The following is a 54,964-nucleotide window of genomic DNA, read 5'->3' on the forward strand; positions in this document are numbered from 1 at the left end:
TTCTTGACAGTTATATTGTGGAAGGAAATGAAACTACTTCCATTAACATAAATACCGAAACCACTCGGAGACAACCCCGGCCAACCCTGACCAGCAAGCCACAACGTTGACAAATTAACAAAGCTGCTGTTGGTTGATACATTGATTAAGACGTTTGACGTGCCATTGATGTTTGAAAGAGTCACGTTGTCGTAATCAGAGGTTATGTTCGTGCTGTTGATAATTTGCAAAGCGTTGTGTGTCGCGTTGATAATATTAAAGTTACTCATGTTAACCCTTGATGTATTGAAAATCAACAACCCATGCAAACCTGCACGAGTTGAGTTGAAGCCATCAAGCGTTGCGTTCAACACACGATCAAGGGCGTAATCAGCCGCTGAACTGTTGAAGGTTGACACGCTAACGTTGTGCAAGTTGATATCATTCGACTGATTGAAGATAATGCCCTTCATCGACACGTTGTAGACATGTTCGCCCTTGAGCGTCGTATTGCTGCCGTTGATGAATTCAAGGCCGACTGCCGTGCTGTTCGTCCAGGTGTTGTTCTTCAATGAGAGGTTGAATGAGTTGTTCGCCAGCAAGAGCCAGTTTGTTGCGAACGTCATGTTATTGTTGCGCATTTCGCTGTCTCCCGTCATGTTCATAAGCACGTCACCCGTGCAATTGGCAATTTCGTTGTCAACGAGCGTGTTTCTTCCTCCCTGCTCAACGTGAACACACCAGCCGCCATTAGTGGTATTAGCAAGGACATTGTTAGTGGCGGTTGCATTGAAAACACCAGTCAGGAAAAGAAGGGCATTTGTCGTGTTGGTGGTAAATCCAGAGGAAGTGAAGTTGTTCTCAAGGATGGTGTGGTTTGTACTATTGGCAAGCCAGAGACCAGTTGTGGCATTGCCGAAGCTGTTATTGGCAATGTAGTGGCCAGTTCCGTTGCTTCTGATATTAGCCAGTACGGAGTTGTGTGAGAAGCGGTTGCTGTATAGGACAACCCGGTTGGTTGAGATGTTTATTCCAGCACCAGCACTCACGTTGACATTAGTTGCTCCTGCGATAGTGATGTTGACAAAGGAGATATTGATGTTGGCGCCATTTTTGGCCCAGATGACATCGTGGAGATTGTTTCCTTGATTCGCAGCACCGCTCGTGTTGCCGGTGATATTGCTAAATTCTGAATTCATGATGGTGATGTTGTTTGAGTCGCCGGCAATGTGCACACCGCCAAAGTTGGTGTCGCGAACTTGGAAGTTGTTAATGACGACATTACTGCTGTTAGTAATGTTGACGGCAAGAGTTTCGTTTGTTTCAGCAGCAGTTTGGTTTGTGTCTCCAATGCCGATAAGGGTACAGTTTTCAATAGTAACGACAGAATTTGTCCCATTGATATGTATCCAGTTTCTCAAGCTTGCATTGCCGCCGGTCGCGTTAATAGTAAAATTCGCACCATGTCCGGTGGTGTTTCCAGTGTTGTTGCCGCTGCAGGCAATGTTGAGGCTGGCGTTGCTTGATGAGTTGATGATAATAAGACTGTTTTCATAGACATACGTACCTCCAGAACATATTTTAAGAACACTAATATTGCCGTAAATAAAATTGTTACTGTTGTTCATCAGCGGCCGTGTTCCTGCAGTCAGGTCATCACAATCGCGCGGGTGTGTCGCATTAGGAGTAGTGTCATCAAAATTGTCGCCGTCGGCATCAGCAGCAAAAACGTGCATGGCTGCGCCCAAGAGAATAATCATCGTGCAGAGGAGGAGAAGTGTTTTGAAAAAGACTGAACCGTTGTTGTTGCTAAATAAAGAAATTTTTGCACGCTTCGAAAATTTCATGACATCAACCTCTTTTTTGTTCCAATGGTTGGAACTTGTATGATAACGAATATGTTATGGACTATTCAAGAAGTTTTGATATTTAAATGTTGTTATTTTGGAAAAAAATAAGAGGGAAAAAAGAAAGATTATTTTCTTGTTTACACTTTGAAGTGAAAATGAAGTGAAAAAAAGATCAGTCGCCAATAGTTTTGTAGAGAATTGCGTTGCGCTCGAGCAGTTCTTTTATTTCTTGTTTTCTGCCGCCCAGCCCTTTCCCATCAAGTAACACAATGCGGGCGTTTGATTTTGTTATGGCCTGCTTGATAAGTTCTCCGGTTAGCCCCTCAACAGCATATTTTGCGCAGAGATGGCCAAGCGCGTAGTTTGATTGCTCCATGCATTTCAAGAAATTTGGTGCATAATGCGGCCCGCCGATGCCAAACGCAGGCACAAAACGTTTTTCCAGCGCAGGAATGTCCGCATTGAACAGGGAAAGAAGCGCTGCTGCAGTCTTTTTGCCAAAAATCGAATTATTCCATGATGTTTCATCCGAACCGATTTCAACAAAAATGGTTGGCACATCCAGCGCAGGCCCGTGATGCGTTGCTTCCATGACCACTTCATGTGTTGGAACATCAGTACATTGGATTTTCAGTTGTTCCCAGAGAAAACGAAGCACCTGTGGATTGGTCGGACATAGTTTTCCTGCATCGCCGCCCAATAACGAATGCCCAAAGTTGCCTGGTGCATGGACGCAGATGCTTTGAACGCCTTTTTCACTGCGGTGCGTGGTTGGAAACAGTAGAAGATCGGTTTTCCAGGAAATACCTGCGTTGTTGAGGGTTTCTGCAATTTTTTCATCGTAGTGCTCGCAGAAGATGCATTTAGTATCGGTCGTGAACATATATATAGTGTTCGTAGCAGTTTTTAGGAGCCAAACTGGCTGATTTTCATATATAATAGGTGTTTTCTGCCACGATGCCTGCGTAAGAAGGCCTGTTTGGATGTTCAGCCCAGCAAAGTCAGGCGTTGTAATGAGCACGGCGATGTTCATGGAGGGTGAGAAGTGCTGGGACAATAAAAGGTTTTTGATTCTATTAAATAAGTATTTTTCACCACATTTTAATATGTTTTTTTCGCTTAAAAAAGAAAAATATTTAAATAAGCTTATAAATAGATATAAAAATAAGTATCAATTGAAAAACACGACGAAAATGAAAAAACACAACCTTTAAATATAAGTAAAAATATAACATAAAAAAAGATAGAAAAAAGAAATCAAAAAATACTTATTTAATCTATTTCACCACACAGCGAGGCACGGCGATGACTGATATCCGCAGAAAGCTTTACCGGCGCGGCAGCAGCTATGAAACCACCATTCCTATGCCCCTTCTCTTTGCCCTTGACCTTACCAAAAAACAGAACGTCATTTTCACCTACGACAAGCACGCCAACCGATGGTATCTCGGCTTTGAAGAAGCAGAAACACAGCCACCGATACGAAACGGAAACGACGAACGTGATCGGCGGAGGCGCTAAATGATTCACGCAATCAAAAAATACATCAAGCAGGAACTCAAGAAGGGATACTCACTGCCTATTGTCAAGGAAGAGCTGAAACACAAGGGATTTTCTGATGATGAAATCGCCAGCGCACTCTATGAGACCACCACACCGCGTATTTCATTCCTCCATCTGCTAGTGCTCATCCTTGGCCTTGTCACACTTGATTCAATTTTGGGCACAGTGTTTCTTGCCGTGCCACTCGGCATGGTTTCGGTCATTGGTAGATATCTTATCCTATTTCTAATCCCGCTCCTGCTCGGCTTGCTTAATTATTGGATTATCGGCCAAGCAGTGGTTGATGACCTTGAAAAAAATCTGGCAGGCATTGTCACACCGCTGCCACTGGTTTTTCTCCTGCATAATTTCTTGAGCTTCAACAATCTCCTCGTGCCGCTCGGTGCAGGAATCGCAGCACTCTGGTACGCAGCAGCGCATCTTATTCCTTTTATTATTGAGAACATCGAAGAAAAAGACCACCCGTGGGTATGGCTCGTTCTCGCCGCAGCATGCATTGGCGTAACGCTGCTTGCAACACAGCTCATTAACGTATTTGCATTTGTCAGGTTCAACTAAATCAACTAAAAAAATCAAAAAAAGAAACACAAAAACAAACGATACCAAAAAAAACGAAAATAAAAAAACAAAAAAAAGGAGAAGATGGAACTCGTGATTCACGGCGGCGCACAGGAAGTTGGACGGAGTTGTGTAGAGCTGATTACAGAAAAATATACGCGCATACTATTCGACGCAGGGCTCAAGATGGCAGAACACGGCTCTGAATTCCCGGAAAGCGTCACCAATCTTTCAGAGATAGATGCGGTCCTGCTCAGCCACGCGCACCTCGACCACTGCGGTGCACTGCCCTACTTCGACCACAACGGGCTTGAATGCCCCATCTATGCAACCGGAGCAACAAAAGCACTCACAAAACTTATCCTTGAAGACGCATTCAAAGTCGGCCAGCTCACCCATCAAGAACTTGGCTATTTCCAGGACGATGTGCGTGCGGCAATTGCCTGCATGAGCAACATGAAGTCCCGCCAAAAAGGGATAGTAAATGAAGTGCGTTTTTCCCTGCACAGCATCAATCATATTCCTGGTGCAGCGGCCATTCTCGTCGAGGCAGAAGGCAAACGCATTCTCTACACTGGTGACATAAAAATGGACGAGACGCAGCTCCAGCCTGCAACAGATCTTGGCAGTGCGCAAGAAAATATTCATACGCTTATCTGTGAATCAACCTATGGGGACAGGGAACATCCAGACCGAAAAAAAACAGAGAAGGAATTTATTAACGAGATAAAAACAACGATTGCCCGCGGCGGTTCGGTATTGATTCCAGTATTTGCCATCGGCAGGGCACAGGAAATCCTGTTGGTCATCGGAAACGCGTACGACCAAGGCCTGATTCCGGCAAACGTGCCGTATTACCTTGATGGTATGGCTGCTGCTGCAACAAAAATAACAATCGAGTATCCTGAATCAATAAAACAATCCGCACGCCTTGCTCAATGCTTTCGCCGCGCGCAAAAAATAACGAATCCTCGAGAGCGAATTGCCGCAGTGAGAAAACAAGGCATTTTTATCACGACATCAGGCATGCTAACCGGCGGGCCGATTATTGAGTACCTCAAATGCCTCAACAATTCGCGCAACGCGCTTCTTCTTACTGGTTATCAGGGCGAGCACACGAACGGACGGCTTCTCGAAGAAGAAGGAATGGTGTTTATCGATGGCTGGAAAACACGAGTGCATTGCAGCTGGAAAAAATTCGACTTCAGCGCGCATGCCGGCTTGAGCGAATTGAAACGGCTCATCCGCACCATTCATCCGAAACAAGTTGCATTCGTCCACGGCGATCCTGCTGCCATCAAAAATATTGCAGTATGGGCCAGCGCCATGGACATCACCACTCATGCGCCAAATATGTGTGATAAAATCCATATACCGTTGGGGGGTTGACACGGTCAACCCCTTTTATGTTCCTCATTCAGTAACCCATTGGTTCAGCTTAGAAAAAAAGAAACAAAGAGCACGGGAAAAAGTAGGTGATGGACGGAAACAGCAGCCGGCGAACAAAAACCCGTTGGGCGGGTTTCAAAGGATGCTGTTTCCTTTTATATTCCTTACTATTCATCAAATAGCGAAGAGAAAAAAAAAAGAAAGCGAAAACGTAAAAAATGAGGTGAATCCATGAAACCAACAGACTATCCGATGGATTACATTGAGAATTTGACGTTTCGGATGCTGAAGAAGATGAGCGAAAAAGAAGAAGAGCAAGAAGATGAAAAAAACAATTAACCAATAGGCTAATAGAGACTGATGAATCACGACGGCAATGAACAGACGAAACGACAATGACGCATTTTTATGCACAGGAGTTTGGAACCGTTTTAGCTAATTTGCAGACGACAAAAAAGGGGATTACCAGCGATGAGGCGCAGAGACGGATTGCCCAATATGGGATGAATGAGATACAAGAAGGGGAACAGGTTTCGCCGCTAAAGATTTTTCTTTCGCAGTTCAGCAGCCTTATTATCTGGATTTTAATAACCGCAATGGCTATCTCTGCCATGCTCGGTGAGATAACTGATGCAGTGGTTATCGGCGTTATTCTTATCGCAAACGCAGTTATCGGATTTGTGCAGGAATACCGAGCTGAACGCGCCATTGCAGCATTAAAACAACTTGCTGCACCAAGGGCAATCGTGGTACGAGACGGCGTGGAAAAAGAAATTGATGCGCGATACTTGGTGCCGGGTGATGTTATTTTGCTCGTCAGTGGAGATAAGGTTCCTGCTGATGCTCGGCTCATAGAGGCAATTGATATAAAAACACAGGAAGCGTCATTAACCGGTGAGTCAAATCCCATAAACAAAAGTGCCGGTGCCCTGTGCAGTGAAACAACACTGGTTGCCGACTGCAAAAACGCGTTGTTTGCCGGCACGATGGTAGTGAATGGAAAAGCCAGAGCCGTGGTCTGTGCAACAGGCATGCGCACAGAAATCGGAAAAATTGCGCATCTTCTTCAAACAGTTACGCCCGAGCCAACGCCGCTGCAGAAAAAAATGAAAGAGCTTGGCAGATGGATTAGTATTATCACGCTGGGAATCTGTGCAGTTGTTTTTCTTGCAGGCATAGTACAAGGAAAGCCAGTTCTTGAGTTTTTCATTGTTGCGGTGTCACTGGCAGTTGCAGCAATTCCCGAAGGGCTTCCGGCAGTAGTAACTATTTCTCTTGCGATGGGTGTCCGCCGCATGGTTAAAAAAAATGCACTCGTCAGAAACCTCCCGTCGGTTGAGACGTTGGGAAGCACCACCGTCATCTGCACGGACAAAACAGGCACGCTCACACACAATGAGATGACGGTGAAGCGAATATACGTCGATGGAAAAGATATCGAGGTTGGTGGCGCCGGATACAAACCTGATGGAACAATATCGCAAAAAACACTGAATATGCACCTGCTCCTGAAAATGGGGGCGTTGAACAATGACGCAAAACTAAATGAGCAGGAATGGAAAATTATCGGCGACCCCACTGAGGGCGCATTGCTCGTCAGTGCCTTGAAGGCACAACTTGATTACAAGCTTCTGAATCTCCAATGTAAACGCATTGAGGAAATTCCGTTTACCTCGGAACGGAAAATGATGACCACGGTGCATGAAATTGACGGCAGATGGTATGTGTATGTGAAAGGAGCGCCGGATATGATTCTTGAAAAATGTGCCTACGTTCAAACCGAGAACAAAAAAATAAAAATGGATCGAGGAGAAAAGCATACGATTCTTGAAAAAAACAAACAGTATGCATCCAGCGCATTGCGCGTGCTCGGGTTTGCGTACAAAGAGATAAAAAAAGAGAGTAAAAATAATCAGCCGCGCAAAGAACTTGAAAAGGATCTCATCTTTGTCGGCTTGCAGGCCATGATCGACCCGCCGCGCGAAGAGGTGCGTGAGGCTATCCGCAAATGTATGACCGCTGGCATAAAAATAATTATGGTCACGGGCGACCACAAGGAAACTGCGGTTGCCATTGCCCGAGAGTTGGGGCTTGATGGCCGGGCGATTTCAGGCGCGGAGATTGACACCATTGATCTTGACAAAGAAGTAGAAAACATTCACGTCTATGCGCGGGTTGACCCGCGGCACAAGCTGAAAATTGTGGAGGCGCTGAAGAAAAAGGGCCACGTCGTTGCCATGACTGGCGACGGGGTGAATGATGCACCAGCGCTGAAAAAAGCAGATATCGGTATTGCAATGGGCATCACCGGCACTGATGTGTCAAAAGAGGCATCAGACATGATTCTTACCGACGATAATTTTGCGTCGATTGTCAATGCGGTAGAAGAAGGCCGCGGCACGTACGATAATATCCGCAAATATTTTGCGTATTTGATATCAGGAAATATTTCTGAAGTGCTGATTATTTTTGGAAGCATTATCCTCGGATTGCCGCTTCCTCTGACTGCCACTCAGTTGTTGTTCATCAATCTGGTAACCGACGGCATGCCGGCGGTTGCGCTCAGCGCTGATCCATTTGAGCCAAATGCTATGTACCGCCAGCCACGGAAAAAAAATGAGCCAATTCACAAAGGGCTGAATGTATTTATCGTACATTATTCAATTATTGTAGCCATCACCGCACTGGTGGTGTTTAGCTGGTTTTATTTCAAGCGCGGCGACCTTGCACAGGCAAAGACCGCAGCATTTTTGGTGATATGCATGAGTGAATTGTATCAGGCGTTTGCATGCCGCTCACTGAGGTATACTGCATGGAGCGTCGGACTGACAAAAAACAAGTATTTGCTTCTTGCCGTGTTCAGTTCTCTGGCACTGATTTTCGCAGCGCTCTTTATTCCGCCATTCGGTGCACTCTTGCAAATAGTGCCGCTTGCAATCAGTGATATCATCATTATTTCGCTGGTGTCAAGCATTGGCGCACTGGTGATTGAAGTGTCCAAAATCATTAAAAACAGTGCCGGCCAAAGCGGTCAAACAAGTCAAATCAATCTGCACAACAAGTATCAGAACAATCTGCAGAATCAGGCGTGACCCTATGCAGCTCAGCCCGGAACAACAGCAGGCACTTGAACAGCAGAAAGCGCAATGCCCGTTCTGCAAAATAATTAAAGGCGAGATTCCAGCAAAAAAAGTATTTGAGGATGAGCTGTTTGTCATTGTTCTTGACATTAACCCAGCGGCGCGCGGCCATATGCTGCTTGTGCCAAAGGAACATTATCCCATTATGCCGGTGATTCCGCCGCCGGTGCTTGCAAAATTGTTTGAGTTGACGCAGGAAGCGAGCAGGCTGTGTTACACTGCGATGGTTACTCATGGCAGCACGGCATTCATTGCCAACGGCGCTGCGGCAGGCCAGCAGAGCGCGCATTTTCTGATGCACGTGATTCCACGCGAAAAAAATGACGGGCTGGGCACGTTTGATGTCCCAAAAAAAAGCATGGCAGAAGACCCCAAGTTCACTGAAGCGCTGCGGCACAACATCAGTGCCCTGATGCGTCAGCAGTTTGGCAGCGCCCGTGACATTCCGCCTCCCCAGCCGCCAAAAAAAGAGTATATCAAGGGAATTATTGAGATGAATAAGCCGTTGCTAGAGTTGGTGCTGGGCCAGCCGGCGCAGTTCAAGAAGCTGGTTGAACAGAACCAGCAGCTTAAGGAGTTGTTCCGCGACAAAAATGTTGATGAGATAATGAAGGAGATACAGCACGAACATGCAACAAAGCGTGAGCACGACGATATGAAAAAGAAAAGTGACGCACTGGGGCAAGAAGAGAAAAAAAATCACCAGACAGAAAAGGCGCTTGACGCTGAATTTGAAGAAGTCAAAAAAGCGCTGGGCAGTGAAAAGAACGAAGAGAAAAAAGAGGATAGAAGCGAAAAAACAAAAAAGAAAGAAGAAAAAGCAGATCTTGACACGATTGCCAAACTCTTTGCGTGAAAACAATGGCATGCACGTACTGCGAACCGGAAAAAGAAAAAAAAGGAATGTGTTATGAAGATACAAATATGATCGTTTTTATCGAGCAGCAGCCTGCAGCGCAGGGGCATCTGGTTATAGTGCCAAAAAAACATACCGCAACAATACGCGACTGCATACCAGATGTTGCCCAGAAATTACTGCGCGCAGCATCCGCATGCTCAACCGCAGTTTTTGAGCTGGTTGGCGCGCATGGAACAAATATTCTCTGCACCGAAGGGCTTGATGACCATTTCGCCGTGCACGTCATTCCGCGCAAAAGTGAGGATGGGCTTGATTTCCGCTGGCAGCCAAAACAGCTGGCACCGGAAGAGATGGACAATGTTATGGAACGGCTGAAAGAAAAAGCGTTTTACATCGGCAAAAAAAACCAGCAAGCGATGGTGCCTGATGCGGAAGAAATGAAAAAAGAAACCGAAGAATTCTTTGACGAGGAAGAAGATTACATGATTAAGCATATTCAGAGAATACCGTGAAGAAGCAACGAGTTAACGAAAGGGAGATTACCGAAATGGCATCTTCAATCCTTTCATTTTCTTCATCATTTTTTCCATGTTGCCTTCGCTGCCCTTGAGCATCTTCATCATCTTCTTGCCGTTCTTGTATTGTTTCAGCATATCCCGAACATCGCCGACTGACCGTCCGGAGCCTTTGGCAATGCGCTCAAGCCGGTTGCCGCTGATGGTTTCCGGATCCTCAAGCTCTTCCTTGGTGCAGGAATCCATGACAAATTTCCAAGTATCAAGTTTGCCTTCCTGCATGTCCATCATTTCTTTGGGCAGCTTCACCTGGCCGAAGCCAGGAATCATCTCGATAATTTTTGAGAGCGGACCCATTTTTCTGACTGCTTTCAGCTGCTCATAAAGATCAACGAGATTAAATTCGCCTTTAAGAAACTTTTTGCCGAGGTCTTGTGCCTGCTCTTCGCTGATTGATTCTTTTGCTTTTTCAAGCAGCGCCTCAATGTCGCCCATGCCGAGCATTTTCCCCACAAAATTTTTCGGCCTGAATTTTTCAAGGTCATCAATTTTTTCGCCGACACCGATGAAGCCGACCTTTGCGCCGGTGACTGCACACGCTGCAAGGGCTCCTCCGCCTCTCGCGCTGCCTTCCATTTTCGTGATGATAACGCTATCAACGGCGGATGTTTCATGGAATGTTTTTGCCTGTTTTTCCGCCGCCTGCCCGATGTCAGCGCTGATGACGAGCCATGAATGCTGGGGTTTGACAGCATCGGCAAGTTGTTTCAGCTCGCCAATTAATTCGTCGGACAGCGCATCCCTGCCGGCAGTATCAATGATGACAAGCTCATAGTTTTTCAGCTCATCTTTGAATTGGTTGTAGATTTTGACGGGATTTTTTTCTTTGGGGTTGCCAAAGACCGGAATTTCAATCTGGGCGCCGAGCTGCTGCAGTTGCGCATAGGCAGCAGGCCGCCAAGTGTCAGTCGAAACAAGAGCAACGGTATGGCCACGCTTTTTGTAGAATTTTCCCAGCTTTGCGGCAGTGGTTGTTTTGCCGTTGCCAAACAAGCCAACAAGCATGATGGTGGTTGGCTTGATGTTTTCATCAAGGGAAACTTTGATTTCTTCTTCGCCCAAGAACGCGACAAGTTCGTCATACACAATCTTGATGAGCCATTCTTTTTTTGATAGTGCGCCCGGCGGCTCTTCCTTCAATGCCCGATCCTTTATTTTTTTGGTGAGCTCAAACACCAGCTTGACGTTGATGTCGGACGTGAGAAGCGCTTTTTGGATGTCTTTGACTAACTCGTTAATCAGCTTGTCATCAACAAACAGCGCACTGCTGATTTTGTTGAGCGTATTCTTCAGGCTTTCGCCCAGCTTCTCGAGGACCATGACAAACAGGTTTTATCTGGGGTTTATAAAATATTCGGCGGATTTCACAACAAACTTTAAAAACTCCTGTACCGTAAATCTTTATTAATGGATACACCGGGAAAAAAGAGTGATAGCGTAGCTACTCCTATGCCTGTTTCTATGCTGCAATCTCTGGGGCTTCCTATCATCAAGCTCGAAAATGTTTCAAAAAGATTCTCCACGCATACCGTGCTGAACAACATCACGCTTTCAGTGTACAAAGGTGAAATTTTTGGCATCATCGGCGTGTCCGGCGCAGGAAAAACCACCCTGCTTGAACTGCTCATCGGTTTCCTGAAGCCGGACGATGGCACCATCAGACTGCACATGGGCGGCTTGCTCGGCGATGCCAACGAATCGGAAAACTATGCGTCACTGCAGGAACATCCGAATGTGGCAAAGAGTTTGTTCGGCTTTGCAACGCAGAAGCCCTCATTTTACGACGACCTCACGGTACGGGAAAATTTGGATTACTTCGGCGAAATGTACGGCATTCGCGACGCCGTACTGCAGAGAAACATCCAGACAGTACTCGACCTTGTTGGCCTCACCCAGCAGGAGCACGCGTTTTCCGGCGAGCTTTCCGGCGGCATGCAGAAGCGCTTGGACATTGCCTGCGCGCTGGTGCACAACCCGAAAATTTTGATTCTCGACGAGCCAACCGCTGACCTTGATATCATCCTCCGCAAACACTTTTGGGAGCTGGTCAGGAGAATCAACCGCAACGGCACGACAATTATTCTCGCCTCTCATTTTCTTGATGAAATCGAAAACTTGTGCAGCCGCATTGCCGTGCTCCACAACCAGCAGATTGTGAGGGAGGGGAGTGTTGATGAGCTCAAGAAATTGTATGCAAAAAATCAGGAGCTTCATCTCGTCGTCAAGAGCCGCGATTACCGCACTCTTATCGCCTACCTACAACAACAGAGCCGCTTCAGCGTCACCCGGATGACGCGCGAAGGCCAGCAGCTGGTCATCCATTCACCGCAGGCCGAAGAGCTGCTGCACCATGTGATCCATGTCGTTGAAAAAAATAATGACCAAGTGATGGATATTTTCCTCAACAAGCCAAACCTCAACGAAGTGTTTGAGCTGATAACCAAAAACGCGTTTAACGAACAATAACAAAGACGACAAAATAACAACGTGGCCAGGAATTGGTAATGAACCATGAACCTTCAAAAACTGCACAAGATTATTGAGAAAAATATGAAGCTTCTCCTGCGCAGCAAGAGCTCTGCAGTGATTATTATTTTCGGCCCGATTGTGCTCATCACCCTACTCGGGCTTGCGTTTGGCAACACCCAGCAGTACACGCTCAACGTCGGTGTGTATTCGTCGGATTATAATGCGTTTTCTGAATCACTCCTTGCAAAGCTCAATCAGAGAGGGTATGGAGTGATACGGGAACCCGCTGAAACCATTTGTATCGAGCATGTCAAAACAAAGGACTCAAACGTGTGCATGGTGTTTCCAAAAGACCTTGAAGTGAAGCAGGATGTGATTCAAGATATTACGTTCCATGTTGATTTTTCAAATATTAATTTGGTGTATAGCATCATTTCAGCGATTTCTTCAGGTGTTGATGATAAGGCAAAAGAGGTGAGCATTTCACTGACGCAGGACCTGCTCAACCGGCTGCAGCGCACCGAGGCAATTGTTGACGAGCGCGTGCCCACCCTCGTTGGGCTCACCCAGAAAAGCGACACGATCAAGCAAGAAACCGAGCGCATGTTTCTGACGATGAATAATTTGAACCTCACACTGGAAAGTAACGCAAGCCTTGTCCAGGTTGAAACTGAAATTGCATTCCTCCGCAACCTTGCGTATGAGTCAATCCGGGAAACAAATGATCTTGTGGATGTGCTGGATGCAGAAGTGAAGACGCTGCATGGCAACAAAACCGGTGCGGAGCACTACCTCGATACTGCCGACGAGCAGTTTGCACAATTTCGCAGTGATTTGTCGGATTCAGATGCAAAAATGCAGCAGCATATCGGCGGCCTGCGCACGTATGTTGCTGATGTTAACAACAAACTCGGTGCAGTGCAGAACACTCGCGGTTCAGTCCTCACCTCCTTAACAAACATCAAGACTGATTTACAGAGCAGCGTTGGCATGCTCAATGATCTCCAAACATCGCTGAATGAGATGAAACGGCTGACCACGACGGTTGAGATTACCAATGCCGAAAAAATTGTTAACCCGCTCACCACGCACATCGTGCCGATAACTGAAGAAGAAACCCATTTTAATTATCTCTTCCCAACACTCCTTGTGTTGGTGATTATGATTACCAGCATCCTGTTGGCGTCGACGATAATTATGGTTGAGAAAAAATCAAAATCATTCTTCCGTAACTACATCACGCCGACCAGTGAGACCTTGTTTTTGTTCGGCACGTACCTGACGACACTTATTATTATGGTTATGCAAGTCAGCATTTTCCTGCTTATTTCGTCGCTGTTTTTTGACACTGCGATCGTGCCATCGCTCTTCAAAACCCCCATTTTATTGTTTTTTATTGTGAGCTTTTTTATTCTGGTCGGCACCCTTATTGGCATTTTCTTCAAGTCAGAAGAGCTCACCACGCTCGCGTCAATCACGGTTGCCAGTGTCATGCTCTTTTTTTCAAGCACTATTCTGCCGCTGGAAAGCATGCCACCTTTTTTCAAAACCTTGGCCTCGCTCAATCCGTTTGTGTTGAGCGAGAGCCTGCTCAAAGAAGCCATCTTGTTCAACCTCGACCTTGCCACGCTGATGGACAAAATGTACCTGCTGATTTTGTACAGTATTATCATTGCGGTGTTTTGCGTCAAGCTTCAGCAGTGGCTCCGTGATGACATGTTTTACAACCTGCACAAATCGCGCCGGTTTGTTGAGCTGCGCGGCATGCGAGTGTTCAGCAGATTTTCAAAAGCAGGCGCGAATGCCCGACTGCGCATCAAACGGGCCATGCATCCGCAAGTTGGGCTAAAACAAAACCCGCTCCGGGCAATGTTTGGTTTCCTGACACTCGGCCTATTCCAAAAATCTCCTGCATCGCCCCAGTTGGCAAACAAGGACAGCCAAGTTGAACAGGATCTTATGCATGACCTTGATCCGTTCAGTAGCCCAGCGGAAAATAGTGTGCAGGATAAACGCATTGAGGGAGCTGAAAAAGTGCCAGAAAAAAGAGCACTCCTCCCATCGCTGTCAGCCCCCCCTCCTCCGCCCCCGGAGCTCTCGGTAAAAAAAGGTTCGGCAGAAACAAGCAAACTGCGGGAAAAGCTGAAGAAGTTGTGAATTGGAGGATACTTTATAAATTCAAGCGTGTTTTTCAGATAGATTTAAATAGAGGGAAAAAACACAACGGGCTATACAGAGGGGGAGAACGACCATGGTACAGCGAAAAGGCTCACGAAGGCGTAAAACAAGGCATAAGCTTCTCAAACCGCTCCGCAGCAAAGGAAAAATGAGCGTTGTCAAGTTCCTCCAGCAGTTCAAAGAAGGAGACAAGGTCGTTCTCAAGGCCGAGCCGGGCTACCAGAAAGGTGCCTATCATTTCAAGTTCCACGGACGATTCGGTATAGTAACGGGCCAACAAGGCAAATGTTACACCGTTGCGATGAGCGATCAGGGAAAGCAGAAGAATTTGATTGTGCACCCGGTTCATCTGAAGCGGCTCTAAAAAATAGAGAATAAGAATAATAAAAGATAAAAGTAGGATACCTCATGACCACACTCAAAATCATCAGCGAAACACCAATCATGCTCGCGCAGCTCAAGGAAGATTTGGCGCGCATCAAGCAGCGTGACGGAGAATTAAATTTTCGTGCCAGCAAAACTGAAGAGTACCTAAACCAGTTTGTCGGCTTGAGCGGCGAAAAGGCAGAGGAAATTGCAAAAAAGATTGAGTCGTTGGACATACCACGCCTCAAGCCCGAGCATATTGCCAAGATAGTTGACTTGATGCCAAACTCGCTTGATGAAATGAAAACAATTCTGAGCTCATATACGATCACGGTCAGCGCTGAAAACGTGGCGGCGATTGTAGAAGCAGTCAAGCCGTATCTTGCTGAAAACAAGGCAACCATTGACGCGTATGTGCCGCCTGCTGCGCCAGTTCCTGAAGTGGCAGAAAAAATAGAAGAAGCAACAGTCGCAGTATCTGCTGAACCGCCGGCTGCTGAATAAGTTCCGAGAGGTGAGTTATGGAACCTGAACACCGCGCCAAAGAGGAGTATGCCATTGTTCTTGATTTTCTCCAGCATGGATACCCATTTGACAAGCGGCCGAGCCATAAGAAAACACCAATCGCACAAGCCATTGGCAAAGACCATTTTACCCTTCTTGAATTAGTGCCAAAACCAGGCATTTTCCTGCAGCCGTATGAAGAAGTCTATATCGGCATCGACAAGCGCGACAAGGTGCACCATATCAATGGAAAGCTTGAGATAACCCGGCTGACCGGAACAGCAAGCCAGGAACTCCACCATGTGGTTGAAAAGATGGTGATGGACCACGAACAGCAGTTTATCAAATTTTTTAACACCGCAGCGCCTTTAACCACGCGCATGCACCAGCTGGAGCTTCTTCCCGGACTCGGCAAGAAACACATGTGGGAAATCATTGAAGCGCGGGACGAAAAGCTGTTCGACAACTTCGACGACTTGAAAAAACGAGTTAAGCTCATGCCGGAGCCAAAGAAAATTCTCGTACTCCGTATAATTTCTGAACTGGAAGGGCGAGAGAAGCATAATTTGTTTGTGGGAAGAATGTAAACTGCAACCAGTATTTTTTTATTTTCAAATAAACAATTTCAACAAGACTTCTGCAAAGTTCATGAACAAAAAAATGTTCCAGGCAAGATGGGTAACTAGATAAATAATTCTTTTATGCATCTGGCCAGTCTGAAAGAACAAAACGAGCAGGAAAAAAAGAGCGTTGATGATAACGACGTGCGCAATGCCAAGCCAGACAATGCCCAGTGATTTGACGAGCGAAAGAGCCCACAACAGTGCAGGGGACAGAACAATATTCAAGGCGTTGTTGATTGACATATTGGTGGTGATAAAATTATGCACCAGCAGAGTCAGGAACATGAAAAAAACGCCTGCCTTGGTGCCGAAGGCATAGAAGCACAAAAACGACGTAAGGGTAATAAGCTCAATTGCAACCACGCGGTTCTGGAAATACATCCATACCAGCGCGATGAACGCGTTCAGCGCAAGAAACACCGCCATAACCATTATTTTTTTGAAAAACAGCAGCACGCCAATGCCGAGCAGCACAAGAATAATCCATTTGATATACTGCTTGAAAAAGTCTTTGATGAAAGTGCCGATTTTTTTCATGGAACAAAGAAAGAGGCCGAAGTATTTATGTATTGTGGAAAAACTTTATTAAACACACTATGTTCCACCTAGTATGCCCATCCCCACCCTCACCGTCCTCGCCATCCTTGTCATTGCTCTCATCTTCCTCGCCATCGGCTATTTCTTGGGCCAGAAAATCGGTGCCCATGTTGCCAACAAAAAGTGGGAAAACAAGCTCGGTGACATCCGGAATGATGCTATCAAGCGCTCCCGTGCCGTGTTGTCCGGCCAGTTCACCGAACAGCTCGCCCCCTATCTGCCAAACTTTGTACACTCCCCGTCAGAGGTGCGATTCATCGGCAAGCCAGTTGATTTTATTGTCTTCAAAGGAATGGATGAACAGAACATCAGCGAAGTGGTGTTTGTCGAGGTAAAAACCGGCACGTCAAAACTGAATAACCAGCAGAAAAACTTGAAAGAAACCATCCAGAAAAAACGCGTGCGATGGGAAGAATATAACCCAACGAACAAATAATTAATTCTTTCCAGTCGTCAAATATTTATACGCTTCCAGCGCAGCGGTTGCGCCCATGCCGGCTGAAATAACGGTCTGTTTGTAGGGCGTGATGGTCATATCGCCAGCCGCAAACAGTCCTGGTGTTTTTGTTTTGCAGTGAAGGTCAACAACAATTTCGCCGGCAGGGTTCGTTTCAACCAGCCCGGCAACTAAGGAGCTGTCGGTTTCGTAACCGATCTCAATAAACACGCCTTGCACTGAAAGCTCTTTTCGTTTTTTTGTGGTGGCGTCCTCAACAACAAGGGCGTTGACAAATTTTTCTCCCTTGATTTCAACCGGAGCGTGGTTGAGGAGTTCAGTTATTTTCTTTTCCTTGCGCATTTTTTGCACGGTGACTGGATCCGCACGATATTCGCCACGACGGTGGACAATGAATACTTTTTTCGCAATGGTTGCCATTTCAAGCGCCGCCTCAACCGCAGCATTGCCGCCGCCGATAATGACAACATCCTTGTTCGGAAACAGCGGGCCATCGCAGGTCGTGCAGGTTGTTGCGCCGCGGCCCATCCATTCCTTTTCACCGTGGATGTTGAGCTTGCGCTGTTTTCTGCCGAACGTGAGAATGACGGATTTGGTGGTTAGTTTGGTGCCATCTTCAAGAAGAACTGAGAAGCCATTTTTTTCTCTCGTAACCCGAGTCGCTTTTTCCGAAAGCACTTCGGCGCCCCAGGTCTTTGCCTGTTTTTCGAAAATGTTCATCAGCGCAGTGCCTGTGCCTTTTTCATAGCCAGGATAATTCTGGATATCATTGGTCAGCGTTGTTTCGCCGCCCGGCCGTGGGCCAACCAGAAGAACTGTTTTGAGCATTTTTCTGCCAGTGTACATCGCTGCAGTCATGCCTGCAGCGCCACCGCCGACGATAACCACGTCGTATACTGCTCCTTTTTTTGGTGCCATGCCACCTGTGCAGGTGGCAGGCTTTATTAAGTTTATTTTTTTAATTACTCCAAACAAGTTGAGCAAACCTTTATAAACGAGGGGCTTTTTTGAACGTACTATGGGAACAAAGGCAAAAAAAGCAGACGAGACCACCGCATCAAACTCACCAAACTCTGATGCAGTGCTGAACAGCCCGCCTGCCATGAACATCGGCCTTGTTGGCCACGTTGACCACGGCAAAACCACGCTCACCGAACGGCTTTCGGGAAAGTGGACTGACACGCATTCTGAAGAATTAAAACGCGGAATCACCATACGCCTCGGATATGCTGATGTCATTATTCGAAAATGCCCAACGTGCCCTGAACCAAGAGGGTACACCACTAAGGAAACCTGCCCTGCATGCAATGGTCCCACAGTTCCGGTGCGCAAGATAAGTATCGTTGATGCACCGGGCCACGAGAGCCTCATGGCAACCATGCTCGCCGGCGCAACCATTATGGACGGTGTACTCTTGCTTGTTGCGGCAAATGAAACCTGCCCCCAACCGCAAACCCGCGAGCACCTTATGGCGCTGACCATTATGGGCATAAAAAATGTTATTGTCGTCCAGAATAAAATTGACCTGATTAAACACGACGCTGCGGTCAAAAATTACCAGGAGATTAAGGCATTTCTGAAAGGAACGCCGTTTGAAAACGCTCCGATTCTTCCGGTTTCGGCAAAACATAACGTCAATATCGATGTGCTTCTGCACCACATTATCACGGTGCTTACGGTACCGAAACGTGATGAAACAAAAGAGCCGCTTCTCTATGTCGCACGTTCCTTTGATATCAACAAGCCGGGCAGCGACCCTGAAAAAGTAGTGGGCGGTGTGCTCGGCGGCGCGCTTGCACAGGGAAAACTAAAAAAAGGCGAAATGGTAGAAATTCGCCCGGGCAGAAAAATCGAAAAAGAAAATAAAGTTATCTATGAGCCCTTGACGACCAGTATTTCTGAATTGAAAACGGGCGGCACAAGCGTTGAGGACATAAAGCCCGGCGGCTCGGTCGGTGTCATGACAACGCTTGACCCGAGTATTGTCAAATCAGACGCACTTGCGGGCAATGTGGTTGGACGGCCGGGAAACATGCCGCCGGTCTGGTACGACGTGACACTTGATGTCAAATTACTCAAGCGAGTGGTCGGTGCAAAAATCGCAGAAGAAGTTGACCCGCTCCGCATGGGTGAACCGCTCATGCTGAATGTCAATGCCGCAGCAACCGTCGGCGTGATTACAGAGCTTAGCAAAAACAAATGTGTCTGCAAATTAAAAATTCCCGTGTGTGCTGACGTTGGGCAACGCATTACAATCTCACGCAGAATGGCAAACCGATTCCGACTCATCGGCTTCGGTGTGATTAAAGGATAGAATTAATCAAATCGCGTGTTCCAGCGGTACCAGCTCGATGAGATGCACGCAACAACCGAAGAAACAATCGTGCCGGGCACCACAAAATTTCTGATAAGATCAAGCATTGCAGTGATAGTTACCCCCTTGTCAACTGTCATCAGCGCACCGAGAAAGCCACCAATCATGCCGCCCAAGAAACCAAGCCATGCGCCGGCAACAATGCTTGTTTTCGTCGGGCCGATGAAACTCAGCGCCGCTTCTTTGCATTTTTTTACCGACAACAAGCCGGCCCATGCGGCAATAAATACCAGCACAGCCCATTGGACGTAGGATGTGAAAAACAACTGGAGAAACGCAAGCCGCTCATACACCATGACCGGCACACTCAACGCGTTGTAAAAGATGATAAGAAGTAAGGGAACGCGGATGATGTCGAGATAGATGCGCAAGCGAAGGTCCATAGTTCCTCTTTTTTAATTCTTAGGGGTGTTATTGTTTTTAAATGTTGCCACAAATTATTTAAAGAAAAAGAGTGTTCTAAAGGGTATGACAACCGACATCAGCCATCCCGTACGGAATGCGTTTCAGGAACTGGGGCACCGAGCACGCGTTGCGGCGACCAGCGCCTATGTTGCGCTTCCTTTTCTGATGGCGAGTGTGCCGAGTGTTGCGTATGGGCATGAGACAGGAGAGGCGCATTCGCATATAGGTGATCATTGGGTAGCGGTTAGTATTGCCGCAGGTCTTGCCGGTACAGTTATCTATAAGGGGACTAATTACGCTACGAGAGCTCGTTCACCGACTGCCCGATTTGTTGCTCATGCAGCCACTGTAGCCACTCTTAGTGCTATGGCCATTGCTGCAAATTATTTGTAAATTAATGAGAGAATTTTTTCTTTCACAACCCAATATTTCCCATAACCTTCTCCTTGTCAAACAATTGCTTTAAATAGAAAAAGAGTTTGTGTTCTGGTATGCCCTACACTCTTGTTTTTGATGAGGTGATGAAAAAACAGCTCGTCAAAGCGGCAAAGAACCAGCAGCTGAAAGAAATGTTGACGGCTATGTTTGACGAAATTGAGCAAAAGGGTCCTGACGCTGGTGTGCTCGTTGATTCTCATTTGTTTATCTATGAAATGAAGAGCAAACATCCGCCCGTTCGGCTCTATTTCAAACATCACCTTGCGACAAACGAAATGTATGTTTTTGAGTTTGAAATGAAAACAAGCCCTAAAAAACAAAAAAAGACGATTAACAAACTACGGTTTAAGGCAGGAAATCTTTAGAATCCGACATCTTTTCGGGTGAACTTTTTTCCGTCAGCAAGATTTCGCTCAAATTCACATAACCGCTGGTATAATGAGGTCTGGCGAAGTGTTTCAAGCTCGGTCTGCATCTGCTTATATTCCTGTTTTGGAATAGTTACTGTTTCCATATTATATAAGAATGTTCATCTTCTTTATATACTTTTCGCCACCAAAAAGTATATAAAAGCATGTTAGTTTCTCATAAAAATGGACATCGGCCAAAGAACAATAGAAATTGCACGCGACGTTGGACACCGTGTACAACAGGCAGCAACAAGCGCCTATGTTACACTTCCGATTCTGATGGCGAGTGCACCGAGTGTTGCGTATGGGCATGAGACGGGACAGGCGCATCAACATCCGGTTTCACCGTATGAACTTGTATTCTTAATCGGAGGCATTAGTTTAGGAACAGATCTTATCAAACTTGGTTGCACATCTGATTATAATAGAAAATCTGCTGGAGCGTGCATTAGTACAGGAGTTGCTTTGCTTGTTGGAACACTAGCATATGCTTCATCGCATTAAGAAATAAGTCACAGCCCAATACTTCCCATAACCTTCTCTTTATCAAACACTTCCAAATCATCGTACTTCTGGCCAGTGCCAAAATAAGAAATTGGTTTCTTGGTGATGTACGAAACAGAGAGCGCTGCACCACCTTTTTCATCAACATCTGCCTTTGTCAGAATGATACAATCAAATGAAATCGCCTCATTAAACGTCCGTGCCTGTTCAACGCAGTCGTTGCCCGTGATGCTTTCGCCGACAAAAATCTTGAGGTCAGGTTTCGCAACCCGCACAATTTTTTTCATTTCGTCAATCAGGTTGGTGTTGCTGTGCATCCGGCCGGCGGTGTCAATCAGCACAACGTCAATGCTTTTTGCGTGGGCGTATTTTACCGCGTCGAATGCGACGGCAGCAGGATCCGCACCATAATCGTGCTTGATAACTTTGACGCCCAGCTTTTCGCCGTGCTCCTCAAGCTGCTGAATGGCAGCGGCACGGAACGTATCCGCAGCCGCAATGACAATTGTCAGATTATGTTTCTTCAACAAGTGCGCCAGTTTTGCAATCGTGGTTGTTTTTCCGCTGCCGTTGATGCCGACGAACGAAATGATGAATGGCTTTTCTTTTTTCTGCTTGATGCGAGCGAACAAATCAATAGAAGGGAGGTCAAAAAGGTCTGATACAGAGTGTTTGAGTGTTTTCTGGATATGCTCTTCAAGTTTGCCACGCGGGATGCGTTGTGCCACGAGACTTTTTTTCAGGTCATCGCGGATTTTGTCGATGACTTCGACCGCGACGTTGTTTTCCAAGAGCGCAATTTCAAGATCGCTAAAGACGTCTTCAAATTTGTCGTCTGACAGCGTGGTGGTCGTGATGGATTCTTTGAAGCGGGTGAAAAAGCCTTTTTCTTTGGATACTTCTTCGGTTTCTTCAGATTCTTTTGGTTCTTCTTCACGCTCTTCTGATTCAGCTTCTTCCTCTTCTTCAGATTCTTCTTGTTCTCCTTCTTCAGCTTTTGTTGGTTCTTCTTTTTCTTCTTTAAAGATGCTTTCTTTCAGCCGTGAGAAAAATCCTTTCTTTTCTTCTTTTGGAGTTTCTTTTGTTTCTTCAGCAACTTCTTTTTCTTTTGGCAGTTCTGTGATTTCTTCAAGTAGTGCTTGTTTTTGTTCTTCTTGTACTGGTTTTTCTTTTTGAGGTTTTTTCTCTTTTTTAATTTTTATCAGCGTTTCTTTTTTCTGCCCCTTTATGTTTTCTTTTGCCTTTTCCTTTGTTGCCGGCTTTTTTTCTGTTTTCTTTTCTTTTTTTTCTATAGTTTTCTCTGATTTTTCATCTACGTCTTGTGTAAACTTTTTCAGCGCGTCCTTCAGTTTATCTTTTAGAAATCCGAACATTATTCTTCACTCTGTGCCAGGGCCCGAAGCTCTTTCTGCATGCCAGTGAGATGGTGGCGAATCAGCTGCACTTGTTCAGCGAGCTGCATTTTTGCCGTGCCGATTTCATTGATTTGGTCTTGAATCAATTTGATGGTGTCAGGAATGGTCTTCGCCACAGCGATGTTTGCACCAACATTGACGAGCAGTTTTTCCGGTTCTTTGACACTAGCACGCATGAACACACCGCCGGAGACTGGAACAAACACATCGGTTCCTGATTTTACGGTGGTGAGCTCTTCAAGCCCGTCTTTCACGCCGGACAATTCAGTTAATTGGCCATCAAATGTCTCAATTTGTTTTTCAAATTGCTGCATCTGCTGAAGGAGCATTTTGAGGTGCATGAATTTTTTTTGGGTTTCTTCTTTGGTTTCCAGTTTTGGTTGGGATTGTGGTTCTTTGCTCATTGGTTCACCTTGAGGTACCCGAGCGCTTCGTCGGCATTCGTGATTTCAGGTCCACCGCTGGCGTCGCTGGCGACAAACCCTTTGCTGTTGGCGATGATGCCTGAGCGCACGTACGGGCTTGCCATGCTCATGGTGCCGGTCTGGCAGGAGATGCCGAGCAGTGTTTCAACTTCTTTAATTTCTTCTTCAGTTGCATCACGGTGGATAAGGCATCCTTGATTGGTAGCAACTGCGCATGAGCCGACGACCGTGAGGCCTGCAATGGTTCCAGGGTGGAGTGGGACATTGAGCGCCTGCCGAATTTCTTTTTTGGTGTCAGCGCCAAAATCAGTGCTGGCGAGGCAGCCGGTGTCGTTACAGAGCACCAAGTTGCCCAATGCAGTAAGCTTTGAGTTTATAACCTTTACGTTGATACCCAACGATTTCAGGTAGTCGACTTCTTCAGGAAATGCGATTTTTGGAACGAGCAGGCAATTGTTGTTGCCGGCGCAAAAAACCCCGACAAGGGACGTGCCGCATATTCTGATGGTGTACGCAGGCACCTGCAACGCTGCGCTGATTTTTCGCACGAGGTGTGGAGGAACATCAGCACCGAGAAGACAATAGGTGTCAGTTGCAAAGCCATACAGGCCAATGTTCGGGTTGCCCTCCACTGAGGCGACAACAATGTGTTTAGTGAGCATGGCTAAAAAGAACAAGGGAGGGTTTAAATAGGTTGCGGATTACAAGGGTAACGAAGCTACGAAGCTTCAGCAGAATCAGGATCAGGAGCTGCGTCAATAACCGCTTTTTCAATTTCCTTGTCAATATTTTCTTTGATAACTTTGATGCTTATTTCGCCGAAATGTTCCGGCTGGTCAAGGTCAAGCTTGCGCTGTGTTGAGAGATGGAGCAAGGGAATGAATGTGTAAATCTTAGCGATTTTTGAGGTGTCCGGAAGAATGCTGGTAAAAGTGACTTTTTTTTCAGCGTCAAGGCGGAAGAGCACGAGCAGTTTCATGTAAATCTGTGTCATGAGCTCGTTGAGGTCCATCTTTTTTTCCGGGATTTCGAGCTTGAGCTGGCGTGGGATTCGCAGCATGCGCCGCTCTTCGACGTCAAGCGCCCGCTTCAGCGCATCAAGCAGATCATAGATGGAAACCTTGCGTTTTCTTGGCTGGGGAGTTCTTGGAATCAGGCGCAGCTGGTGATACTTGGCGCGATCAAACATGAACGGCATGCCCGGATCTTCAGTGAGCAGTTCATCCTCGCTGCCGTCGATAAGGTTGTCAAACTGGGCAACATCTTCAGTAAGAAACCGCTGTGACTTAATCCGGAGAAGAATGGCTGCGGCGAGCACGACTTTTCCAGAGATGCGCAAGTCCGCTTTTTTCATCTCTTTGACCATCTCGATGTACTTGTTGGCAAGCACAGAAATGTCAATGTCCCAAGGATCAATGTTTTCTTGTTTAACTAATTCGAGAAGAAGACTTTGCCACGTAATTTCGTCTTGATGAAAAAGGATGTTAAAAATTTGCTGTTCCATGGGCTTTTTGACGCTTTTTTCCTCCTTTGACACTAAAAGTTGAAGCAGCTGAGGTTTATAAACCTGTCGGTTTTTTGAGGGGTGTTTTGAGGAGTGAGATGGATGACAATCCTTTTATATTCTCACGGAAAAGAAAAGGCCCATGAACCGCTGCCATTGGGTCGATGTCAACAATCCGCTGTATGTGGAATACCACGACGAAGAATGGGGCGTGCCGGTGTATGATGATGGAAAGCTGTTTGAGATGCTCATTCTCGAAGGCGCGCAGGCAGGCCTGTCATGGAGCACGGTGTTGAAGAAGCGTGAAAACTATCGCAAGGCTTTTGACTGCTTTGATGCCAGAAAAGTGGCGGCGTACGGCGATGCAAAAATAACATCACTGCTCACCAACGAGGGAATTATCAGGAATAAACTAAAAATAACCTCCGCGGTGCGCAATGCAAAAATATTTTTGGATATTGCAAAAGAATTCGGTTCGTTTAGCCAGTACATCTGGTCGTTTGTTGATTCAAAACAAATAACGAATGCAGTTAAAACATTCAAAGAACTGCCGGCAAAAACCGAGCTTTCCGATAGGATTTCAACTGATCTCAAAAAACGCGGGATGAACTTTGTCGGCTCGACCATTATCTACGCCTTTTTGCAGGCGGTGGGCGTGGTGAATGACCATGAAGTTGGGTGCTTTAGGTATAGAGAAATTAGTAATCAGAGAAAATGAAGCTTACCTACTTGGGTCATATGCGTCAAATCGTGCGCATGCTAGTGCGTATTTTCCTAAGGTCATGCCAATATCTGCCTTGTCGCGTATATATTGAAGTACCTCATTTGGTACGTGTGGGTCTCCGCTACCCCGCGAAGATATAATAATTCTGGCATCGAATCCTATGGCTGCGTGTTGAGGCTCAAGACGTTGTGGTTCGATTCGAACATTGATGCAGACATATCCATCAGGAACAACACGATTCACAATGCCCATCAATTCTGGAACGACAGTACGCGCGAGTTCTCGTTGGAGACGATCATATTCATCATTCACTCGCCAGGCGCCACGCTTATAATCAGCTATGCGCTCAACAAGCGATGCCTCGGTTGCGACTGTTGGTTCTGCCATACCTTGAGATGGTGGATGGTTGTTAATAAATATTATTGTCCTTCCCTATCCTCCTTTAAAAACCACGCAACCTTTAAATATCCTCACCTTTCTTTTCCCTCGTACGGGCCCGTAGTTTAGTGGCTATAACGCCTCGTTTACACCGAGGAGGTCATGAGTTCGAGTCTCATCGGGCCCATTATTCGGTAGTCGGTGGCAATATATCGTAGATGCGCGAAGCGCCCAGGCCTCGGAGAGGCCGCTTTGCTCAAGCTTTTTGCGCCGCAGCGCAAAAAGGTTGTTTGATTCTCATCGGGCCCATTAAATAAGATACAGAGTAAAATTAAAATACTACCTCTGTTTTTTTAGTCATGTGCTGAGAGTATGTATCTGATACACCAATCCCCATCATCACGGAGAGTCCCGTATGTGCTTGCTGCTGGCCTTGCTGTTGCTGCAATAGCCTGCATGGAAAAAGCTGTTTCATTCTACTCTACAGCACGAACGCTGGTGCCAACAGATGAGCACGTGCAGCATTCTCTTGAGGCCATTTTGAGATGGCGTGATGCCGCAGGACAGCGGATTGAAACGGTTGACGTTCTTCTGAAAACACAGGCGTATGACTATGCACGCGATACTATCCAAGCGCCATATTTAACGGGTGCGGCAGCGACTGGGGCAGGTGCAGCAGCCTGCTTGCTTATCGCGGTGTATGTGGTCGCAGGAAAAAATAAAAGAATAAAAAATAGAAAATAAAAATAGAAAGTTAATTGCACTGCGTGTTCAGGTCACCAAGCTCTTTTTCCAAATCTTTGACTTCACGATCGAGTTTCAGCACCTTGAATTTTTGCAGGCGCTGTTGAAGAGCCGCAGTTTCCATGAGCAGTTCCTTCTGCTCTTTTCCAAGGATTTGCTTTTTGGTTGCCCAAGTCGCGTTCAGTGTCGGAATAGCATCGCATCCAGTCAGAGCCTGCTCGTTTGTTTCCCCCGCACTGTTTTGCACGGCACTTGGGTGAGAGGGATCGTCACTCGTTGCGCACGCAGAGAGGAACACTGCAGCCAACACCAGAAGAATTATCATTGTTTTTTTCATGCTTTCACCTTTTTATCGCTTAAGCGTTGTATGAGTTTTTCAGCGTCAGTCACTTTTTTGACGAAATAATCAGGAATTTCGTAGTCATCTGCCGGCTTTGCTTTCGCGTACCTGCCCTGCAATACCCGAACGGTGGTCATGCCGAGCTGGTTGGCAATTTTTATTTCATCAGCAATCTTGTCGCCAATGCAGATAACATCTGCCGGAGCCATGTTCATTTTTTTGAGGAAATCCTCAAAGCATTCGCGCTTGGTCAGCTCGAGCGTGCTGTATTGGTCAACGCCAATGAAGTGGAATAGTGGGCGCAGCTTGAGCGCGTCAATTTTTTTGTTCTGGCGCTCATACCCACCAAAGGTAACCAGTCCCAGCTTATATTTTTTTCGCAGGCGCAGCAGCATAGTGCGGACACCGGGGAACAATTTGATTGAGGTAATGCCAAGAGCAGGAAGAAAATAGATTTTTTCTGCACGCGAACATATGGCACCGGCGCTTTTTCCAGCACCAAGCTGTTTACAGACGAGGTGCGTTGCTTTTATTACATTGGGCTCCTGTTTGAGGATTTTTTGGTAGGTGGTGAACACTTTTTTCGGGGAACAGTTCAGAAGAGGAGCAATCTCAGTGCTAATGTGCTTCACCACGCGGGCAAACACTGTGCCGGTGCAGTCATACAACGTGTCGTCCAAGTCAAATATAATGCCGCTGATGTTCATGTGGCCTCTTTTTTGTGTTTTTTGCTGTTTTTTGTTTTTTCTGTTTTTGAGATTTATAAAGTTGTTTGTCACGTGCGGCAACAAACTTTAAATACCCTTCGCGCACCGAGAAGAGTATGAAGAGTGTAAAAAGAGGATTGCAGCTGGATACGCCGACACTTCCCGGCCATCGCGTGGTGGCACTGCCCGCGCCGTGGGGCCGCAGGATTCTCGCGTTTCTCATCGACCTTATCATTCTCAACATATTCGTGACCGGCTCGTTTCAGAATGTGATTAGAAAATTGCTGCCGGCAGACGCATCGTATCACACGATTCAGTCAGCGCTTGAAAACCAGCCAGCACTGGCAACGGCCATTTTTTTCGTTGCGCTGCTCTCCGGCATTTTTGCTGTACTCTATTTTTCCATTCTGGAAAGCCAGTTGGGATATACCGTCGGAAAACTGTTCATGCAGATTCGCGTTGCGCCGCTATACCATGAGCCGCTGACGTTCTGGAAATGTATGGTGCGCAGCCTCATGATGATTCCAGTATTCCCGTTCATTATCTTATGGATTGCTGACCCGCTGTATGCCTTGTTTTCGCCGCTCCGGCAGCGATTGCTGGAGCAGTGGAGCAAAACAATGACTGTGAGTTATGTCGTCGTATAAAGGAGGGATTCATATGGAAAAACAATCACCAAAAACACCGTGGCTGACTATCATTCTTGTGCTCGTGGTGTTGAGCATCTTCAGCGTGATTATCGCCGGCGGCATCGGCATGTTTCTCGGCATGGGCGGCAGTGAAACACCCGGCACGGGCAATGTCGCAATCATTCCGATTGAAGGCCCGATTGTCACCACACCAAGCACTGGACTGGGGCAACGCGAATCGGTATCGGATGATGTTATTGGCCTGATTGAAAAAGCACAAAAAGATGTCAGCATAAAAGCGATTGTCTTTTCCATTAATTCTCCGGGCGGCAGCCCGGTAGCATCGGATGAAATTGCAACAGCAATCAGACAGACAAATGCAAACAAGACAACAGTTGCGCTGATTCGTGACCTCGGTGCATCGGGCGCGTTTTGGATTGCAACTGCGACAAATCATGTTGTTGCGAATCCGGCATCATTCACCGGCTCCATTGGTGTCATTGGCTCGTATCTCGAATTTGGAAACTTCCTCGATGACCACAATGTGACCTACCGGCGGCTCACCGCAGGAAAATACAAAGACATGGGCAGCCCGTTCAAAACAATGACCGCGGAAGAACAGCAACTCTTCCAGCAAAGTCTCGATGAGTTGCACACGCTGTTCATCAATGCGGTTGCGGAAAACCGAAAGCTTTCACCAGAAACTGTGCGCACACTTGCGACTGGCCAGTTTTACACTGGTATACAGGCAAAGAAATATGGGCTGGTTGACGATCTTGGAGGTATACAAGAAGTGCGTGCATACCTGAAACAGCAACTGAAGACCGACGTCAAATTTGTGTCCTTCAAAAAGCCGAAGGGATTGTTTGAGCGGCTGGCAAGCAGCTTTTCAAATCTCGGCTTTAGTGTGGGGCAGGGAATTGGGGCGAGCTTGAAGGAAGAACCGAACACCAAGATGATGGTTTAAGTTTTTATTTAATTTATTTTTTTAATTCTTTTTGGTTAGTTTTCTACTTCAGTTCTTCATCAATCTCTTTCGCAATGTTCAGAAGCTCAAGACAGGATTCGTTGATGTCTTTCCGGAGCTGTTCAACAACGGCTTCGAGGTTTGCCACGCGGAGAATGTAACCGCCTGGAGTGTGAATGATTAAGCCAGTACCAGCAAGTTTGTGCAAATGGAACACAACGGTGCCGCGGCTCAGGTTCGTGCGCACGGCGAGCTCATCTGATGTCAGCGCGCGGTGGCGCTTTGCGTTTTTCAGCAGTTCAAGAAAGACACGGAAGCATGATTTTTCCTTGTCACGCTGGCCAAACAGGCCGAGAGAGCTTCCAAACCATTGCAGCTCGTCGTTAATATTGCGCGCCGGAGGCTGATGGATTCTCACAATGGTGATGCGCTGCTGGCGGATCATGGTTTTCAAGGTATTTAAAGGGACGCCCCTATATAAAAGTGTTGATTTCAAGTCAACGAAAGGTTTATATATGACCTCTGATTTGTTGATTTAAAGTCAACTGAAAGTGGGACGAAACATATGGAACAAAAAAAACACGAACAGAAAAATGAATCAAAGCAAGAGAAGCACGAAAACAAAGAACAGAAACATGCCCCTGAGCACACCCCTGATACCACGCCTCCGACCCCTGACAATATCAATACCCCTGACCTCGTCAACGACCTTACCAACACGGTCAAGCGCGTGCAAGCAGAATTTGAAAACTACAAGAAACGGGTACTGCGAGATCAAGACGCAAGCCAGAAGCACGCGGTCGCCAGCTTCATCAAAAAAATAATCCCTATCATTGACACATTTGAGCTTGCACTGAAACACACTGATAACCACAACGATTTTGTCACGGGCATGACACTCGTGCATGAACAACTCAACGCGGTGCTCAAGCAGGCAGGTGTTGAAAAAATACAAAAAAATATTCCGTATAATCCTGAACTGCATCATGCGCTCCTCGCCGAGGAAAGCGACCAGCCGGAACAGACGGTCCTGAACGAAATCCTACCGGGCTACATGCTGTATGGTATGGTGCTGCGGCCGGCACAGGTAACAGTTGCAAAAAAAAGAGCACAAAAAAATGAAAAAAAGCAGTAACGAAAAAAGAGAAAAAATAACGATTGCCAAAGACACCCCAACCGAAGAAATCCTGAAACTATCCCCGGCATGCCGCTGCGGCGGATGCGAACACGGATGCACCGTTGGTTCAGGAATCTTCCTCGACCATGAAATCATTCCGCTCGCGAAATTCCTCAACATCAGCGAAGAGGAGCTCAAGGAAAAACGCCTTGAAAAAGTTGAAAAGTTCAACACCACAAAATATCGGCCGAAAACAGAAAAAGGATGGTTTAAAAAATATGGAAAATGCACGTTTTACGACGAGAAAAAAGGGTGTACCATCCATGCGGTCAAGCCGTTTGAATGCAGAATTTCATCCGGCTGCAATGGTGTCGGAGAGGACATCATCGCGTGGTTCAATCTGAACCATTTCGTCAATGAGCATGATCCTGAATCCCTGCGCCAATACGCGCAGTATTTGAAAAGCGGCGGGAAGATGATTCCGGGTGGCGAGCTGGAAAAGCTTGTGCCGGACAAGAAAAAAAGAAATGCGATATTAAACTACAAGATACTCAGGTGAAAAAAATGGCAAAACAACACACACAAGGAAAAGCAATCGGCATTGATTTAGGAACAACCTTTTCAGCAGTCGCGGTTATGGAAGGCGGAAAGGCAACGATTATTCCTAATTCAGAAGGCGACCGAACAACGCCCAGCGTTGTTTCAATCAAGGGCAACGACCGCATTGCGGGAAAAGTGGCGCGAAACCAGGCTATCATAAATCCGGGCAACACGATTCGCAGCATCAAGCGCCACATGGGCGAAAAAGGTTTCGTCGTGGCAATTGAAGGCGAAGATTTTACACCGCCGCAGATTTCTGCAATGATTCTCCAGAAAATGAAGCGCGATGCAGAAGCATATCTTGGCCACCCAGTTAATGATGCAGTTATTACCGTGCCTGCGTACTTCAATGACAGCCAGCGCCAGGCAACGAAAGATGCTGGCGCGATTGCAGGGCTGAATGTTATTCGCATTATTAACGAGCCAACCGCAGCAGCGCTTGCGTACGGCCTTGATAAGGGCCATGACCATACGATTCTCGTATTCGACTTCGGCGGCGGAACATTCGACGTGTCCGTGCTGGAACTCGGCGACGGTGTCTTCGAAGTAAAAGCAACCTCGGGTGATAACCACCTCGGCGGCGATGACATTGACGACGCTATTATCGACTGGCTTGCGGTTGATTTCAAAAAAGAAACAGGAATTGACCTGCGCAATGATCCAGTCGCGCACCAGCGCCTGAAGGAGGCGGCAGAGCGCGCGAAGATTGAATTGTCCGCGGCGCAAACCGCAACAATAAACCTGCCGTTTATCACGGCGGACAAAAACGGCCCGAAGCACCTCACCAAAAATTTGAGCAGGGCGCTGTTTGAAAAAATAAACGAGCCGATTTTCAAGCGGCTTGAAGGCCCGACCAAGCAGGCATTGCGCGATGCAAAGATGGAAACCGTTGACAAAGTTATTTTTGTCGGCGGCTCAACCAGGATTCCTGCAGTGGAACAATTGGTGAAAAACCTGCTCGGCAAAGAAGGTGACAAGTCGGTCAATCCCGATGAAGCAGTTGCCATTGGCGCTGCAATTCAGGCAGGTATTCTCGGCGGAGAAATCAAGGACGTATTGTTGCTTGATGTCACGCCCTTGAGCCTTGGCATTGAAACCCTCGGTGGCGTGTTTACGAAACTCATCGAGCGCAACACCACGATTCCGACCAAAAAAAGCCAGGTGTTCAGCACTGCTGCGGACAATCAGACCGCAGTTACCATCAACGTTCTCCAAGGAGAGCGCAGCATGGCGGCTGACAATAAACCCCTTGGCAAATTTGACCTGATGGGCATTCCACCGGCGACGCGCGGCATTCCCCAAATCGAAGTCACGTTTGACATTGACGCTAACGGCATTGCCAGCGTCAGCGCCAAAGATCTGGGCACGGGCAAGGAACAAAAAATTACGGTCACCGGCTCGGGCAACCTGTCCAAAGACGAAATCGAGCGCATGCGCAAGGAAGCAGAAGCAAATGCTGCTGACGACGAGAAAAAGCGCAACGAAATCGAAACAGTCAATCAGGCGGATTCGTTTGTGTACACCACTGAAAAAACAATGAAAGACTTCGAAGGCAAAGTGGATGAAAAAACACTCACGCCATTGAAGTCAACGGTTGAGGAATTGAAAAAACTGCTTGAGCCGGCGAACAAAGACTTCGATGCTATCAAGAAGCGGCTTGATGAAGCGACCAAGCTGATGCAGGAAGCGGCAACGGAACTGTACAAGAAAGCAGGGCCGGCGCCGGACTTTTCCAATATGGGCGGTGCTGCAGGCGGTGCCAGCGGTGGCCACGGAAAAAAGAAGAAAGGCAAAGATGACGAAGCCGTGGATGCCGACTTTAAAGCATCGGATGAGAAATAAATTTTAATTTTTTTCCTTTTTATCTTTTTACGGCATCGTCCGCAAGCTCAAACCAAAAGATATATAAACTAAAACGTACACGTATAAACTAAAATGGACACGTATAAACTAAAAATCACAAAACTGAATTTTACGAGGCTGGAGCAGGCGATTTTTTCCCTGCTCTGCGTGCGCGCCGGTGAACTGTTAAGCCAGCGGGACATAGCCAAAGTACTGCGAGTCTCCCCGACCGCTGTTTCAAAACCGCTCAAAAAATTAAAAAAGTACTCCCTCATCAAAATCAAAAAAACAAAAACCATCAATTTTATCTCGCTCAACCGGGAAGAACAATGGGTGATGCAGCTTAAGCGGGCTGAAAACCTGAAAAACATATACCTTTCAAGAGTCTTGCCGTATCTGGAAGAAGAGCTTCCTGGCGGGACGATCGTTCTTTTCGGGAGTTATTCACGGGGTGACGACACCACCACCTCTGACCTTGATCTTGCAGTGATTGGGAGAAAAGACAAACTGCTTCATCTTGAACCCTACGAAAAAATATTCGCACGGCAAATAAACATCAACTTTTATGATTCTTGGAAAGATATTGGTATTCACCTTAAAAATAATCTCTTGAATGGCATTGTATTAACGGGAAGTGTTGACTTATGAGGCCGTTAAAATCTTTCGATGAATTCATAAAACAAGGCACTGTACGAAAAAGTATGCCTGATAAGGAACGTGCATCAAGCTTACTCTTTCAAGCTGAAAGAAAATTATGCTCTATTCACGAGCATGTCGAAAAAATCGGCATTAAAAATGAAAATGCGGATGATTATATTGAATACTCATATGATATTCTCATGTGTTTGGTGCGCGCAAAAATGTTTTCCGAAGGGTATCACTCATCCGGTCACGGTGCCCACGAAGCCGAAGTTGCGTATGCACGCTTGATAGGCCTTAATGAACAGGAAGTCGCTTTTTTAGATGGCATTCGCTATTTTAGAAATGGCATTCTTTATTATGGAAAATCAGTTGATGAAGAATACGCTAAAAAAGTTATTCAATTTTTAGAAAAAATGTATCAAACATTAAAAAAATAAGATGGGTGAGGAAACTATTATGACACACTGGAAATGGGAATTTCAACGGTACATGGACATTGTCAAGATTCACGGCTTTGCGCCGAAATTCGCCGAGATGGCCGAGCGCTGTGCGTATGTGAGCAGGAAGGGCTGTATTGATTTTTACTGGGACGGCGATGTTGCGGACAAGGTTTCCCTAAATCTGATGAAACAAGCGCAGGATTCTTCTTCTTTTACCAGACAATGGACTGCCGATGCGGAAAAAAAATGTGCGACGTGGGAAAAATTCACTGAGTCTATTGCAAAAAAAGACCTGAAAAAACTGTCCAATCAAGAATTGTTCGATATTTTTGAAAAATTCGATCAGGTTCACCTTGCAGCCGGTTCATTTGCTGTCTTGATACGAATGATCGTTCACCGTGTGGTTGGTGAATTTGAAAAAATCATACAACAAAAAGCTGGTACTGATGCGCCTAACCTTGTCGCCACCCTCACTTCCACACCCAAGGAAAGTTTCAACGGCGAGGAAGAAAAAGAATTCTTCAAGCTTGCTTTTGCAATTCTCAAAAAAGAAAGTCCTCCAAATCTTTCTGAAGTATCGCTGAAAAAAATAGAGAAACATCTGCAAAAATACTGCTGGATCCCTTGCGGCTATTTCGATGAGGCGCCGCACGATACTGGATATTATCTCCACCGCCTGCGGCGCATTGCGCGCGACCAGAAAGCCGCACATGCAGCGTTTGAGAAAATAGAGACCTTAGGAACAAAACTTAAACAGGAGCAAAAAAAGATTCTGAAAACGCTGCAGCTTGACGAAAAAAACATCCGGCTGATAAACTGTCTTCAGGAATGTGTTTATTACAAGGATTTTGTCCGCGGCGCGCTCAACAAGGGATATTACCTGCTCTATCCCTACTTTGCTGAACTGGGTAGCCGGTGCGGCCTCTCAATGCTTGATGTCAAATTCCTGTTCAAGGATGAGCTGAAGGAAGCGCTGTTGAAAAACAAAAACTTCACTGATCTTATCAAGAAACGCAAGGACTTTTATGTGCTCACCAACGAGCACGGCGTGCTCCAAACCTTTTTCGGCGCAGAAGCGGAAAAGATGGCTGCTGAAATTGAGGGGCGCACGGAAAAAGAAGTCACTGAACTGAAAGGAATGTGCGCCAACAAGGGCTATGCAAAAGCACGCGCCCGCATTGTGCGTGACCCGAAAGACATCCAGAACGAAACGCACGATTTCATTCTTGTCGCTTCGATGACCACGCCGGAATTTGTCGTGGCAATGCAAAAATGCCTTGCCATCGTGACGGATGAAGGCGGAATTACCTGCCACGCAGCCATTGTCGCGCGGGAAATGAACAAGCCCTGCATCATTGGCACCAAGACAGCAACCAAAGTTTTCAAGCACGGTGATATTATTGAAGTAGACGCTGACAAAGGCATTGTCCGCAAGCTCGTTGAAAAGCGAAAGGCATAAAAAGCAGAGGCATACGTGAACAATCATGGACCAATTCGAAAAAATCATCGCGCTCATCAAGCACTTCCGCAAGGAATGCCCGTGGGACAATAAACAGCCCATTCATACGTTTGTCAAGGGCGTGCACGATGAGGCAGAAGAGTTGCTGCGCGCATCAGAGAACAATGATGCAGGCGCGCTGAGGGATGAAGTTGCTGATGTATTGTGGGATGCGCTGTTTGTGACGGCGATTGCTGAAGAGAAAGGATTGTTTACGCTCAAGGATGTGCTCGAGCACCAGCACGAAAAAATGACCAGACGGCATCCACATGTCTTTGAAAAGAAAAAACTCACGCCGGAAAACGTTGAAAAACTTTGGCAAGAGGTTAAGAAAGCCGAGCGGGAAGAAAAAATAAAGCACCAAAAAGTCGTGACGCCCATTGACCCAACCGTTCCTCTGAAAACAAAAGCAGTCATCTTTGATTGGGACGGCGTGATTGTTGACAGCTTCGAATTTGTGAAAAAGACGTACAAACAGCTTGAAAAAGAATTGAATATTATGCTCATCAAAGATTGGAAAAACCCCGGACTGTTTCTCGAGGTCGACTGGAAAAAATCCTACCTGAAAAATGGATACACCCAGAGCGATATTGAAAAAGCAGAAGCATTGTTCAAAAAAGAACAAAAAGTTCATCCGCTGGAATTTTTTTCCCCGATGCGCGTGATGATTCCGACGCTGGCAAAACAGTTCAAGCTCGCGATTGTGTCAAATAATTACACTGACTGGATTAAGTCAAAACTAAAAGATGAAGGCCTCTTGCATCATTTTGATGAGGTTATCGGCGTTGACAAAATGTCGGCGATGAAGCCCGACCCTGCGGCAATTATCATGTGCCTCAAACTGCTGGGCGTCAAGCCAAAAGATGCATTTTATATCGGTGACATGGATGGCGACATCATTGCGGGAAAGAGTGCCGGCGTGAAAACAATTGCGGTGACGTATGGCTACCATCCGCGGGAACGGCTGGAAAAAACAAAGCCACAATATATGGTTGACTCGCCAGAAAAACTCCTTGAAGCGATTCATCAGCTGCATTAGGTGAACCATGGCAAAAGATTACTACAAAATCCTTGGTGTTGGCAAAAACGCAACCAAAGAGGAAATTAAAAAGGCCTACAAGCAGCTCGCCAAGAAATACCATCCTGATATGAATAAGGCGGCTGATGCAGAATCAAAGTTCAAGGAAATCAACGAGGCAGCTGCAGCGCTTGGTGACGATGAAAAACGCCAGCAGTATGACCAGTACGGCACTGCAGACTTTTCTGGGATGGGTGCTGGGCCTGATGTGTCTGATTTCATGCGCGGCGCGGATTTTTCATTTGATTTCGGCGATATTTTTGAACGGTTCTTTGGTGGAGGAGGGGGTGGAAGTAGGCAGCGGCGAAGCAAAGGCTCTGATTTGTTATATCAAATGGAAATCACGCTTGAAGAGGTTGTGTTTGGCGTTGAAAAAGAAATTCTCGTGCCCCGCAAGGAACTCTGCGACAGCTGCAAGGGTTCAGGCGCACGATCTGCACGTGACATCGAAACGTGTACCGTCTGCCATGGAAGGGGTGTTGCAACGCAGATGCGGCGCACGCCCATCGGAATTTTCCAGACGTCAGGGCCGTGCCGCGAATGTGGAGGTGATGGAAAGATAATCAAGGCATCCTGCGAAGCGTGCGACGGCGAAGGGCTGGTGAAAAAAACACGAAAAATAAAAGTTGCTATTCCAAAAGGAATTGCTGAAGGCATGCGCCTGCGTGTTTCCGGCGAAGGTGAATCCGGCCCAACCGGGCAGCATGGTGACTTGTATGTGGGCATCCGTGTGGCGGCGCATGAGTTCTTCGAGCGCCAAGAAGATGATGTCTATGTCGAAATTCCCATTGGCTTTGTGCAGGCGGTATTCGGCGGCGAGGCAGAAGTGCCTACATTGTATGGCAGAGTAAATATGAAAATTCCTGCGGGGACGCAGACGCACACGCTGTTTAACCTGAAAGGCAAAGGCATGCCGATACTGCGCACCGACGATACTGGTGACCAGAAAGTGAGGGTGATTGTGCAGACACCCCAGAAGCTGACAAAAAAACAAAAAGATTTGCTACAGAAATTTGCTGCTGATGGCGGCGACGCGGTTGAAGAAAAAAGTTTCTTTTCACGACTAAAAGAAAAGTTCTAATCAATAATTAACCGACCAATAACACACAGACGCTATCCGGCTGTTTTGCTGCAACGCATTTGCAAAAAGGAATGTTAACACTGTCATCAGTCGGATTCCCTGCAACACACATGGATTTAAGGTCCGTCATTTTATCTCGGTACTGCTGTGTTTGGTGGAGTGTTTTGTTGAACTCAAACGCCATGACTAGCCCAATAACAGAAAAGGCTACGACCAGTATCAGCAAAATGCGCATGAAGGTTTCGGTTTTCATAGTTCCTCTTTTTTAAAGTACAGAGACGTGTTTGTTTTTAAAGTTTTGCTTACAACAATCTTTTTAAACCTGCGGCGCGCAGCGATGCTATGGTTGAAAAGGTTTTCCTTACGGGCCATCAGGAGTTTGATCTTTCTCGAAGACTGGTACGGACGATTTATGACGACGGCTTCTTTCCGAATGTGGTTATCGGCATTTGGAAAGGTGGAACCCCCGCAGGAATCACGTTGCATGATAGTTTTAAGGCGCTTGCACACATTCACGGATTTGATGCGCCGCGGTATCATGGCGCAGTAAAGGCAGAAGCAGATGGCACGGTTCAAATCAAAAATATGCGGTCAGTGCTTGAAGAAATTCATGATAATGACCGCGTACTTATCGTTGGTAATGTCTCAAAAGGAGGCAGCACTATTGATGCGATTGTGAATGGCTTACGCAGTGATGGAAGAACCGGCCTGCACATCCAAAGCGCAGTGCAGGTTTTTCGCCGTGACCATCAGGGAAAACAGCCGGATTATGTTGCTATGGAAACTGATGTGCCAGTCGTATTTCCATACCAGATGGAGCACCTCACTGACGACGAAATCGAACAGCACCGGCCTGAAGTTGCCGGCTTCCTCTTACGCGATAGCGGTATGCTGGTGCCGTCGGCACCGCCCGGCCTTGTTGAAGGGAACATGTTGTTTGTCCTTGACGACCATATTTATCCGATGGCACGGGAACTTGCGCTGAAAGCGTATCTTGATGGAGTACGGCCATCATACCTCGTGGGAGTATGGCGAGGCGGAACACCTGTGGGCATTGCAATGTATGATGTCTTTTGTGCGCTGGCACAGCGAAAAGGTTTTGCCATGCCAAACTACCATAATGTGGTTAAAACTGAATCGTATGAAGGGGTGGGTAGGGCAGGCAGCGTAAGCGTCGCGAACATGGGAGCAATACTTGAGGATCTCACGGTGCATGATCAGGTGTTGATTTGTGAAGATGTGTTTGAGCGCGGCTTAACCAGTGTTGCGCTGACAACTCCCTTCCACGAGGCAGGAATTGGCCATTCTTTTTATGTTCTCTTTGATAAGCCAAAAAATAGAGCGGCAAAAACAAAGCCTGATGGCGCGCTCTACACGACTGATTTGTGGGTGGTTATGCCGCATGAGACTGAAGAATGGCTGCCGAAAACACCGGAGCGCTTGCAGAATAGTCCAGAACATCAACGCAACCTGATAAGATATCGTGGCGAACTTGCCCCCCTATTTATTCCGCAAGTAATTTCCTCACCCGTTCCTGCCCACCGATCTTCTTGAGATAGTTCGCAACTGCAGGTGGCACAAGATGTTCCCATGGCTCTTTTTTTGCCATGCGATTTCGGATTTCCGTACCCATGATGCTGTCAATCCGATGATGCGTTTTGATTTTGCAGCCGGCTGCACTGAAAAGTTCTTCGAGATGCTTGTTTTCAGCAACATAAACAATATCAAAATGCGGAACAAAAGTTTTGATGTGCTCAACATATTTACTGTGCCATATGATATCCGGCACGGGAGTGATATCGACATTTTTAATGCCGGCTTCCGTGAGTGCAGCGCGAATCATTTCTCGGCGCTCGTCAGCAGAAAACGGATTCTCTTTGGTGCCGATGTGCTGGGCGCTGCCGACGACAATATGGAGTGTTTTCACTTCTTTGAGCATTTCCTTGATGAGTGCAAGGTGTCCGTTGTGGAACGGCTGGAACCGTCCGATGTAGAGTCCTTCCATGGTGGCATCGTAGATAATCTGGCACTGGCTGCAGAGGAACACAGTATGGCTGTACTGCGGAAATGGCCCGCCGGCTAATTCTCTGGTACACAGCACACAAGCAATAGGAGTGATAATATCACCTTTGGAGTGAAGCGTCGTGAAGAACTATTTATGCGTTTCTATTTATGTGCCGGTATACGGCCTCTACGCCTAATTCCCCTTCGGATTCTGCTTGTCGTCTTGGTATTGTGCAGTAACGCTGCACCATTTTTTGGTATTGACCCAGAAGCCGTCAACACAGTCCCATTTCGTGCCAGCAACGCATTGAGCTGTATCAACTTTCTTGTCGCACGTTGTCCGGCGCTTGTTGCATCGTTCACCATCGACATCACAGCCGTTCTCGCAGTGATCAAGCTTGGTGTAGAAATATTCGTCCTTGAATCCCATGCATTGGTAGAGGTCATCTTTCACGCAGAGGTTCGCATATCCGTAGAAGCAGCGGCAGTGGCCCAGCGTGTAATTTTCGGCAAACTGTTCGCCCCAGCGCGGCTCGTATTTTTTCGGCGGCCTGCCGAGCAAGCGGTTGACGCTCTCAACAACGCCTGTGGTTTCTGCAGTGCGCTCGTCAAGTTTTTCCTTGTTGTCAACTGGGTTGCGTATCTTGAGCGGTGTGGTTTGGCAGCCGTATTGGCAGGTCAGCGTAAAGGCCCAGTGGCCGTTGACGCAGCGGTACACGTCATCGCCGATGCACTTGTTCGCGCTTCCTTTGATTCGGGGGGAAACCCTGCCGCCGCCTTCGAACTCTTTCCACTCAACACATTCCTTGCAGCCGGTTTCGTCGCAGCCGTATTTACATTTTTGCACTTTGGTTGGCTGGCCGTTTTTGCACTCGTAAAAAATGCCCTTGAAGCACATATTGCTGGTGCAGCTGATTTTCAGGAAGGGAACAAAGTCAGAGGCATTAAGCGCTCCAAGGTCTTGTGCGTCGAGCGGATAGCCGAGCACAAGGGTTGGCTTGATGTTTTGGGAGCGGAACTTTGCAACAATCTCACCTTGGGTTGTGTTTTCCGTGCTGTTTTCAAGCCCGAGAATCAGCGTGCCGGTGAGGGACGATGAGGAGAAGGCAACAACGGCAACAAAGAGCAGAGCAACGAGGAAGATGCCGGCTAGGTGTTCTCTGATGGACCTCTTTTTCATACAGTTACCATCGCGGGTTGATTATATATAGTTTTCTACCGGGTGCCTACAGATTTTCAATTTCGCGCTGCACGTTAAAGAAATCCTGTTCTTTGACCACCGTTGCCTGCGCGCAGTACGGGCACGCTTTTGGCTCGCGAGTCATGAAGAATTGATAATTGCATCGTCCGCAGCGGAACTTTTCTTTCATATCCATCACCTTTTTTGATATGCTGGCTTTAATATGCGTTTTTAATTTAAAAATTTTGTTGTAAAAACAGGAAAAATAAAAAAATACATAAAAAATAAAAAAAAGACATAAAAAAGAGGTAAAAAAGAGATTAAAAAAAAGATAAAAAAATAAAGCTTATTTGCTCGTTCGGTTGTGTGCACGCAGGCTTGGCCGCAGTTTTTCCGCGCCCTTGCCTTTGTTGGTCAGCAGTCCACGGCTTCGCTTGCCTGAAGTAGTTAAGCCACGCCAGACGCGTCCGCGCTGTTTGACCAGATTGCGCAATTTCAAGTCAGCAAGAATATTGGGATGCGACCGGTCAACAAGGATAACTTCAGTCCAGTTATATTTTCCATCTTTTGCAAGTGGATACGAACTAAGCACTTCGCAGTTTGCGTAGTGGCGGTGCGCGCGCTGTTCTGCAATCCATTGGAAGGTCTTGGCAACAATCATGTGCCGGCGCGCGTGTTTCGAACGCCTGCCGCCCACCATGAATGGACGAAAACGCACGCGCTTTTGGAGGCGCACGCGGACAACAATAAATCCTTGTTTTGCCTTGTAGCCGAGGCTGCGCGCACGGTCAATGCGTGTCGGATGCTCAAGGCGAAGCGTAGAAGGTTCTTGACGCCACGCAATCAGGCGCTGGCGCATAAGTGCAGGCATATTTTTTTTGGGCTGTTCCCATGCCTTTCGCATATATTTTAAGTATCCCATAGTGTGGCCTCCGTTATTGTACTGTGTCTATTTCGCGGATTCAGGGAAGCCATTCCCCACATCTCCGATGATTGATGGACGAGAGAGGGGGTTTATAAGGTTTTTGCTTTTATGACGAGCATAAGAATGCCGACGAGAATCGGCTGGTGTACGAGGTAAATCCACAGCGCTTTTCTGCCAATCCAGACGAAGGCAGCCGGTAGTCGGTGGTTGGCAGTCGGGACAGAGAGCCAGTGATATTTTCTTTCTCCTTTTGGATACAGCCATTTTCCCAGAAAAATTCCAAGCAACACAATGCCAAACCATGGCACAACGGGAAAATAATCAACCGTGGAAAAGCCGGGGTACGTGATGCCGAGCCAGAGGAAAAAAGGGTGGGAAACAGATATTGATTTTATGAGCGAGCTTGCAAATAAAAAACCAACACCAACAAAGCCGGCAAAGAAAGGGGAAATAAACAAAAATGGCAAGGATAACAAGGTGGAAACAGCAATCAAATGCAAGATGCCGAAACGAACGTATGCTTCTGGCACCGCAAGCCATGTGCCGAGCGTCACGAGCAATGCAACGACCATCACATATCCGGCGCGCTTCAGAAATTTTTTGAAGATAAACAAAAAGGGTTTCTCACGAACGTGGCTGAAACTAATCGTCAGCGAAATGCCGACGAGCAGTAAAAAAGATGACGCAATCATGCGCTGAAAAACGAGCCAGCCGCCCGCATACATCGAATGTTGGCTGATGCCCAAAAAATCAAGGTCGAAAAAGAAGTGATAGATGATCATGCTTACGACAGCAGCGCCGCGCAAGACATCGAGTTCGGGATAACGAGAGGACATGCGCACTGAAATAAAAGAAGTGTTTATATTATTTTCTGTATCTATTCTAACGACTATAATAATGCATCAAGCCGCTTAAACGTTCCAGATTCAATGGTAATTCATCATCGTTAGGAAAAGGATGGCGCACTAACTTTCCATCTCGCATGAATGCGTATACTTTATCTGCCAATGCTGATGGTATCTCTCCTAAACAACCGTTCCTTGCTATATATGCAGCATAGTCCTGTACTGCACGAACATCTGCGGGCGTGTTAAGATGTCTAAAAATAATCGTATTAGCAGCAGTTCCTACTGATATAGCATGCCCTAATGATAAAACTGCATTATTTCGGTCATCACAAACACCCAAACATCCGTCAATAGAACTATCCACTGCCGGGCTTGAGACTCCCTCTTTTTTTCCAGCTTCCCATGCATCTCCGAGTAGGTTGGTGTCAGTATATTTCCAGCAGCTTGCACATACATCGAGATGGACGTTGCTCATCTTTTTGAGGAATCAGCGTGAGTATTTAAGCTTTTTCGTGTTTACAAACCTTAAATCGTCTTCACCACATACGGCCCTTCTTTGGTGTAGCCGAGTTTTTTGAAATATTCTCTCGTCCCAATGGCACTGATGACGACAATTTTATCCTTGCCATGTTGTTTCGCGATTTCTTCTGCGCGGTGCATGAGCTGTTTGCCAATGCCGACGTGCTGGACATCCCCTTTAGAGCCCATCGATGTCACTTTTCCAAACACGTGAATCTCACGAATCAGCGCGGATGCAGGAGTAATTTCAGGCCGCAAAAAATGTCCGGGAAACCGGAGCCGGACAAAGCCGATGAGCAGGTCGTGGGCGGTAGCAATGCTGCTGATGAAAAATTCTTTTCCGCCCGTTGCGTCGTATTCGATGATTTCAAAACCAACATCTGCTTCAGAAACAATAACACCGGCGCGGCCAGCTTCTCTGCAGCGGATACAGCGGCAGTGAATATCTTTTTTCTTGCACAATACTTCAACATACTGTCTCAAATTTGTTTTATCAACGCCCGCTTCAACACGTGTGCTGGGAATATCGCGCTGCACGCGCATAATTCTGCAATACTTCGGCACGCTGCGCTTGAACTCGCTGATGATTTCAGCAGCTTCTCCCGTTGACACCGGCGCGTATTTTCCTGCTTTCCATTGGAGGTACAGCGCCGTGCCGGGCAACACGAGGCACGGATATATTTTCAGCATGTCCGGGCGATATTCAGGATTCTCAAACAGTTCTTTAAGTCCCTTCAATTCATCCTCTGCAGTCGTTGTTGTTCCATCGCCCCGCGGCAGGCCAAGCATGTAATGAAAGTTCAGCTTAAACCCGAGATCTTTTAATTCGCGAATTGATTGTTTGGTATCGGCAAGCGTGTGGCCGCGATTCACTCGTTTTAATACGTCGTCATACACCGACTGCACACCCAGTTCAATGCGGGTGCAGCCCAATGCAAGCATCTCATTGCCGTGAGAAGCAAAACCCCAGTCTGGCTTGGTTTCAATCGTCAGGCCGACACAGCGGATGTGGGCAGTCTCATTTTTTTCCTGCTCGTGTTCAAGAGTTGTTGCTGTTTTTTTCAGCGCGCTGATTTTTTCCTTGATATGCCTATTTCGGTCTGGATCGCCAACCGGGTTTGGCAATTCAAAAAAATCTTTGAACCCCTCAAAATCAAACACTCCCTTGGGAAAAAACAAGTCAGAAAAATCATTCATTGCGCGAAAAATGTTTGTGACCACTTCATGCTGATAGGGCACATCCATTGCTGGAAACGTGCCGCCTTGAATTATCACTTCCGCCTTTTCAGGCTCGTGGCCGGTAACCAGATATTGCTCAAGCCGGTTAAACACAATTTCATACGCGTCGTATTCCGCGCGAATTGCGCGCATGGTGGATGGCTCTCGTCCAGTATAGGATTGCGGCACATCGCCAAATACGCTCTTGGGCCCGCCCGGGCACATTGTGCATTTTCCATGCGGGCAGTAATAGGGCTTGGTCATCACTGCAATAGGCGCAACGCCGCTCAAGCTTCGCATTGGTTTTTTTTGGAGGTATTTTTTTAATTCAGCAAGGTCGCTTTGCTGTGCGTGCAGAAGAATCTCAATCATGGAGGGGGATTTGGTCATTCCATATTTTTTAGCAGCGTCTTTTTTAAGCCGTTCAAGCGCTTTCATATCTGGCTTCTGCTGTTTAATGGCTTCAATAAGTTCGCTAAATAGCTGGCCAAATGCACGCGTTTTTTGTTCGACAACCAAAGCAGGTTCCATCTGCCCAAGAATCAGCGGAAGTCTTTTAAATCTTTCTCTCAGTAGGCAAGATTGCCTACTTTATCCTCTATAACTTTATAAATAGCCCGTTGCTCAAAGCGACTATGCCATTTTTAAACGTCAACGAAGTGGACGTGGAAAACAAGCGTGTATTCGTCCGCGTCGGAATGGATATTTCGGTAGACAGCGAAGGAAACATCATTGATGACCAACGGATTGTTTCCTGCATCCCGACGATTCAGCATCTGATTGACCGCAATGCAAAAATAATTCTCCTCATGCACATTGGCCGGCCAAAAGGTGTTGAAAAGCACCTCACGACCGACAATGTGGCAAAGCGATTATCACGCATGCTGTTCCGGCCCATTGAAAAACTCGACGCGTGCACTGGTGAAGAGGTGCAAAAAAAAGTGGAGCAAATGAAACCAGGTGACATCATATTTCTTGAAAACGTGCGTTTTCATGAAGGCGAAACAAAAAATGAAGACGGATTTGTGCAGGAACTCGCTGCATTGGGCGATGTGTATGTAAACGAGTGTTTTTCCGTGTCGCACCGCGAGCACGCATCCATGGTGGGCGTGCCGAAATATATGTTGAGCTGCGGCGGATTGTGCCTGCGCCGCGAAATAGACATGCTGAAAAAAATAATGAAAGAGCCGGAAAAACCGTTTGTCGCACTACTGGGCGGCGTCAAAGGGGACAAAATCAACGCGCTGAAAAACCTTATCACCAAGGCAGACAAAATTTTGATTGGTGGTGGGCTGGCGTTTTTGTTTCTCAAACTGCGCGGCTTTTCTATCGGCAGGTCAAAAGTTGATGCTGAATGGCTGAGCGAAGCAGTGCGGGATGAAATTCTTGAACTTGCGCTCAATGAAAAAATTGTGCTGCCGGTTGACGTCATCGCGGCAAAAGAGCCAACCGGCCATGCAGAAGAAACAATTATGGACACGCGGAAAATCCATTCAGATTTTATGGGGCTTGACATCGGGCCGCGCACCATTGAACTGTATAAGCAGATTCTTGCTGGAGCAAAAACGGTCATCTGGGCTGGGCCCATGGGATTGTTTGAAATTGAAAAATATGAAAAAGGAACGCGGGAAATGGCGCGATATTTAGGCGAGCTTAGTGAACAAGGAGTTACCACAGTCATCGGTGGCGGTGAATCGGCGTTTGCTGTCGAGAAATTTAAGGTTATTGACAAAATGACGCACGTCTCAACCGGCGGCGGCGCGTTTCTGGCGTTTGTGGCAAACGAATCACTGCCGGCAATCGATGTGTTGACGCAATCAAAAACAAAGGCAATCAACAACCAGCCGCCTGCCCTTGAGGTGAAACAATGAGCGTGAAGATAGCAATCAACGGGTATGGCACCATTGGAAAAAGAATTGCTGATGCTGTTGCTTCACAAGATGACATGAAAATTATTGGCGTGGTGAAAACAACGCCGTCATTCGAGTTGGATGATGCACAACGATTAGGGTTTCCGATATTTGCGAACAATAAGGAAAATTATCGTTTGTTCCAGGAAAAAGGAATTCCCGTCCAAGGCACAGTTGAGGAATTGCTGGATTCATGCGATATCGTGGTTGACTGCACGCCGGGAAAAATGGGCAAAGAAAACAAGGAAAAACTGTATCTGCCAAAAAATAAAAAAGCAATTTTTCAGGGCGGGGAAAAAGCGAATGTGGTTGACTGTTCGTTTAACGCATCAAACAATTATCAGCAGGCGCTCGGAAAACAATTCGTACGAGTTGTGTCCTGCAATACCACCGGGCTTTCGCGAAACTTGGGGGCTTTGAAAAAAGCATTCGGCATTGCATCAGCGCGCGTGACGCTCATTCGCCGCGGCGCTGACCCATTTGACGACGATACCGGCCCGATGAATGCCATTGTGCCGGATCCGGTGACGATTCCGTCCCACCACGGCCCTGATGTCAAAACAATTATTCCTGACCTTGATATTGTGACCACGGCGCTGATTGTACCGACGACGCTGATGCATGTGCATACGCTGAATGTGCGATTGAATACACCGACGACTGCGGAGAAAGTGATTGAGATTCTTTCACAAACACCGCGCATCATTCTTGTTGACGCCGATAAACGGATTACCTCCACCGCAAAGATTATGGAAATGGCGCGCGACCTTGGAAGAAAACGAAGCGACTTATTTGAATTGGTGGTATGGAAAAACAGCGTCAGCGTTCTTAATGGCAATGAATTATTTTTCATGCAGGCCGTGCATCAGGAAAGCATTGTGGTGCCTGATAATATTGACTGCATACGGGCGATGATGGGGCTGACGGATGATGCGCTCACGAGCATGAAGAAGACGGATGAGGCGATGGGAGTTAAGAAGTGGTGGTGAGTTGGTTCAATACATTTTTTCAACGTCTCTGATTCTATGTGTTGTTTTTAGTTTTGCAACAGCTTCAAATAAGATAGGAATAGGTCTATACACAGTCATAAAAATATCAGCACCCATAGTATCCTCATATATTTCGATCCGCGCGATATCTTCTTGAGCATCAAAAGAAGGAGCCGAGACAAAAAATAATGCAAGTCTTGGAGTTACGCAATAATGCCGATTTGGTAGCATTAATGATTGGAAGATAGGAAAATGAAAAGAGGGAACAGAATGATAGGCGTCATACTCAGACCTTAAAAACAAAAAAGAGTAGCGTATTTTAACATCAGGTAGTGACTCTGCTAAGTGAGAATAAAGGTTAGCTAAGAAAGATTGTGCTTGGTTGGTACAAGAAATATGCCAGTTGGTGCCTGCTTCTGCATTTCTTTCAAGTGTAGCAAGTTTTTGAGGATCAGGATATATCTGATCAAATGCCTTTTCAGCATACAGCTGTTCGACACCCATTTTTACGAGAACATCAACTACGTCTTCCCGTGAAAGTGCCGGACTCTGAAGCGAAGCGTCTAATGATGCGTGCGCTTCTGCGATTTCCCTGGTTCTATCCTGTGCTTGCAAAAGAAGCGCCTGTTCTGTAAGTGAGGCGAGGTCGTAGTCTGGTTGAGTCATAGTGGACGAAAGAAAAGAGGTCGGATTTAAGCTTTTCTATCAGTCCGTCACCAATCGAAACATTTATATAGAGCCGGTAATTATGTTTACCACATGGAAAGAAAATTTACCATAAATGAGCAGGGAGTCTTGGGCACCATCAGCGCGTACCCAACACGATCATTCTCCGCACGAGAGATAGCGCGCTTGCTGGGAATCAGCCACCCGACCGTCCTGAAAGTAGTACGGCACCTTGCACAGGAAGAGTTAGTAATAAAACAACTTAAAAAAAACCTGTCAGGAAGTAAGCCATCAGTGGCGTGGAAAGCAAACCAACAAAGTAAAAAATATAGCGCGTATAAACGGATACAAAATCTTTATGAGCTGCACCGCTCAGGTGTAATTGAAGAGATTGCTTCTCAAACAGCACCGAATGCCATTATTCTTTTCGGCTCGTATGGAAGAGGCGAAGATACTGAAGAGAGTGATATAGACCTTTTTGTTGTAAGCAGAGAAAAACAGCTTGATCTTAGAAGATACGAAAAAAAACTTAAAAGAAAAATAAATATCACCTTTGAAAAAAATCCGGCTGCACTTTCAAAAGAATTTTTAAATAATGTAGTGAATGGTATCGTCATGTATGGTTATTTTGAGGTACCATCATGATAGTTCAACAGATTACACCAGACAAACAGAAGGCAAAAAGTTTATTGTTACGAGCAAGAGAATTTAGTCACGCAGTTGAGTTATTAAAAAATAATGGTGAGGCATCAGTCCTTATAACGATGGAATATGACATTCTGCATGCACTTTCGGGAGCAATACTTGCATGTGATGGCGAAAAAATAACGGATAAAGACCATCATCAGAGCCTTATTTTCCACATAACAAAAAAGTATATGAGCGAGATACTGCCTGCACAGAAAAATATTTTTGATGAATTGCGAAAAACAAGGAATGACATTAATTATTATGGTCAAAAAGATAAAGGAGTGTTGATTGATTTTTATGAAAGAAACAAAGAACAGATTTTTAAATTACGCCAGATTTTGCAAACGATTTTACAGAAAAAAATTGAGGGATAATCAAGCAATTATACCCCTTTCCACCGCGTCAGTTTCGTTCCCAGTTCTTCGTCAGTTGCAATAAACACCTTCCATCCAATCTTCTCAAACTGCTCAAAGAAGGGCACAAGAATGTCACTCTCGGCAATGCCGCATTCACACCCCACTTTAACAATTTTGTAATCATCATCAAAAACAAACGGCGCATTTCTACAGACAGAAGGGCGATTTTTATAGACCGTGCATCGGTTATTTTTATCCAGCGCAGGACAGCCGCCGTCAATATTGAGAAGGTAGCCGCCGCCCATCCGCTGCTTGAGTTTTCCGTTTGCGCGCAACTCTTTTTCTTTTTCTCCGACAACAGTTTTCATTTCTTTTTCTGTTAGAATAAGAGAATAATTCTTGCAGCAGAAAGCACCGCATTGTTTGATACAACGCTCTCCAAGAATTTTATTCGCCTCGTCTCTGATGGCGAGCACGCGCGGGTCCATGGGTATCATCGTATGAATTACTCAACTTTTGTCGTCGCAATCGGCTTGTCCCCAACAATAACCGTGTGCTCGTGCTGGCTGATGAATCCCTTGTTTTTGTCAACGAGCGGTGCATAGCACTTGACGGATTCAATCCGCTGGAGCTCCATTAATGCGAAGTTGACTTTCGGCTTCCCAAATAATCGTGTGAGCCAGCGGGTGGTAAAGGGAAGCCCCTTGTACGTTTCAATATGCTTGAGAATTTCACGCGTGAACGCACTCCGCACGGGCTTTTTCGCAACCTGCATAAAAATTTCTGCTTCTCCAAGTTCTTCAATCATGCCGGCACCCATTGATGCAAATGGCTCGACCGCGAGGAGCTGGCCGTCTTGGAGTTTTGTTTGTGCGCCGGTGTTGAAATTAGGAACTGACGGACTGGAGTGAACCGTGTAGATGTCCAATCCGTGGCCAGAAAGATTTTTTACGGGCTTGAAGCCGAATGATTCGATTGTTTCTGCGATGACGCCACCAATGTCTGAAACAGAAACACCCGGCTTCATCATCGGAATAACTTTGTCTCTCGCTTTTTTTGATGCCTCAAGCAGATTTTTGTAGCGGCCATCGTTGGAGAGATCAACGGTGAGTGCATTGTCTGCCATGCAGCCCTTGATGTGCACGCCGCAGTCCAGTTTTACAACCATACCTTCTTTGAAAATTGTTTTGTCTTCATCGGTGGGGCAGTTATGCGCTGCGGTTTGATTGAAAGATACCTGCACGGGAAACGCCAATCCTGATTCTTCTTCTCCGTTGAGCAATTGTTTGATTTTTTCTTCGACTTTGTCAGAAACTTCAAGCAGGGATTCACCTACTTTGACGAGTTTTTTTCCGTACTGCAGCGCTTCGCCCGCAATTCTCCCTGCTTTCAGAACGTGCGGTTTTGTTTCAGGAGTGACGATCATATGTGCTACAGAATGGGGCGATTATTTAAAGTTTTAGCCCCTTTTTCCCCCTTTTAAACCTTTCGCTTGATATCACTAATGAGTAGAAAGGTTTTTATACCTCTCCCGTTCATCGCAGGGTATGGATCCGATTCTGTGCAAACGATGCGGCGACCACATCCGCAGCCTCAACAAGCTCCGCAAGTGGTGTGTTGACTGTCGTACGACATTGACGAACGAGCGGGCGCGACTCAGGAATAAGGCGCAGCGGATGAGAAAGTAATATGGGACTTGTCTCAAGAATTCTTTTGGCACTTACACTCGTTGGAACACAGGGATGTTTGGATAACCAAGAAAGACCTACTCGTTTGGAATATCGTTCATGTGTTTCGCTTCCTTCGGTCATGTATCAATTATTGGATCAAACATTAAATGATGGCAATTTTGTTATCAGCACGGGAAGTTTGAACACGACAATGAATGCGCCCCCCTCTCGCCCAATAGTTGAGGGAAACAACGAACGAGGAGAGCATGTTCTCGTTCAATGCATCGACTATTCGATCAAGATTTGTGATGTTGATCCGCATTTTGGTCCTTTTCCGGAGTATGACGGATGGAGCTGCACGATCTTATATGATGATTCTGATTCTACACGACAAAGCACCAAGATCATCCCAGAAAAAGGGTTCAGCGCCTATGCTCGTGGTGGAAGCCCGTTTGTTGGTTTTTCTCGCGTCGGTGAAGGGTGCAGTGATCTAAGTAACCCACTAACTGACTATTGTGCCAATGAGTGTGAATCATTTCTTGACAAAGCGGTGAATGGGCTGAAACTGGCACATCGTGCTGCAATGGAGGCAGCCGGCCAAGGAGAAGATTCCTTGAAGGATGAAGTGTGTAATCCCTAAAGATTTTAAACGACAATAAACAGTGAGACCACAAACTATTTAAAACACAATTCCCCTTCTTTTAGTTGGTGATAGTATGGGTTATCGCACTGGCGTGATTGAGCGTGTTCCACGCGAAAGCAATGGCAAAGTGGTTGATGGCACCATTATTGATGATGATGGCACGCCGTTAAAATTCCGCTGGCCTGCAGAATGGAAACACGGCAACATGGGCATGAAAGGTGCACGCGTACGTTATCTGATGAGCGGCAACAGGGTACGTGGATTAAAGAAGGGATTTACCGGCACGCATCTGGCGTCGCGGCATGATTGAAACACGCAGATAATTCTTTATTTTTATTTATTTCAGCCTTACAACTTCCAGATTTCTTGGGGCAACCGTCTCAATCGGATATTGTTTGTGGATGCTGCTGGCAAGGTCAAGAATTCTCGAATTTTCGCCGTGGTTCAAAATGATTTTTTTCGGCCGCGGGTCGCACTTGTGCACGAAGTTCATCAGCTGGCGGCGGTCGCAGTGCCCTGAAATTTCAAGCTTGCTGATTTCCATTTTGCATTCGACAATTTCCTGTGTTTTGCCGTCACGGAACATGAATTCGCGCTCGCCGTTTTGAATGCGCCGGCCCATACTGCCTTCGGATTGATACGATGTGAAGATAAGGGCGTTGCGCGCTGAACCTGCAAGGTTTCTGAAGTATTGTACTGACGGGCCGCCGACCATCATGCCGGAAGTTGCGAGGATGACGCAGGAACCGGTGTCTTCCAAAATTTGCGTGCGCTCTTTCTGCGAGCCGACGCGCTTGAAGATTGGTGATAAGAACGGATTGCTGTCTTTGTGGAAAATTTGCTTGCGCACCAGCGCGTTGAGGAATTCTGGATACGCCGTGTGAATGCCAGTCATGTCCCACACAATGCCGTCAACAAACACAGGGATTTCCTCAATTTCTTTGTTGCGCACGAGTTTTTCAAGGAGGAGCATAATTTCCTGGGCGCGCCCGCAGCCCAGCACTGGGATGAGCACTTTTCCTCTGCGCTCAATGGCGCGCTTGATGACATCCTTGGTAATTTCGTCTGCTTCGTGCTCTGATGGAAGCACGTTGTCTCTGCCGCCGTAGGTCGCTTCAAGGAGCATAGTTTCAAGTCGTGGGAAATACGTCGCCGCAGGATCAAGAAGATGTGTTCTGCCGTATTTGATGTCGGCAGTGTAGAGGAAATTGTGCAGGCCGTTGCCGATGTGGATGTGCGTCATGGCGCTACCGAGAATGTGGCCGGCGTCGTAGAACGTGATGCGGATGTCAGGCGTGATGTCAGTCACTTCTTCGTAATCAAGGCATATCATATTCATGACCATCTTTTTGACTTCTTCAGCAGTGTACAATGGATCTTTTCCTTCGTTTTTCATTATCTTGATGAAGTCCAATGTTTGGAGAACAGTGATGTCTCGTGTCGGTGAGGTGCAGTAAATTGGACCGTCATAACCGAACTTGAACAGGTACGGAATCATGCCACAGTGATCGAGGTGCGCGTGCGAAAGAATGACTGCGTCAATTTCATCGAGTTTTACTTCCGGCGCGTCGAGGTACGGATAGGAACCTTGGTCCATGCGTGCAGGGTCAATGCCGCAGTCCAGCAGGATTCTTGATTCAGGTGTTTGGAGCAGGAAGCAGCTTCTGCCAACTTGCCGCCCAGCGCCGAGCACGGACAGGCGAACCCATTCATCTTTTTTCTCGCGAATCCAGCCGTCGTACACGCGGTGGCCAGTCTTGTTGAGGAATTTTCTCCGTGCTTCGGAATGTTCGTAGAGAAAGTGTCGGATTTTTTCAATGATTTCTGACTTGATAGCAGGCGTCCGGCGGATGAGCGGTACCCACATTGTTTTTTCGCGGATTTCCCGCAGCACTGATCCTTGTTTGCCGATGGCAATGCCGGGCTTTTCAGTTTCAATCACCACTTGGCTTCTGGACGCGTCAAAGAAGATGTTGTCAATCTCTGCCTCTGCTGGCATGACTTTTTCAATAATCTCTCTGGCTTGATCCTGATCAAGCGTGACTGATGGATCGGGGCGCAGCTCAATGCGCTTTTTGAACATGCTCACGACATTGCGGATAGTGCCCTGATTATCAAGGAAGTATTCTTTATCCTTGGTGTAGAGCATGATGTTTGCTCCTTCAAAACACGCGTCGCTGATTTTATCGGGGGGCAGATTTGCCAGAATTTCTTTTAAGATATTTGCCATATATTATTCTCCAACTCACGAGAACGTGAGTGATGCTGAATTTGATACTAAATTAAATGAATATTAAATGAATAAAAGATTTGTACGAGAGTGAGATGTTACTGAATTTTATACGGAATTTCGCCGGTTTCAACCAACTTGAATCCGTCTTGGGTGATGGTGGTGATGTCAAAGCCGCAGCCGGATGCCGAGTCACGCTGAACCGCTGCATTGAGCGCTTTTTTCGCCAGCGCAATGCCTTCATGTATGCTCATGTCTTTTTTGTACATTGCCTCAAGCACACCGTACACGAAAATGCTGCCCGAGCCGTCAGAGCTGTAGTCATCCTCTTGTGTTACGCTGCCGTCAATGCCAATGTTGTAGAGATAGTACCCAGAATTGTCCTTGCCGCCGAGCAGGAAGCCGACAATGCCCGGGAGCATCGACATTTTTCTGATGTTGTAATAGGAAAGCCCGGCAAGCATGTTTGCTGCTTGTTTGACCGTGACATCTTGATGTGACTGGATTTTTTTGAGCTTGAGCTCTGCCCGAAAAATTTTGGTCAGGAGCTGGGCGTCTGACACAAGGCCGGCAATCGTGACTGCCATAGCGTCATCTACCTGGTGGATTTTCTGCGTGCGCTTGTCCACAATCATATGGCCGGCGGTTGCCTTCTTATCAGCAGCCATAACCACGCCATCTTTGCAGATAATGCCGATGGTTGTTGTTCCCGTCTTTTTAACGTTGGTATTATCCATTAAGGACACCTAAGAATTCCTTCAGAACGTATCCGAGAAGGATAGTATTCATTTGGGGTAGGTGGTATATAAGGTTTGCGGTTTGCAAGGCTGAAAACAACTGTTGGAAGTGGTTAGGTTTATATATGAGTGGGTATAAAAACGAGAAGTGTGGAGCTGAGAGAATGAGTATACATGATAATCGGAGATGCCCTGTTAAAAGAGGAGACCCTCTTACGGAAAAATCATCTTCTTTAGATGTGAGACTTCTCGCAGATGATTTGACAGAACATACGGGAATAACGTATAGAGCACGGTTTGCAAGTTATCCGGCGCAAGACCCGCGAAGACAAGCAGAGATTAGAGGGTTGAATTCTGCGTTGTATGATCAGATGAGTAGAGACAGGCAAAGAGCGAGTGAGAGCAAAATAGAGAGACCAGAAGAAAGATTGGTACAGCGAGCTTATTCAGCAGTCCTGTCTTTATTTGGAGAATATAGATAGAAGAGAAAGGAAACATAACCACAACATTTAAATTCTGTTAAGTGAGATATCCTTCCATGCTTGACATCTACTGGTCAAAACTGTCAACCTTCGAGAAAGTTATATTTGTGCTCGGCTGGTTTTCTGTATTTAATGCCGTATTCTGGGTCGCGTTTATTGTGACGTACATTATCGGCAAGGAGCGCGGCGGCCGTTATAAAGAATTTTTCAACCCGCACACGCTGAAAGTGCCGTATGTGTTTGGGTGGATTCATCTCGTGCTGATACTGCTCTGCCTCATTGTTTTTATAACGATGTTCTCGTTTATAGCAGCGATGATGAGAATGGTTTGGTAGAAAAGAAGAAATAATTTGTTGAATGATGTTTGTTGTTTTACTTTCTCGCCTTCTCAATTCTTCCTTTCAGAAGTGCGTCAAGTGATTGGTCATTTACTTTGATAACCTGCCAGCGGATTCCTGAAAGATCTCCCTTTGAGCGCCCCATTTTGCCGCCGATACATTCAATGAGCACTTCGTCGTGTTCGTCCAT

General features: G+C 46.5%; 66 protein-coding genes and 1 tRNA gene (1 of these 67 cut by a window edge). 38 read left to right on the forward strand and 29 right to left on the reverse strand.

Translation table 11 applies throughout. The annotated features are described in order from the left end of the window. The coding region (locus Q7R76_05945; GenBank protein MDO8643089.1) for a right-handed parallel beta-helix repeat-containing protein at positions 1-1,826 on the reverse strand (1,826 nt) is incomplete at its 3' end. 175 nt (positions 1,827-2,001) lie between these two features. Further along, on the reverse strand, positions 2,002-2,862 hold the full coding sequence (locus Q7R76_05950) for a D-aminoacyl-tRNA deacylase (protein MDO8643090.1): 861 nt from the start codon (positions 2,860-2,862) through the stop codon (positions 2,002-2,004). Positions 2,863-3,134: 272 nt separating this feature from the next. Here Q7R76_05950 and Q7R76_05955 point away from each other — a divergent pair, with 272 nt between their 5' ends. The 6 genes from Q7R76_05955 (at position 3,135) to Q7R76_05980 (ending at position 9,850) form a co-directional block, all read left to right on the forward strand. Next, positions 3,135-3,350 carry a hypothetical protein gene (locus Q7R76_05955; protein ID MDO8643091.1) on the forward strand — a complete coding sequence of 72 codons (216 nt, stop codon included), beginning with the start codon at positions 3,135-3,137 and terminating at the stop codon, positions 3,348-3,350. Further along, positions 3,351-3,950 (forward strand): hypothetical protein, encoded by a 600-nt coding sequence (locus Q7R76_05960; protein ID MDO8643092.1) that lies wholly within the window; start codon positions 3,351-3,353, stop codon positions 3,948-3,950. Positions 3,951-4,034: 84 nt separating this feature from the next. Next, positions 4,035-5,339, forward strand: coding sequence for an MBL fold metallo-hydrolase (locus tag Q7R76_05965; protein MDO8643093.1), 1,305 nt, complete (start codon positions 4,035-4,037; stop codon positions 5,337-5,339). A 395-nt stretch (positions 5,340-5,734) separates the two neighbouring features. After that, entirely contained in the window at positions 5,735-8,431 is a 2,697-nt protein-coding gene (locus Q7R76_05970) for a calcium-translocating P-type ATPase, SERCA-type (GenBank protein MDO8643094.1), read from the forward strand. A 4-nt stretch (positions 8,432-8,435) separates the two neighbouring features. After that, the gene (locus Q7R76_05975; GenBank protein MDO8643095.1) at positions 8,436-9,335 is read left to right on the forward strand and encodes an HIT domain-containing protein; all 900 of its coding nucleotides are present in this window, start codon (positions 8,436-8,438) and stop codon (positions 9,333-9,335) included. A 5-nt stretch (positions 9,336-9,340) separates the two neighbouring features. Then, on the forward strand, positions 9,341-9,850 hold the full coding sequence (locus Q7R76_05980) for an HIT family protein (GenBank protein MDO8643096.1): 510 nt from the start codon (positions 9,341-9,343) through the stop codon (positions 9,848-9,850). 27 nt (positions 9,851-9,877) lie between these two features. Here Q7R76_05980 and Q7R76_05985 read toward each other — a convergent pair whose 3' ends face one another. Beyond that, positions 9,878-11,233, reverse strand: a complete 1,356-nt coding sequence (locus tag Q7R76_05985) for a signal recognition particle protein Srp54 (protein ID MDO8643097.1) — start codon at positions 11,231-11,233, stop codon at positions 9,878-9,880. Between the two features lie 87 nt (positions 11,234-11,320). Here Q7R76_05985 and Q7R76_05990 point away from each other — a divergent pair, with 87 nt between their 5' ends. From Q7R76_05990 to Q7R76_06010, 5 genes are all read left to right on the forward strand, one after another. Further along, positions 11,321-12,379, forward strand: coding sequence for an ABC transporter ATP-binding protein (locus tag Q7R76_05990; GenBank protein ID MDO8643098.1), 1,059 nt, complete (start codon positions 11,321-11,323; stop codon positions 12,377-12,379). Positions 12,380-12,424: 45 nt separating this feature from the next. Next, positions 12,425-14,539 (forward strand): ABC transporter permease, encoded by a 2,115-nt coding sequence (locus tag Q7R76_05995; GenBank protein MDO8643099.1) that lies wholly within the window; start codon positions 12,425-12,427, stop codon positions 14,537-14,539. Between the two features lie 94 nt (positions 14,540-14,633). Continuing rightward, positions 14,634-14,924 carry a 50S ribosomal protein L21e gene (locus Q7R76_06000; protein MDO8643100.1) on the forward strand — a complete coding sequence of 97 codons (291 nt, stop codon included), beginning with the start codon at positions 14,634-14,636 and terminating at the stop codon, positions 14,922-14,924. A gap of 44 nt (positions 14,925-14,968) precedes the next feature. Further along, positions 14,969-15,430 carry a hypothetical protein gene (locus Q7R76_06005; protein MDO8643101.1) on the forward strand — a complete coding sequence of 154 codons (462 nt, stop codon included), beginning with the start codon at positions 14,969-14,971 and terminating at the stop codon, positions 15,428-15,430. Positions 15,431-15,447: 17 nt separating this feature from the next. Further along, positions 15,448-16,017, forward strand: a complete 570-nt coding sequence (locus Q7R76_06010) for a DUF655 domain-containing protein (protein MDO8643102.1) — start codon at positions 15,448-15,450, stop codon at positions 16,015-16,017. A gap of 24 nt (positions 16,018-16,041) precedes the next feature. Here the strand turns inward: Q7R76_06010 and Q7R76_06015 are convergent, their stop codons facing one another. After that, positions 16,042-16,590, reverse strand: coding sequence for a hypothetical protein (locus Q7R76_06015; GenBank protein ID MDO8643103.1), 549 nt, complete (start codon positions 16,588-16,590; stop codon positions 16,042-16,044). A 73-nt stretch (positions 16,591-16,663) separates the two neighbouring features. Between Q7R76_06015 and Q7R76_06020 the strand changes: the two genes are divergently transcribed. Next, a complete protein-coding gene (locus Q7R76_06020) occupies positions 16,664-17,086 on the forward strand; it encodes a Holliday junction resolvase-like protein (GenBank protein MDO8643104.1) in 423 nt (140 codons plus the stop codon). Here Q7R76_06020 and Q7R76_06025 read toward each other — a convergent pair whose 3' ends face one another. After that, positions 17,087-18,025, reverse strand: a complete 939-nt coding sequence (locus Q7R76_06025; protein ID MDO8643105.1) for an FAD-dependent oxidoreductase — start codon at positions 18,023-18,025, stop codon at positions 17,087-17,089. It abuts the gene before it with no gap. Positions 18,026-18,209: 184 nt separating this feature from the next. Here Q7R76_06025 and Q7R76_06030 point away from each other — a divergent pair, with 184 nt between their 5' ends. After that, positions 18,210-19,421 carry a translation initiation factor IF-2 subunit gamma gene (locus tag Q7R76_06030; protein ID MDO8643106.1) on the forward strand — a complete coding sequence of 404 codons (1,212 nt, stop codon included), beginning with the start codon at positions 18,210-18,212 and terminating at the stop codon, positions 19,419-19,421. 2 nt (positions 19,422-19,423) lie between these two features. Here the strand turns inward: Q7R76_06030 and Q7R76_06035 are convergent, their stop codons facing one another. Then, entirely contained in the window at positions 19,424-19,864 is a 441-nt protein-coding gene (locus Q7R76_06035; GenBank protein ID MDO8643107.1) for a hypothetical protein, read from the reverse strand. An 85-nt stretch (positions 19,865-19,949) separates the two neighbouring features. Between Q7R76_06035 and Q7R76_06040 the strand changes: the two genes are divergently transcribed. Together Q7R76_06040 and Q7R76_06045 are read left to right on the forward strand one after the other, a co-directional pair. Then, on the forward strand, positions 19,950-20,279 hold the full coding sequence (locus Q7R76_06040; GenBank protein MDO8643108.1) for a hypothetical protein: 330 nt from the start codon (positions 19,950-19,952) through the stop codon (positions 20,277-20,279). Between the two features lie 98 nt (positions 20,280-20,377). Next, entirely contained in the window at positions 20,378-20,689 is a 312-nt protein-coding gene (locus tag Q7R76_06045; protein MDO8643109.1) for a hypothetical protein, read from the forward strand. On the opposite strand, the gene Q7R76_06050 is transcribed toward Q7R76_06045, so the two are convergent. Continuing rightward, positions 20,686-20,838 carry a hypothetical protein gene (locus Q7R76_06050; protein MDO8643110.1) on the reverse strand — a complete coding sequence of 51 codons (153 nt, stop codon included), beginning with the start codon at positions 20,836-20,838 and terminating at the stop codon, positions 20,686-20,688. The two genes, Q7R76_06045 and Q7R76_06050, sit on opposite strands and share 4 nt — an antisense overlap. 79 nt (positions 20,839-20,917) lie before the next feature. On the opposite strand from Q7R76_06050, the gene Q7R76_06055 reads away from it, so the two are divergent. Then, the gene (locus Q7R76_06055) at positions 20,918-21,238 is read left to right on the forward strand and encodes a hypothetical protein (protein ID MDO8643111.1); all 321 of its coding nucleotides are present in this window, start codon (positions 20,918-20,920) and stop codon (positions 21,236-21,238) included. A gap of 8 nt (positions 21,239-21,246) precedes the next feature. Here Q7R76_06055 and ftsY read toward each other — a convergent pair whose 3' ends face one another. The 4 genes from ftsY to Q7R76_06075 are packed head-to-tail and all read right to left on the reverse strand — an operon-like array spanning position 21,247 to position 24,582. Then, positions 21,247-22,611, reverse strand: a complete 1,365-nt coding sequence (gene ftsY / locus Q7R76_06060) for a signal recognition particle-docking protein FtsY (GenBank protein ID MDO8643112.1) — start codon at positions 22,609-22,611, stop codon at positions 21,247-21,249. Next, complete coding sequence (pfdA, locus tag Q7R76_06065; protein ID MDO8643113.1) at positions 22,611-23,057, reverse strand: prefoldin subunit alpha; 447 nt, start codon at positions 23,055-23,057, stop codon at positions 22,611-22,613. Before pfdA ends, ftsY begins: the two co-directional genes overlap by 1 nt. Then, on the reverse strand, positions 23,054-23,740 hold the full coding sequence (locus Q7R76_06070) for a translation initiation factor IF-6 (protein MDO8643114.1): 687 nt from the start codon (positions 23,738-23,740) through the stop codon (positions 23,054-23,056). The genes pfdA and Q7R76_06070 overlap by 4 nt, the downstream gene beginning before the upstream one ends. 56 nt (positions 23,741-23,796) lie before the next feature. Continuing rightward, the gene (locus Q7R76_06075; GenBank protein ID MDO8643115.1) at positions 23,797-24,582 is read right to left on the reverse strand and encodes a ScpA family protein; all 786 of its coding nucleotides are present in this window, start codon (positions 24,580-24,582) and stop codon (positions 23,797-23,799) included. 142 nt (positions 24,583-24,724) lie between these two features. Between Q7R76_06075 and Q7R76_06080 the strand changes: the two genes are divergently transcribed. Continuing rightward, the gene (locus Q7R76_06080) at positions 24,725-25,300 is read left to right on the forward strand and encodes a DNA-3-methyladenine glycosylase I (GenBank protein ID MDO8643116.1); all 576 of its coding nucleotides are present in this window, start codon (positions 24,725-24,727) and stop codon (positions 25,298-25,300) included. Positions 25,301-25,303: 3 nt separating this feature from the next. Here Q7R76_06080 and Q7R76_06085 read toward each other — a convergent pair whose 3' ends face one another. Continuing rightward, positions 25,304-25,693 carry a hypothetical protein gene (locus Q7R76_06085; protein ID MDO8643117.1) on the reverse strand — a complete coding sequence of 130 codons (390 nt, stop codon included), beginning with the start codon at positions 25,691-25,693 and terminating at the stop codon, positions 25,304-25,306. A 105-nt stretch (positions 25,694-25,798) separates the two neighbouring features. Here Q7R76_06085 and Q7R76_06090 point away from each other — a divergent pair. Next, positions 25,799-25,871: transfer RNA gene (locus Q7R76_06090), tRNA-Val, on the forward strand. 185 nt (positions 25,872-26,056) lie between these two features. After that, entirely contained in the window at positions 26,057-26,428 is a 372-nt protein-coding gene (locus Q7R76_06095) for a hypothetical protein (GenBank protein MDO8643118.1), read from the forward strand. 10 nt (positions 26,429-26,438) lie between these two features. Here the strand turns inward: Q7R76_06095 and Q7R76_06100 are convergent, their stop codons facing one another. Together Q7R76_06100 and Q7R76_06105 are read right to left on the reverse strand one after the other, a co-directional pair. After that, positions 26,439-26,765, reverse strand: coding sequence for a hypothetical protein (locus Q7R76_06100; GenBank protein ID MDO8643119.1), 327 nt, complete (start codon positions 26,763-26,765; stop codon positions 26,439-26,441). Next, positions 26,762-27,547 (reverse strand): HAD family hydrolase, encoded by a 786-nt coding sequence (locus Q7R76_06105; GenBank protein ID MDO8643120.1) that lies wholly within the window; start codon positions 27,545-27,547, stop codon positions 26,762-26,764. The genes Q7R76_06100 and Q7R76_06105 overlap by 4 nt, the downstream gene beginning before the upstream one ends. 44 nt (positions 27,548-27,591) lie before the next feature. Between Q7R76_06105 and Q7R76_06110 the strand changes: the two genes are divergently transcribed. Together Q7R76_06110 and sppA are read left to right on the forward strand one after the other, a co-directional pair. After that, the gene (locus Q7R76_06110; GenBank protein MDO8643121.1) at positions 27,592-28,122 is read left to right on the forward strand and encodes an RDD family protein; all 531 of its coding nucleotides are present in this window, start codon (positions 27,592-27,594) and stop codon (positions 28,120-28,122) included. A 13-nt stretch (positions 28,123-28,135) separates the two neighbouring features. After that, positions 28,136-29,071, forward strand: coding sequence for a signal peptide peptidase SppA (gene sppA, locus Q7R76_06115; GenBank protein MDO8643122.1), 936 nt, complete (start codon positions 28,136-28,138; stop codon positions 29,069-29,071). Positions 29,072-29,114: 43 nt separating this feature from the next. On the opposite strand, the gene Q7R76_06120 is transcribed toward sppA, so the two are convergent. Continuing rightward, positions 29,115-29,516: an HTH domain-containing protein gene (locus Q7R76_06120; GenBank protein MDO8643123.1), complete on the reverse strand. Its 402-nt coding sequence runs from the start codon at positions 29,514-29,516 to the stop codon at positions 29,115-29,117. Between the two features lie 120 nt (positions 29,517-29,636). Here Q7R76_06120 and Q7R76_06125 point away from each other — a divergent pair, with 120 nt between their 5' ends. From Q7R76_06125 to dnaJ, 8 genes are all read left to right on the forward strand, one after another. Further along, the gene (locus Q7R76_06125) at positions 29,637-30,206 is read left to right on the forward strand and encodes a nucleotide exchange factor GrpE (protein MDO8643124.1); all 570 of its coding nucleotides are present in this window, start codon (positions 29,637-29,639) and stop codon (positions 30,204-30,206) included. Beyond that, the gene (locus Q7R76_06130) at positions 30,190-30,747 is read left to right on the forward strand and encodes a YkgJ family cysteine cluster protein (GenBank protein MDO8643125.1); all 558 of its coding nucleotides are present in this window, start codon (positions 30,190-30,192) and stop codon (positions 30,745-30,747) included. Before Q7R76_06125 ends, Q7R76_06130 begins: the two co-directional genes overlap by 17 nt. 5 nt (positions 30,748-30,752) lie before the next feature. Then, positions 30,753-32,630: a molecular chaperone DnaK gene (gene dnaK / locus Q7R76_06135; protein ID MDO8643126.1), complete on the forward strand. Its 1,878-nt coding sequence runs from the start codon at positions 30,753-30,755 to the stop codon at positions 32,628-32,630. Between the two features lie 93 nt (positions 32,631-32,723). After that, entirely contained in the window at positions 32,724-33,278 is a 555-nt protein-coding gene (locus tag Q7R76_06140) for a nucleotidyltransferase domain-containing protein (protein MDO8643127.1), read from the forward strand. 53 nt (positions 33,279-33,331) lie between these two features. Then, positions 33,332-33,709 carry a hypothetical protein gene (locus Q7R76_06145; GenBank protein ID MDO8643128.1) on the forward strand — a complete coding sequence of 126 codons (378 nt, stop codon included), beginning with the start codon at positions 33,332-33,334 and terminating at the stop codon, positions 33,707-33,709. 19 nt (positions 33,710-33,728) lie between these two features. After that, positions 33,729-35,171, forward strand: coding sequence for a PEP-utilizing enzyme (locus Q7R76_06150; GenBank protein MDO8643129.1), 1,443 nt, complete (start codon positions 33,729-33,731; stop codon positions 35,169-35,171). 25 nt (positions 35,172-35,196) lie between these two features. Continuing rightward, positions 35,197-36,249, forward strand: coding sequence for an HAD-IA family hydrolase (locus tag Q7R76_06155; GenBank protein ID MDO8643130.1), 1,053 nt, complete (start codon positions 35,197-35,199; stop codon positions 36,247-36,249). A 7-nt stretch (positions 36,250-36,256) separates the two neighbouring features. Continuing rightward, the gene (gene dnaJ, locus Q7R76_06160) at positions 36,257-37,369 is read left to right on the forward strand and encodes a molecular chaperone DnaJ (GenBank protein MDO8643131.1); all 1,113 of its coding nucleotides are present in this window, start codon (positions 36,257-36,259) and stop codon (positions 37,367-37,369) included. Positions 37,370-37,376: 7 nt separating this feature from the next. Here dnaJ and Q7R76_06165 read toward each other — a convergent pair whose 3' ends face one another. Continuing rightward, complete coding sequence (locus Q7R76_06165) at positions 37,377-37,622, reverse strand: hypothetical protein (GenBank protein MDO8643132.1); 246 nt, start codon at positions 37,620-37,622, stop codon at positions 37,377-37,379. Positions 37,623-37,711: 89 nt separating this feature from the next. Between Q7R76_06165 and Q7R76_06170 the strand changes: the two genes are divergently transcribed. Then, positions 37,712-38,923 carry a hypothetical protein gene (locus tag Q7R76_06170; protein MDO8643133.1) on the forward strand — a complete coding sequence of 404 codons (1,212 nt, stop codon included), beginning with the start codon at positions 37,712-37,714 and terminating at the stop codon, positions 38,921-38,923. Here the strand turns inward: Q7R76_06170 and Q7R76_06175 are convergent. The 7 genes from Q7R76_06175 to Q7R76_06205 form a co-directional block, all read right to left on the reverse strand. Further along, positions 38,874-39,470 carry a nicotinamide-nucleotide adenylyltransferase gene (locus Q7R76_06175; protein MDO8643134.1) on the reverse strand — a complete coding sequence of 199 codons (597 nt, stop codon included), beginning with the start codon at positions 39,468-39,470 and terminating at the stop codon, positions 38,874-38,876. The genes Q7R76_06170 and Q7R76_06175 overlap by 50 nt on opposite strands. A 96-nt stretch (positions 39,471-39,566) precedes the next feature. Further along, the gene (locus Q7R76_06180) at positions 39,567-40,553 is read right to left on the reverse strand and encodes a hypothetical protein (protein MDO8643135.1); all 987 of its coding nucleotides are present in this window, start codon (positions 40,551-40,553) and stop codon (positions 39,567-39,569) included. A 46-nt stretch (positions 40,554-40,599) separates the two neighbouring features. Further along, the gene (locus Q7R76_06185) at positions 40,600-40,749 is read right to left on the reverse strand and encodes a hypothetical protein (protein ID MDO8643136.1); all 150 of its coding nucleotides are present in this window, start codon (positions 40,747-40,749) and stop codon (positions 40,600-40,602) included. 150 nt (positions 40,750-40,899) lie between these two features. Next, complete coding sequence (locus Q7R76_06190; GenBank protein MDO8643137.1) at positions 40,900-41,475, reverse strand: 50S ribosomal protein L15e; 576 nt, start codon at positions 41,473-41,475, stop codon at positions 40,900-40,902. A gap of 92 nt (positions 41,476-41,567) precedes the next feature. Beyond that, on the reverse strand, positions 41,568-42,314 hold the full coding sequence (locus Q7R76_06195) for a heparan-alpha-glucosaminide N-acetyltransferase (GenBank protein MDO8643138.1): 747 nt from the start codon (positions 42,312-42,314) through the stop codon (positions 41,568-41,570). Positions 42,315-42,360: 46 nt separating this feature from the next. Continuing rightward, positions 42,361-42,801, reverse strand: a complete 441-nt coding sequence (locus Q7R76_06200) for a hypothetical protein (protein MDO8643139.1) — start codon at positions 42,799-42,801, stop codon at positions 42,361-42,363. Positions 42,802-42,851: 50 nt separating this feature from the next. Next, positions 42,852-44,594: a tRNA uridine(34) 5-carboxymethylaminomethyl modification radical SAM/GNAT enzyme Elp3 gene (locus tag Q7R76_06205; GenBank protein ID MDO8643140.1), complete on the reverse strand. Its 1,743-nt coding sequence runs from the start codon at positions 44,592-44,594 to the stop codon at positions 42,852-42,854. 104 nt (positions 44,595-44,698) lie between these two features. On the opposite strand from Q7R76_06205, the gene Q7R76_06210 reads away from it, so the two are divergent. Together Q7R76_06210 and Q7R76_06215 are read left to right on the forward strand one after the other, a co-directional pair. After that, positions 44,699-45,934, forward strand: coding sequence for a phosphoglycerate kinase (locus Q7R76_06210; protein ID MDO8643141.1), 1,236 nt, complete (start codon positions 44,699-44,701; stop codon positions 45,932-45,934). After that, on the forward strand, positions 45,931-46,962 hold the full coding sequence (locus Q7R76_06215; protein ID MDO8643142.1) for a type II glyceraldehyde-3-phosphate dehydrogenase: 1,032 nt from the start codon (positions 45,931-45,933) through the stop codon (positions 46,960-46,962). The genes Q7R76_06210 and Q7R76_06215 overlap by 4 nt, the downstream gene beginning before the upstream one ends. 6 nt (positions 46,963-46,968) lie before the next feature. On the opposite strand, the gene Q7R76_06220 is transcribed toward Q7R76_06215, so the two are convergent. After that, entirely contained in the window at positions 46,969-47,628 is a 660-nt protein-coding gene (locus Q7R76_06220) for a hypothetical protein (protein ID MDO8643143.1), read from the reverse strand. A 93-nt stretch (positions 47,629-47,721) separates the two neighbouring features. Between Q7R76_06220 and Q7R76_06225 the strand changes: the two genes are divergently transcribed. Beyond that, positions 47,722-48,273: a nucleotidyltransferase domain-containing protein gene (locus Q7R76_06225; protein ID MDO8643144.1), complete on the forward strand. Its 552-nt coding sequence runs from the start codon at positions 47,722-47,724 to the stop codon at positions 48,271-48,273. Next, complete coding sequence (locus tag Q7R76_06230; protein MDO8643145.1) at positions 48,270-48,692, forward strand: hypothetical protein; 423 nt, start codon at positions 48,270-48,272, stop codon at positions 48,690-48,692. The genes Q7R76_06225 and Q7R76_06230 overlap by 4 nt, the downstream gene beginning before the upstream one ends. 8 nt (positions 48,693-48,700) lie before the next feature. On the opposite strand, the gene Q7R76_06235 is transcribed toward Q7R76_06230, so the two are convergent. Then, positions 48,701-49,162: a YkgJ family cysteine cluster protein gene (locus Q7R76_06235; protein MDO8643146.1), complete on the reverse strand. Its 462-nt coding sequence runs from the start codon at positions 49,160-49,162 to the stop codon at positions 48,701-48,703. A gap of 17 nt (positions 49,163-49,179) precedes the next feature. After that, positions 49,180-50,100, reverse strand: coding sequence for a type II methionyl aminopeptidase (map, locus tag Q7R76_06240; protein ID MDO8643147.1), 921 nt, complete (start codon positions 50,098-50,100; stop codon positions 49,180-49,182). 121 nt (positions 50,101-50,221) lie between these two features. On the opposite strand from map, the gene Q7R76_06245 reads away from it, so the two are divergent. The 3 genes from Q7R76_06245 to Q7R76_06255 all read left to right on the forward strand — a co-directional run bounded on the left by Q7R76_06245 (position 50,222) and on the right by Q7R76_06255 (position 51,297). Continuing rightward, entirely contained in the window at positions 50,222-50,362 is a 141-nt protein-coding gene (locus Q7R76_06245; protein ID MDO8643148.1) for a hypothetical protein, read from the forward strand. 1 nt (position 50,363) lies between these two features. Beyond that, complete coding sequence (locus Q7R76_06250) at positions 50,364-50,984, forward strand: hypothetical protein (protein MDO8643149.1); 621 nt, start codon at positions 50,364-50,366, stop codon at positions 50,982-50,984. Between the two features lie 76 nt (positions 50,985-51,060). Then, positions 51,061-51,297: a hypothetical protein gene (locus tag Q7R76_06255; protein MDO8643150.1), complete on the forward strand. Its 237-nt coding sequence runs from the start codon at positions 51,061-51,063 to the stop codon at positions 51,295-51,297. Positions 51,298-51,324: 27 nt separating this feature from the next. Here the strand turns inward: Q7R76_06255 and Q7R76_06260 are convergent, their stop codons facing one another. Then, positions 51,325-53,217: a beta-CASP ribonuclease aCPSF1 gene (locus Q7R76_06260; GenBank protein MDO8643151.1), complete on the reverse strand. Its 1,893-nt coding sequence runs from the start codon at positions 53,215-53,217 to the stop codon at positions 51,325-51,327. Positions 53,218-53,315: 98 nt separating this feature from the next. Further along, complete coding sequence (locus tag Q7R76_06265; protein MDO8643152.1) at positions 53,316-53,954, reverse strand: proteasome subunit beta; 639 nt, start codon at positions 53,952-53,954, stop codon at positions 53,316-53,318. A 538-nt stretch (positions 53,955-54,492) separates the two neighbouring features. Here Q7R76_06265 and Q7R76_06270 point away from each other — a divergent pair. Then, complete coding sequence (locus tag Q7R76_06270; GenBank protein ID MDO8643153.1) at positions 54,493-54,771, forward strand: hypothetical protein; 279 nt, start codon at positions 54,493-54,495, stop codon at positions 54,769-54,771. 37 nt (positions 54,772-54,808) lie between these two features. On the opposite strand, the gene Q7R76_06275 is transcribed toward Q7R76_06270, so the two are convergent. Next, positions 54,809-54,964 carry the end of a 30S ribosomal protein S12 gene (locus Q7R76_06275; GenBank protein MDO8643154.1) on the reverse strand. 282 nt of this gene lie beyond the right edge of the window, so the window shows 156 of its 438 coding nt (coding positions 283-438); the start codon falls outside the window, past its right edge — the gene reads right to left on this strand; it ends in the stop codon at positions 54,809-54,811.

Source organism: Candidatus Woesearchaeota archaeon (assembly GCA_030651375.1).
Lineage (GTDB): Archaea > Nanobdellota > Nanobdellia > Woesearchaeales > UBA12501 > JAUSFM01.

Coding starts and splice junctions, on each gene's coding strand:
- Q7R76_05950 (MDO8643090.1), bottom strand. CDS start 2,862: ATGAACATCGCCGTGCTCATTACAACGCCTGACTTTGCTGGGCTGAAC.
- Q7R76_05955 (MDO8643091.1), top strand. CDS start 3,135: ATGACTGATATCCGCAGAAAGCTTTACCGGCGCGGCAGCAGCTATGAA.
- Q7R76_05960 (MDO8643092.1), top strand. CDS start 3,351: ATGATTCACGCAATCAAAAAATACATCAAGCAGGAACTCAAGAAGGGA.
- Q7R76_05965 (MDO8643093.1), top strand. CDS start 4,035: ATGGAACTCGTGATTCACGGCGGCGCACAGGAAGTTGGACGGAGTTGT.
- Q7R76_05970 (MDO8643094.1), top strand. CDS start 5,735: ATGACGCATTTTTATGCACAGGAGTTTGGAACCGTTTTAGCTAATTTG.
- Q7R76_05975 (MDO8643095.1), top strand. CDS start 8,436: ATGCAGCTCAGCCCGGAACAACAGCAGGCACTTGAACAGCAGAAAGCG.
- Q7R76_05980 (MDO8643096.1), top strand. CDS start 9,341: ATGGCATGCACGTACTGCGAACCGGAAAAAGAAAAAAAAGGAATGTGT.
- Q7R76_05985 (MDO8643097.1), bottom strand. CDS start 11,233: ATGGTCCTCGAGAAGCTGGGCGAAAGCCTGAAGAATACGCTCAACAAA.
- Q7R76_05990 (MDO8643098.1), top strand. CDS start 11,321: ATGGATACACCGGGAAAAAAGAGTGATAGCGTAGCTACTCCTATGCCT.
- Q7R76_05995 (MDO8643099.1), top strand. CDS start 12,425: ATGAACCTTCAAAAACTGCACAAGATTATTGAGAAAAATATGAAGCTT.
- Q7R76_06000 (MDO8643100.1), top strand. CDS start 14,634: ATGGTACAGCGAAAAGGCTCACGAAGGCGTAAAACAAGGCATAAGCTT.
- Q7R76_06005 (MDO8643101.1), top strand. CDS start 14,969: ATGACCACACTCAAAATCATCAGCGAAACACCAATCATGCTCGCGCAG.
- Q7R76_06010 (MDO8643102.1), top strand. CDS start 15,448: ATGGAACCTGAACACCGCGCCAAAGAGGAGTATGCCATTGTTCTTGAT.
- Q7R76_06015 (MDO8643103.1), bottom strand. CDS start 16,590: ATGAAAAAAATCGGCACTTTCATCAAAGACTTTTTCAAGCAGTATATC.
- Q7R76_06020 (MDO8643104.1), top strand. CDS start 16,664: ATGCCCATCCCCACCCTCACCGTCCTCGCCATCCTTGTCATTGCTCTC.
- Q7R76_06025 (MDO8643105.1), bottom strand. CDS start 18,025: ATGGCACCAAAAAAAGGAGCAGTATACGACGTGGTTATCGTCGGCGGT.
- Q7R76_06030 (MDO8643106.1), top strand. CDS start 18,210: ATGAACATCGGCCTTGTTGGCCACGTTGACCACGGCAAAACCACGCTC.
- Q7R76_06035 (MDO8643107.1), bottom strand. CDS start 19,864: ATGGACCTTCGCTTGCGCATCTATCTCGACATCATCCGCGTTCCCTTA.
- Q7R76_06040 (MDO8643108.1), top strand. CDS start 19,950: ATGACAACCGACATCAGCCATCCCGTACGGAATGCGTTTCAGGAACTG.
- Q7R76_06045 (MDO8643109.1), top strand. CDS start 20,378: ATGCCCTACACTCTTGTTTTTGATGAGGTGATGAAAAAACAGCTCGTC.
- Q7R76_06050 (MDO8643110.1), bottom strand. CDS start 20,838: ATGGAAACAGTAACTATTCCAAAACAGGAATATAAGCAGATGCAGACC.
- Q7R76_06055 (MDO8643111.1), top strand. CDS start 20,918: ATGGACATCGGCCAAAGAACAATAGAAATTGCACGCGACGTTGGACAC.
- ftsY (MDO8643112.1), bottom strand. CDS start 22,611: ATGTTCGGATTTCTAAAAGATAAACTGAAGGACGCGCTGAAAAAGTTT.
- pfdA (MDO8643113.1), bottom strand. CDS start 23,057: ATGAGCAAAGAACCACAATCCCAACCAAAACTGGAAACCAAAGAAGAA.
- Q7R76_06070 (MDO8643114.1), bottom strand. CDS start 23,740: ATGCTCACTAAACACATTGTTGTCGCCTCAGTGGAGGGCAACCCGAAC.
- Q7R76_06075 (MDO8643115.1), bottom strand. CDS start 24,582: ATGGAACAGCAAATTTTTAACATCCTTTTTCATCAAGACGAAATTACG.
- Q7R76_06080 (MDO8643116.1), top strand. CDS start 24,725: ATGAACCGCTGCCATTGGGTCGATGTCAACAATCCGCTGTATGTGGAA.
- Q7R76_06085 (MDO8643117.1), bottom strand. CDS start 25,693: ATGGCAGAACCAACAGTCGCAACCGAGGCATCGCTTGTTGAGCGCATA.
- Q7R76_06095 (MDO8643118.1), top strand. CDS start 26,057: ATGTATCTGATACACCAATCCCCATCATCACGGAGAGTCCCGTATGTG.
- Q7R76_06100 (MDO8643119.1), bottom strand. CDS start 26,765: ATGAAAAAAACAATGATAATTCTTCTGGTGTTGGCTGCAGTGTTCCTC.
- Q7R76_06110 (MDO8643121.1), top strand. CDS start 27,592: ATGAAGAGTGTAAAAAGAGGATTGCAGCTGGATACGCCGACACTTCCC.
- sppA (MDO8643122.1), top strand. CDS start 28,136: ATGGAAAAACAATCACCAAAAACACCGTGGCTGACTATCATTCTTGTG.
- Q7R76_06120 (MDO8643123.1), bottom strand. CDS start 29,516: ATGATCCGCCAGCAGCGCATCACCATTGTGAGAATCCATCAGCCTCCG.
- Q7R76_06125 (MDO8643124.1), top strand. CDS start 29,637: ATGGAACAAAAAAAACACGAACAGAAAAATGAATCAAAGCAAGAGAAG.
- Q7R76_06130 (MDO8643125.1), top strand. CDS start 30,190: ATGAAAAAAAGCAGTAACGAAAAAAGAGAAAAAATAACGATTGCCAAA.
- dnaK (MDO8643126.1), top strand. CDS start 30,753: ATGGCAAAACAACACACACAAGGAAAAGCAATCGGCATTGATTTAGGA.
- Q7R76_06140 (MDO8643127.1), top strand. CDS start 32,724: ATGGACACGTATAAACTAAAAATCACAAAACTGAATTTTACGAGGCTG.
- Q7R76_06145 (MDO8643128.1), top strand. CDS start 33,332: ATGCCTGATAAGGAACGTGCATCAAGCTTACTCTTTCAAGCTGAAAGA.
- Q7R76_06150 (MDO8643129.1), top strand. CDS start 33,729: ATGACACACTGGAAATGGGAATTTCAACGGTACATGGACATTGTCAAG.
- Q7R76_06155 (MDO8643130.1), top strand. CDS start 35,197: ATGGACCAATTCGAAAAAATCATCGCGCTCATCAAGCACTTCCGCAAG.
- dnaJ (MDO8643131.1), top strand. CDS start 36,257: ATGGCAAAAGATTACTACAAAATCCTTGGTGTTGGCAAAAACGCAACC.
- Q7R76_06165 (MDO8643132.1), bottom strand. CDS start 37,622: ATGAAAACCGAAACCTTCATGCGCATTTTGCTGATACTGGTCGTAGCC.
- Q7R76_06170 (MDO8643133.1), top strand. CDS start 37,712: ATGGTTGAAAAGGTTTTCCTTACGGGCCATCAGGAGTTTGATCTTTCT.
- Q7R76_06180 (MDO8643135.1), bottom strand. CDS start 40,553: ATGAAAAAGAGGTCCATCAGAGAACACCTAGCCGGCATCTTCCTCGTT.
- Q7R76_06185 (MDO8643136.1), bottom strand. CDS start 40,749: ATGGATATGAAAGAAAAGTTCCGCTGCGGACGATGCAATTATCAATTC.
- Q7R76_06190 (MDO8643137.1), bottom strand. CDS start 41,475: ATGGGATACTTAAAATATATGCGAAAGGCATGGGAACAGCCCAAAAAA.
- Q7R76_06195 (MDO8643138.1), bottom strand. CDS start 42,314: ATGTCCTCTCGTTATCCCGAACTCGATGTCTTGCGCGGCGCTGCTGTC.
- Q7R76_06200 (MDO8643139.1), bottom strand. CDS start 42,801: ATGAGCAACGTCCATCTCGATGTATGTGCAAGCTGCTGGAAATATACT.
- Q7R76_06205 (MDO8643140.1), bottom strand. CDS start 44,594: ATGGAACCTGCTTTGGTTGTCGAACAAAAAACGCGTGCATTTGGCCAG.
- Q7R76_06210 (MDO8643141.1), top strand. CDS start 44,699: ATGCCATTTTTAAACGTCAACGAAGTGGACGTGGAAAACAAGCGTGTA.
- Q7R76_06215 (MDO8643142.1), top strand. CDS start 45,931: ATGAGCGTGAAGATAGCAATCAACGGGTATGGCACCATTGGAAAAAGA.
- Q7R76_06220 (MDO8643143.1), bottom strand. CDS start 47,628: ATGACTCAACCAGACTACGACCTCGCCTCACTTACAGAACAGGCGCTT.
- Q7R76_06225 (MDO8643144.1), top strand. CDS start 47,722: ATGGAAAGAAAATTTACCATAAATGAGCAGGGAGTCTTGGGCACCATC.
- Q7R76_06230 (MDO8643145.1), top strand. CDS start 48,270: ATGATAGTTCAACAGATTACACCAGACAAACAGAAGGCAAAAAGTTTA.
- Q7R76_06235 (MDO8643146.1), bottom strand. CDS start 49,162: ATGGACCCGCGCGTGCTCGCCATCAGAGACGAGGCGAATAAAATTCTT.
- map (MDO8643147.1), bottom strand. CDS start 50,100: ATGATCGTCACTCCTGAAACAAAACCGCACGTTCTGAAAGCAGGGAGA.
- Q7R76_06245 (MDO8643148.1), top strand. CDS start 50,222: ATGGATCCGATTCTGTGCAAACGATGCGGCGACCACATCCGCAGCCTC.
- Q7R76_06250 (MDO8643149.1), top strand. CDS start 50,364: ATGGGACTTGTCTCAAGAATTCTTTTGGCACTTACACTCGTTGGAACA.
- Q7R76_06255 (MDO8643150.1), top strand. CDS start 51,061: ATGGGTTATCGCACTGGCGTGATTGAGCGTGTTCCACGCGAAAGCAAT.
- Q7R76_06260 (MDO8643151.1), bottom strand. CDS start 53,217: ATGGCAAATATCTTAAAAGAAATTCTGGCAAATCTGCCCCCCGATAAA.
- Q7R76_06265 (MDO8643152.1), bottom strand. CDS start 53,954: ATGGATAATACCAACGTTAAAAAGACGGGAACAACAACCATCGGCATT.
- Q7R76_06270 (MDO8643153.1), top strand. CDS start 54,493: ATGCTTGACATCTACTGGTCAAAACTGTCAACCTTCGAGAAAGTTATA.